This window comes from Streptomyces sp. NBC_01016 (assembly GCF_026341035.1).
Taxonomy (GTDB): Bacteria; Actinomycetota; Actinomycetes; order Streptomycetales; family Streptomycetaceae; genus Streptomyces.
The window spans coordinates 1,253,066-1,309,816 of record NZ_JAPEOQ010000002.1; the positions used below are offsets into that span (position 1 = coordinate 1,253,066).

At 71.4% G+C, this 56,751-nt stretch carries 55 protein-coding genes (2 of these 55 only partly in view); 39 read left to right on the forward strand and 16 right to left on the reverse strand.

Going from position 1 to position 56,751, the window contains the following annotated elements:
• Positions 1–98, forward strand: the 3' portion of a protein-coding gene (locus OG746_RS32415) for a FecCD family ABC transporter permease (protein ID WP_266721162.1). 982 nt of this gene lie to the left of the window's left edge; 98 of the gene's 1,080 nt are visible here — the last part of the coding sequence; the start codon falls outside the window, past its left edge; it ends in the stop codon at positions 96–98.
• Positions 95–961, forward strand: coding sequence for an ABC transporter ATP-binding protein (locus tag OG746_RS32420; RefSeq protein WP_266721164.1), 867 nt, complete (start codon positions 95–97; stop codon positions 959–961). The genes OG746_RS32415 and OG746_RS32420 overlap by 4 nt, the downstream gene beginning before the upstream one ends.
• On the opposite strand, the gene OG746_RS32425 is transcribed toward OG746_RS32420, so the two are convergent.
• Complete coding sequence (locus OG746_RS32425) at positions 945–1,292, reverse strand: SCP2 sterol-binding domain-containing protein (protein WP_266721166.1); 348 nt, start codon at positions 1,290–1,292, stop codon at positions 945–947. The genes OG746_RS32420 and OG746_RS32425 overlap by 17 nt on opposite strands.
• Before the next feature lie 42 nt (positions 1,293–1,334).
• Between OG746_RS32425 and OG746_RS32430 the strand changes: the two genes are divergently transcribed.
• The 6 genes from OG746_RS32430 to OG746_RS32455 all read left to right on the forward strand — a co-directional run bounded on the left by OG746_RS32430 (position 1,335) and on the right by OG746_RS32455 (position 7,447).
• Entirely contained in the window at positions 1,335–1,619 is a 285-nt protein-coding gene (locus OG746_RS32430) for a hypothetical protein (protein WP_266721168.1), read from the forward strand.
• Between the two features lie 6 nt (positions 1,620–1,625).
• Positions 1,626–2,441, forward strand: coding sequence for a TlyA family RNA methyltransferase (locus OG746_RS32435; protein WP_266721170.1), 816 nt, complete (start codon positions 1,626–1,628; stop codon positions 2,439–2,441).
• Positions 2,438–3,343, forward strand: coding sequence for an NAD kinase (locus OG746_RS32440; RefSeq protein WP_266721172.1), 906 nt, complete (start codon positions 2,438–2,440; stop codon positions 3,341–3,343). The genes OG746_RS32435 and OG746_RS32440 overlap by 4 nt, the downstream gene beginning before the upstream one ends.
• Before the next feature lie 136 nt (positions 3,344–3,479).
• Positions 3,480–5,204 (forward strand): DNA repair protein RecN, encoded by a 1,725-nt coding sequence (gene recN, locus OG746_RS32445; RefSeq protein ID WP_266725578.1) that lies wholly within the window; start codon positions 3,480–3,482, stop codon positions 5,202–5,204.
• A 212-nt stretch (positions 5,205–5,416) separates the two neighbouring features.
• Positions 5,417–6,103: a hypothetical protein gene (locus OG746_RS32450; protein WP_524540507.1), complete on the forward strand. Its 687-nt coding sequence runs from the start codon at positions 5,417–5,419 to the stop codon at positions 6,101–6,103.
• 213 nt (positions 6,104–6,316) lie between these two features.
• Positions 6,317–7,447, forward strand: coding sequence for a glycosyltransferase family 4 protein (locus OG746_RS32455; RefSeq protein WP_266721176.1), 1,131 nt, complete (start codon positions 6,317–6,319; stop codon positions 7,445–7,447).
• Positions 7,448–7,471: 24 nt separating this feature from the next.
• Here OG746_RS32455 and OG746_RS32460 read toward each other — a convergent pair whose 3' ends face one another.
• Positions 7,472–9,151, reverse strand: a complete 1,680-nt coding sequence (locus OG746_RS32460) for a PucR family transcriptional regulator (RefSeq protein WP_266721178.1) — start codon at positions 9,149–9,151, stop codon at positions 7,472–7,474.
• Between the two features lie 62 nt (positions 9,152–9,213).
• Positions 9,214–11,016: a glycoside hydrolase family 15 protein gene (locus tag OG746_RS32465; RefSeq protein WP_266725580.1), complete on the reverse strand. Its 1,803-nt coding sequence runs from the start codon at positions 11,014–11,016 to the stop codon at positions 9,214–9,216.
• Between the two features lie 531 nt (positions 11,017–11,547).
• On the opposite strand from OG746_RS32465, the gene pyrG reads away from it, so the two are divergent.
• The 11 genes from pyrG to OG746_RS32520 all read left to right on the forward strand — a co-directional run bounded on the left by pyrG (position 11,548) and on the right by OG746_RS32520 (position 24,747).
• Positions 11,548–13,242, forward strand: a complete 1,695-nt coding sequence (pyrG, locus tag OG746_RS32470) for a CTP synthase (protein WP_266721180.1) — start codon at positions 11,548–11,550, stop codon at positions 13,240–13,242.
• A gap of 117 nt (positions 13,243–13,359) precedes the next feature.
• On the forward strand, positions 13,360–13,998 hold the full coding sequence (locus tag OG746_RS32475) for an NUDIX domain-containing protein (RefSeq protein ID WP_266721182.1): 639 nt from the start codon (positions 13,360–13,362) through the stop codon (positions 13,996–13,998).
• Positions 13,999–14,663: 665 nt separating this feature from the next.
• Positions 14,664–16,646, forward strand: a complete 1,983-nt coding sequence (locus OG746_RS32480) for a tetratricopeptide repeat protein (RefSeq protein ID WP_266725581.1) — start codon at positions 14,664–14,666, stop codon at positions 16,644–16,646.
• 143 nt (positions 16,647–16,789) lie between these two features.
• Entirely contained in the window at positions 16,790–17,905 is a 1,116-nt protein-coding gene (ald, locus tag OG746_RS32485) for an alanine dehydrogenase (RefSeq protein WP_266721184.1), read from the forward strand.
• Between the two features lie 342 nt (positions 17,906–18,247).
• Positions 18,248–19,426 carry a ParA family protein gene (locus OG746_RS32490; protein WP_266721186.1) on the forward strand — a complete coding sequence of 393 codons (1,179 nt, stop codon included), beginning with the start codon at positions 18,248–18,250 and terminating at the stop codon, positions 19,424–19,426.
• Positions 19,411–19,989: a hypothetical protein gene (locus OG746_RS32495; protein WP_266721188.1), complete on the forward strand. Its 579-nt coding sequence runs from the start codon at positions 19,411–19,413 to the stop codon at positions 19,987–19,989. The genes OG746_RS32490 and OG746_RS32495 overlap by 16 nt, the downstream gene beginning before the upstream one ends.
• 27 nt (positions 19,990–20,016) lie before the next feature.
• A complete protein-coding gene (locus OG746_RS32500; protein WP_266721190.1) occupies positions 20,017–21,066 on the forward strand; it encodes a segregation and condensation protein A in 1,050 nt (349 codons plus the stop codon).
• Positions 21,063–21,695: an SMC-Scp complex subunit ScpB gene (gene scpB, locus OG746_RS32505; RefSeq protein ID WP_266721192.1), complete on the forward strand. Its 633-nt coding sequence runs from the start codon at positions 21,063–21,065 to the stop codon at positions 21,693–21,695. The genes OG746_RS32500 and scpB overlap by 4 nt, the downstream gene beginning before the upstream one ends.
• Positions 21,696–21,706: 11 nt before the next feature.
• Positions 21,707–22,894, forward strand: coding sequence for a pseudouridine synthase (locus tag OG746_RS32510; protein ID WP_266721194.1), 1,188 nt, complete (start codon positions 21,707–21,709; stop codon positions 22,892–22,894).
• A 90-nt stretch (positions 22,895–22,984) separates the two neighbouring features.
• On the forward strand, positions 22,985–23,731 hold the full coding sequence (locus OG746_RS32515) for an NUDIX hydrolase (RefSeq protein WP_266721196.1): 747 nt from the start codon (positions 22,985–22,987) through the stop codon (positions 23,729–23,731).
• Positions 23,728–24,747, forward strand: coding sequence for an ADP-ribosylglycohydrolase family protein (locus OG746_RS32520; RefSeq protein ID WP_266721198.1), 1,020 nt, complete (start codon positions 23,728–23,730; stop codon positions 24,745–24,747). The genes OG746_RS32515 and OG746_RS32520 overlap by 4 nt, the downstream gene beginning before the upstream one ends.
• A 60-nt stretch (positions 24,748–24,807) precedes the next feature.
• Here OG746_RS32520 and OG746_RS32525 read toward each other — a convergent pair whose 3' ends face one another.
• From OG746_RS32525 to OG746_RS32540, 4 genes are read right to left on the reverse strand one after another with little or no spacing between them, the layout of a single operon-like run.
• Complete coding sequence (locus OG746_RS32525) at positions 24,808–25,506, reverse strand: nucleotidyltransferase domain-containing protein (RefSeq protein WP_266721200.1); 699 nt, start codon at positions 25,504–25,506, stop codon at positions 24,808–24,810.
• Between the two features lie 21 nt (positions 25,507–25,527).
• Positions 25,528–26,037 carry a Rieske (2Fe-2S) protein gene (locus OG746_RS32530; protein WP_266721202.1) on the reverse strand — a complete coding sequence of 170 codons (510 nt, stop codon included), beginning with the start codon at positions 26,035–26,037 and terminating at the stop codon, positions 25,528–25,530.
• Positions 26,034–26,612, reverse strand: coding sequence for a DUF6529 family protein (locus tag OG746_RS32535; protein ID WP_266721204.1), 579 nt, complete (start codon positions 26,610–26,612; stop codon positions 26,034–26,036). Before OG746_RS32535 ends, OG746_RS32530 begins: the two co-directional genes overlap by 4 nt.
• A 31-nt stretch (positions 26,613–26,643) precedes the next feature.
• Positions 26,644–27,333 carry a hypothetical protein gene (locus tag OG746_RS32540; RefSeq protein ID WP_266721206.1) on the reverse strand — a complete coding sequence of 230 codons (690 nt, stop codon included), beginning with the start codon at positions 27,331–27,333 and terminating at the stop codon, positions 26,644–26,646.
• A gap of 138 nt (positions 27,334–27,471) precedes the next feature.
• On the opposite strand from OG746_RS32540, the gene OG746_RS32545 reads away from it, so the two are divergent.
• From OG746_RS32545 to der, 6 genes are all read left to right on the forward strand, one after another.
• A complete protein-coding gene (locus OG746_RS32545; RefSeq protein ID WP_266721207.1) occupies positions 27,472–27,930 on the forward strand; it encodes a YidB family protein in 459 nt (152 codons plus the stop codon).
• 152 nt (positions 27,931–28,082) lie between these two features.
• Positions 28,083–28,445, forward strand: coding sequence for a chorismate mutase (gene aroH, locus OG746_RS32550; RefSeq protein ID WP_266721209.1), 363 nt, complete (start codon positions 28,083–28,085; stop codon positions 28,443–28,445).
• Positions 28,442–29,527 (forward strand): prephenate dehydrogenase, encoded by a 1,086-nt coding sequence (locus OG746_RS32555; RefSeq protein ID WP_266721211.1) that lies wholly within the window; start codon positions 28,442–28,444, stop codon positions 29,525–29,527. Before aroH ends, OG746_RS32555 begins: the two co-directional genes overlap by 4 nt.
• A 125-nt stretch (positions 29,528–29,652) precedes the next feature.
• The gene (cmk, locus tag OG746_RS32560) at positions 29,653–30,345 is read left to right on the forward strand and encodes a (d)CMP kinase (RefSeq protein ID WP_266721212.1); all 693 of its coding nucleotides are present in this window, start codon (positions 29,653–29,655) and stop codon (positions 30,343–30,345) included.
• Positions 30,342–30,989, forward strand: coding sequence for a lysophospholipid acyltransferase family protein (locus OG746_RS32565; RefSeq protein WP_266721214.1), 648 nt, complete (start codon positions 30,342–30,344; stop codon positions 30,987–30,989). The genes cmk and OG746_RS32565 overlap by 4 nt, the downstream gene beginning before the upstream one ends.
• Positions 30,990–31,070: 81 nt before the next feature.
• The gene (gene der / locus OG746_RS32570; protein ID WP_266721216.1) at positions 31,071–32,546 is read left to right on the forward strand and encodes a ribosome biogenesis GTPase Der; all 1,476 of its coding nucleotides are present in this window, start codon (positions 31,071–31,073) and stop codon (positions 32,544–32,546) included.
• A gap of 84 nt (positions 32,547–32,630) precedes the next feature.
• Here der and OG746_RS32575 read toward each other — a convergent pair whose 3' ends face one another.
• Together OG746_RS32575 and OG746_RS32580 are read right to left on the reverse strand one after the other, a co-directional pair.
• Positions 32,631–32,852: a hypothetical protein gene (locus OG746_RS32575; RefSeq protein ID WP_266721218.1), complete on the reverse strand. Its 222-nt coding sequence runs from the start codon at positions 32,850–32,852 to the stop codon at positions 32,631–32,633.
• A gap of 271 nt (positions 32,853–33,123) precedes the next feature.
• On the reverse strand, positions 33,124–33,921 hold the full coding sequence (locus OG746_RS32580; RefSeq protein WP_266721220.1) for a DUF8842 C-terminal domain-containing protein: 798 nt from the start codon (positions 33,919–33,921) through the stop codon (positions 33,124–33,126).
• A gap of 400 nt (positions 33,922–34,321) precedes the next feature.
• Here OG746_RS32580 and OG746_RS32585 point away from each other — a divergent pair, with 400 nt between their 5' ends.
• Positions 34,322–34,969, forward strand: a complete 648-nt coding sequence (locus OG746_RS32585) for a LysM peptidoglycan-binding domain-containing protein (RefSeq protein ID WP_266721222.1) — start codon at positions 34,322–34,324, stop codon at positions 34,967–34,969.
• A gap of 110 nt (positions 34,970–35,079) precedes the next feature.
• Positions 35,080–35,646 (forward strand): LysM peptidoglycan-binding domain-containing protein, encoded by a 567-nt coding sequence (locus tag OG746_RS32590; protein ID WP_266721224.1) that lies wholly within the window; start codon positions 35,080–35,082, stop codon positions 35,644–35,646.
• Here OG746_RS32590 and OG746_RS32595 read toward each other — a convergent pair.
• Genes OG746_RS32595 through OG746_RS32605 form a run of 3 tightly spaced genes read right to left on the reverse strand, consistent with a single transcriptional unit; the run spans position 35,615 to position 39,483 of the window.
• Positions 35,615–36,376, reverse strand: a complete 762-nt coding sequence (locus OG746_RS32595; RefSeq protein ID WP_266721226.1) for an ATP-binding cassette domain-containing protein — start codon at positions 36,374–36,376, stop codon at positions 35,615–35,617. The genes OG746_RS32590 and OG746_RS32595 overlap by 32 nt on opposite strands.
• Positions 36,373–39,006 (reverse strand): ABC transporter permease subunit, encoded by a 2,634-nt coding sequence (locus tag OG746_RS32600; protein ID WP_266721228.1) that lies wholly within the window; start codon positions 39,004–39,006, stop codon positions 36,373–36,375. The genes OG746_RS32595 and OG746_RS32600 overlap by 4 nt, the downstream gene beginning before the upstream one ends.
• Positions 39,007–39,018: 12 nt before the next feature.
• The gene (locus OG746_RS32605; RefSeq protein ID WP_266721230.1) at positions 39,019–39,483 is read right to left on the reverse strand and encodes a hypothetical protein; all 465 of its coding nucleotides are present in this window, start codon (positions 39,481–39,483) and stop codon (positions 39,019–39,021) included.
• 156 nt (positions 39,484–39,639) lie between these two features.
• Here OG746_RS32605 and OG746_RS32610 point away from each other — a divergent pair, with 156 nt between their 5' ends.
• From OG746_RS32610 to OG746_RS32625, 4 genes are all read left to right on the forward strand, one after another.
• Positions 39,640–40,245, forward strand: coding sequence for an MTB12 C-terminal domain-containing protein (locus OG746_RS32610; protein WP_266721232.1), 606 nt, complete (start codon positions 39,640–39,642; stop codon positions 40,243–40,245).
• Positions 40,220–41,500 carry an ABC transporter substrate-binding protein gene (locus OG746_RS32615; RefSeq protein WP_266721234.1) on the forward strand — a complete coding sequence of 427 codons (1,281 nt, stop codon included), beginning with the start codon at positions 40,220–40,222 and terminating at the stop codon, positions 41,498–41,500. Before OG746_RS32610 ends, OG746_RS32615 begins: the two co-directional genes overlap by 26 nt.
• Positions 41,501–41,666: 166 nt before the next feature.
• Entirely contained in the window at positions 41,667–42,911 is a 1,245-nt protein-coding gene (locus tag OG746_RS32620; protein WP_266721236.1) for a glycosyltransferase family 4 protein, read from the forward strand.
• Positions 42,912–42,967: 56 nt separating this feature from the next.
• Positions 42,968–43,750, forward strand: coding sequence for a hypothetical protein (locus tag OG746_RS32625; protein ID WP_266721238.1), 783 nt, complete (start codon positions 42,968–42,970; stop codon positions 43,748–43,750).
• A 13-nt stretch (positions 43,751–43,763) separates the two neighbouring features.
• Here OG746_RS32625 and ctaD read toward each other — a convergent pair whose 3' ends face one another.
• Complete coding sequence (gene ctaD / locus OG746_RS32630) at positions 43,764–45,455, reverse strand: aa3-type cytochrome oxidase subunit I (RefSeq protein WP_266721240.1); 1,692 nt, start codon at positions 45,453–45,455, stop codon at positions 43,764–43,766.
• Positions 45,456–45,832: 377 nt separating this feature from the next.
• Between ctaD and OG746_RS32635 the strand changes: the two genes are divergently transcribed.
• Positions 45,833–46,048 (forward strand): I78 family peptidase inhibitor, encoded by a 216-nt coding sequence (locus tag OG746_RS32635; protein ID WP_266721242.1) that lies wholly within the window; start codon positions 45,833–45,835, stop codon positions 46,046–46,048.
• 143 nt (positions 46,049–46,191) lie between these two features.
• Here OG746_RS32635 and OG746_RS32640 read toward each other — a convergent pair whose 3' ends face one another.
• Both OG746_RS32640 and OG746_RS32645 read right to left on the reverse strand, forming a co-directional pair.
• Complete coding sequence (locus tag OG746_RS32640; protein ID WP_266721243.1) at positions 46,192–47,184, reverse strand: phosphatase PAP2 family protein; 993 nt, start codon at positions 47,182–47,184, stop codon at positions 46,192–46,194.
• Positions 47,185–47,406: 222 nt separating this feature from the next.
• Positions 47,407–48,558 (reverse strand): putative hexosyltransferase, encoded by a 1,152-nt coding sequence (locus OG746_RS32645; protein WP_524540508.1) that lies wholly within the window; start codon positions 48,556–48,558, stop codon positions 47,407–47,409.
• A gap of 241 nt (positions 48,559–48,799) precedes the next feature.
• On the opposite strand from OG746_RS32645, the gene OG746_RS32650 reads away from it, so the two are divergent.
• A complete protein-coding gene (locus OG746_RS32650) occupies positions 48,800–50,443 on the forward strand; it encodes an MFS transporter (RefSeq protein WP_266721247.1) in 1,644 nt (547 codons plus the stop codon).
• 30 nt (positions 50,444–50,473) lie between these two features.
• Here OG746_RS32650 and OG746_RS32655 read toward each other — a convergent pair whose 3' ends face one another.
• Entirely contained in the window at positions 50,474–50,923 is a 450-nt protein-coding gene (locus OG746_RS32655) for a cell division protein SepF (protein WP_266721249.1), read from the reverse strand.
• Positions 50,924–51,252: 329 nt separating this feature from the next.
• On the opposite strand from OG746_RS32655, the gene OG746_RS32660 reads away from it, so the two are divergent.
• The 6 genes from OG746_RS32660 to OG746_RS32685 form a co-directional block, all read left to right on the forward strand.
• Positions 51,253–52,533 carry a DUF5685 family protein gene (locus tag OG746_RS32660; protein WP_266721251.1) on the forward strand — a complete coding sequence of 427 codons (1,281 nt, stop codon included), beginning with the start codon at positions 51,253–51,255 and terminating at the stop codon, positions 52,531–52,533.
• Between the two features lie 250 nt (positions 52,534–52,783).
• Positions 52,784–55,126 carry a sensor histidine kinase gene (locus tag OG746_RS32665; protein WP_266721253.1) on the forward strand — a complete coding sequence of 781 codons (2,343 nt, stop codon included), beginning with the start codon at positions 52,784–52,786 and terminating at the stop codon, positions 55,124–55,126.
• Positions 55,123–55,551 (forward strand): roadblock/LC7 domain-containing protein, encoded by a 429-nt coding sequence (locus OG746_RS32670; RefSeq protein WP_266721255.1) that lies wholly within the window; start codon positions 55,123–55,125, stop codon positions 55,549–55,551. Before OG746_RS32665 ends, OG746_RS32670 begins: the two co-directional genes overlap by 4 nt.
• Positions 55,548–55,898: a DUF742 domain-containing protein gene (locus OG746_RS32675; protein WP_266721257.1), complete on the forward strand. Its 351-nt coding sequence runs from the start codon at positions 55,548–55,550 to the stop codon at positions 55,896–55,898. Before OG746_RS32670 ends, OG746_RS32675 begins: the two co-directional genes overlap by 4 nt.
• On the forward strand, positions 55,882–56,478 hold the full coding sequence (locus OG746_RS32680) for a GTP-binding protein (protein ID WP_266721259.1): 597 nt from the start codon (positions 55,882–55,884) through the stop codon (positions 56,476–56,478). Before OG746_RS32675 ends, OG746_RS32680 begins: the two co-directional genes overlap by 17 nt.
• A 233-nt stretch (positions 56,479–56,711) precedes the next feature.
• Positions 56,712–56,751: the start of a S1 family peptidase gene (locus tag OG746_RS32685; RefSeq protein WP_266721260.1), read on the forward strand. The gene runs 866 nt beyond the window's last position; 40 of the gene's 906 nt are visible here — the first part of the coding sequence; it begins with the start codon at positions 56,712–56,714; the stop codon falls past the right edge of the window.

The window sequence follows — 56,751 nt, forward strand, 5'->3', positions numbered from 1 at the left end:
GCGCCGACCAGCTGCCCGTCGGCGTGGTCACCGGCGTCGTCGGCGGCATCTATCTTCTGTGGCTGCTGGTCACTGAGCGGAAGGCGGGGCGGATATGACCTCGCGCGGCCCGCACATCCCTCGTACGAACCAAAGGAGCACCGCAGTGAACAGGCTGATAGCCGACGACGTGACCCTCGGATACGACCAGCGCGTCATCGCCGAGAAGCTGTCGGTGGAGATCCCCGACAACTCCTTCACGGTGATTGTCGGCCCGAACGCCTGTGGTAAGTCCACGCTGCTTCGTGCCCTGTCGCGGATGCTCAAGCCGAGCGCGGGCCGCGTCCTGCTCGACGGCAGCGTCATCCAGTCGATGCCCGCCAAGAAGGTCGCCAAGACGCTCGGCCTGCTGCCGCAGTCGTCGGTGGCGCCCGACGGCATCACCGTCGGCGACCTCGTGGCCCGCGGCCGTTACCCGCACCAGGGACTGCTGCGCCAGTGGTCGCCCGACGACGAGCGGATCGTCCAGGAGTCGATGGGCTCCACCGGCGTCGCCGAGCTCGCCGAGCGGTACGTCGACGAGCTCTCCGGCGGCCAGCGCCAGCGTGTGTGGATCGCGATGGCGCTCGCCCAGCAGACGCCGCTGCTGCTGCTCGACGAGCCGACGACGTACCTCGACATCCAGCACCAGATCGACGTCCTCGACCTCTGCGCCGAGCTGCACGAGGAGCAGGGGCGCACGCTCGTCGCCGTCCTGCACGACCTCAACCACGCGGCCCGCTACGCCACCCACCTCATCGCCCTGCGCGACGGCGCGGTGATCGCGGAGGGCGCGCCCAAGGACATCGTCACGGCCGAGCTCGTCGAGCAGCTCTTCGGCATGAAGTGCCAGGTCATCGACGACCCGGAGACGGGGACCCCGCTGGTGGTGCCGGCCGCGCGGCACGCGCGCCGCAAGGAGACCGCTACAGCAGCGTCCTGAGCCTGAGCAGATCGCGGAACGAGGCCTCGAGCTTCACGCGTCCGGCCGCCCACGCCTTCGCGAAGTTCAGCTCGCCGTCGACCATCGACACCAGGTCGTCGCCGGTCATCGCGAGCCGGATCTGCGCCTTCTCGGCGGGCGGCCCGGGGCGCGTGTCGAGGACCTCGATCCGGCCGTCCTTGAGTCGGCCGGAAAACGTCACGTCGAGGTCGGTGATCCGGCAGCTCAGCGAGCGGTCCAGGGCCGCGGCCGTGCGCACGTCCCCGTCGGCCCCCGCCATGTTGTCCGAGAGTTTGTCGAGCGCCGCCCGGCACTCCTCAGTCGTCGCCATCGTGATCGACGGTACACCGGCGCTTCGGGGTAGCGTCGGGGCATGAGCGAGACGCCCACCGAGCCCACCGACGTGCCGGAACCCGCGCGGGAACCGGCAGCGGAACCCTCGTACGACCCCGCGGCCCCCGCCCCGCTCGGCATCGGGCGCACCCCCACGGGCACCCCCGAGGTGGACGCGTCGCTGGAACGGCTCGGCGATGTGGACCACCTCGCCGCGGACGGGCACGCCGAGGTGTACGAGGATGTACATCAGGGGCTGCGGAACGCGCTGACCGCGCTGGACGCACGTCCCCCGTCCCCGTCTACGTATGACAACAGGAGCTGAACCACCGTGGCAGGTGTGGCACGTCGCCGCCTCGACGCCGAACTCGTCAACCGCAAGCTGGCGCGTTCGCGCGAGCACGCGAGCCAGCTGATCGCCGCGGGCCGGGTCAGCGTCGCCAGGATCGTCGCGACCAAGCCCGCGACGCAGGTCAACGAGGGCGTGTCCATCGTCGTCGCGGCCGACGACAGCGACCCCGAGTACGTCTCGCGTGGCGGGCACAAGCTCGCGGGCGCGCTGGAGGCGTTCGGTCCGCAGGGGCTCGACGTCAAGGGGCGCAGGGCACTGGACGCGGGTGCGTCCACCGGTGGCTTCACCGATGTGCTGCTGCGGGCCGGCGTCGCGCATGTCGTCGCCGTCGACGTCGGCTACGGGCAGCTCGCGTGGTCACTGCAGAGCGATGAACGCGTCACCGTCAAGGACCGTACGAACGTACGCGAATTGACGCTGGAGGCGATCGATGACGTACCCGTGGACATCGTGGTCGGGGACCTGTCCTTCATCCCGCTCGGCCTTGTGCTGCCCGCCCTCGTGCGGTGCGCGGCTCCGGAGGCGGATCTCGTGATGATGGTCAAGCCGCAGTTCGAGGTGGGCAAGGAGCGGCTCGGCAGCGGGGGCGTCGTGCGCAGCCCCGAACTGCGGGCCGAGGCGGTGCGGGGGGTCGCCGAGCAGGCATGGAAGCTCGGGTACGGCGTGCGCGGCGTGACCGCGAGCCCCCTGCCGGGACCGTCCGGGAACGTCGAGTACTTTCTGTGGCTGCGTGCCGGGGCGGATCAGCTCGACCCGGCCGACGTAGATCGCGCAGTGGCGGAGGGGCCGCGTTGACACAGACCCGAGTTCGTACGGTTTTCCTGCTCGCCCACACGGGGCGGCCCGCTGCGATCCGCAGCGCCGAACTCGTCGTACAGGGGCTGCTGCGCAGCGGCCTCGGCGTGCGGGTACTGGAGTCCGAGGCCGAGGACCTGCCGCTGCCCGACTCCGTGGAAACGGTGAAGGAGGCCACGCCGGCCTGTCTCGACGGCTGTGAGCTGCTCATCGTGCTCGGCGGGGACGGGACGCTGCTGCGCGGCGCCGAGTTCGCGCGGGCGTCCGGGGTGCCGATGCTCGGGGTGAACCTGGGCCGCGTCGGCTTCCTCGCGGAGGCGGAGCGCGACGACCTGGACAAGGTTGTCGACCGCGTCGTCACCAAGGAGTACGAGGTCGAGGAGCGCATGACGATCGACGTCGCCGTGCACCGCAACGGCGACGTCGTGCACCGGGACTGGGCGCTCAACGAGGCGGCCGTCCAGAAGATCGAGCCCGAGCGGATGCTGGAGGTCGTGCTCGAGATCGACGGCCGGCCCGTCACGGGATTCGGCTGCGACGGCATCGTGTGCGCGACCCCGACCGGGTCCACGGCCTACGCGTTCTCCGCCGGCGGGCCCGTGGTGTGGCCCGAGGTCGAGGCGCTGCTCATGGTGCCGATCAGCGCGCACGCCCTGTTCGCCAAGCCGCTCATCACGTCGCCGGACTCCGTGCTCGCCGTCGAGGTGCAGCAGCACACGCCGCACGGCGTGCTGTGGTGCGACGGCCGGCGGACCGTGGAGCTGCCGCCGGGCGCGCGGATCGAGGTGCGCCGGGGCGAGGTGCCGGTCCGGCTGGCCAGGCTGCACCACGCGGTGTTCACCGACCGGCTCGTGGCCAAGTTCGCGCTCCCGGTCGCCGGGTGGCGCGGCGCCCCGCACTGACCGGCACGTTCGAGTGACGGCGGCGTGAAGGTTTGTCGCCGTAACGGCCCTCCTACCTGCGGAATCGGGGTAGGGGGCCGGGGTCCGTCGCACGGACGGCCTTCGACCTCGTAAGGTCAGAGGCGTGTTGGAGGAGATGCGGATACGGTCGCTCGGAGTCATCGACGACGCCGTGGTCGAGCTTTCGCCCGGCTTCACGGCGGTCACCGGTGAGACGGGCGCGGGCAAGACCATGGTCGTCACCAGTCTCGGCTTGCTGCTGGGCGGGAGGGCCGACCCCGCGCTCGTACGGATCGGCGCGAAGAACGCCGTGGTCGAGGGGCGCATCGCCGTGCCCGCCGACTCGGGCGCGCGCGAGCGGGCCGAGGAGGCCGGGGCCGAGCTCGAGGACGGGGTGCTGCTGCTCAGCCGCACCGTGTCCGCCGAGGGGCGCTCCCGGGCGCACCTGGGCGGGCGGTCCGTGCCGGTGGGTGTGCTGGGTGAGCTGGCCGACGAACTGGTGGCCGTGCACGGCCAGACCGACCAGCAGGGACTGTTGAAGCTCGGCCGGCAGCGGCAGGCGCTCGACCGGTACGCGGGGGACGCCGTCGCGGCGCCGCTCGCCAAGTACGGAGCCGTATACAAGCGGCTGAGGGCCGTCGGCACCGAGCTGGAGGAGATCACCACGCGCGCCCGTGAGCGGGCGCAGGAGGCGGATCTGCTGCGCTTCGGGCTCGAAGAGATCGGCGCCGTGGAGCCCAGGGCCGGCGAGGACGTGGAGCTGGCCGAGGAGGCCTCCCGGCTGGGCCACGCGGAGGCGCTGGCCTCGGCGGCGGCCGCCGCGCACGCCGCGCTCGCAGGGAACCCCGAGGACCCGGAGGGCGTCGACGCGCAGACGCTGGTCGGCGGTGCGCACCGGGCCCTGGAGGCCGTGCGCTCCCACGACTCGTCGCTCGGCACGCTCGCGGAGCGGATCGGCGAGGTGCAGATCCTGCTCACCGATGTCGCCGCCGAACTCGCGGGCTACGCGGACGACTTGGACGCCGACCCGCTGCGGCTCTCCGCGGTGGAGGAGCGGCGGGCGGCGCTCACGGCGCTCACCCGCAAGTACGGCGAGGACGTGACGGCGGTGCTGGCCTGGGCCGAGACGAGCGCCGCGCGCCTTCTCGAGCTCGACGGCGACGACGAGCGGATCGGCGAGCTGACCGCGGAGCGCGAGTCGCTCCGCGGCGAACTGGGCGTACTGGCGCAGGAACTGACCCACGCGCGCGTGGAGGCGGCCGACCGCTTCGCGGCCGCGGTGACCGAGGAACTCTCCTCGCTCGCGATGCCGCACGCCCGGGTCTCCTTCGACATTCGGCATACCGAGACGGACGCCGCCGACGGCGTCGAGGTCGACGGGCGGAACGTGGTGTGCGGGCCCAGTGGTGTCGACGAGGTCGAGCTGCTGCTCGCCCCGCACCCCGGCGCGCCGCCCCGGCCCATCGCGAAGGGCGCGTCCGGCGGTGAGCTGTCGCGCGTGATGCTCGCCGTGGAGGTCGTCTTCGCGGGCAACGATCCGGTACCTACGTATCTCTTCGACGAGGTCGACGCGGGCGTGGGCGGCAAGGCCGCCGTCGAGATCGGCAGGCGCCTCGCCAAGCTCGCCAGGTCGGCGCAGGTCGTGGTCGTCACGCACCTGCCGCAGGTCGCCGCGTTCGCCGACCGGCAGCTCCTGGTCGAGAAGACCCACGACGGGTCCGTGACGAGTTCCGGGGTGACGGTGCTCGAAGGCGAGGACCGGGTGCGGGAGTTGTCGCGGATGTTGGCGGGTCAGGAGGACTCGGAGACGGCGCGGGCGCATGCGGAGGAGTTGTTGGCGGCGGCGAGGTCGGACGCGTGACGGGTTTGTTGCGGGTGGGCGTCCGCCGGTCGCGGGGCTCCGCCCCGGACCCCGCGCCTCAATCGCCGGCGGGGCTTGAATGGGGCTCTGCCCCGGGCCCCGCGCCTCAATCGTCGGCGGGGCTTGATTGGGGCTCCGCCCCGGACCCCGCGCCTCAAACGCCGGCGGGGCTGATTGCCGCCGCAGGTGTCACCCGTGGTGCGCTCAGTCTTTTGCGGCGCGTGAAGCCCGACGGTGTCGGGGAGCGGAAGAACTACGCGGGGCGGATCGTCGATCTGTGTCCGGGGCCCGCCGCCACGGTGGGAGTCGCGGCAGGTGCGCTCGTCGCGGCGGAGCCGGGCGCGCGCGGCGCCGCAGTGCTCGCCACGCTCGTGGCCGGGGCCTGCGGTGGATACGACGACGTGGCGGGGGCCGGTGATCCGCGGCGCGGCTTCCGGGCCCATCTGGGTGCGCTGCGGGACGGCGAACTCACCAGCGGCGCCGTGAAGTTGTTCGGGATCTCGGCGGCGGGGCTCGTCGCGGGCGGGCTGCTCAAGGAGCGGTTTGTCGACAAGGCGCTCGCCGGCGTCGTCATCGCGGGCACCGCGCACCTCGTCAACCTCGTCGACGTACGACCGGGGCGCGCGGCCCAAGTGACCCTCGCCCTGGGCGCTCCCGGTCTGTTGCGCGGCCCGCTCGCCGCCGCGCCGATGGGCGCCGCCGCCGCGGTGCTGCCCGACGATCTCGCCGAGCGCGGGATGCTCGGCGACGCGGGCGCGCACGCGCTCGGTGCCGCCGTCGGCGTCGCCATCGTCGCGGGGAACGGGCGGCCCGGCCTGGTGGCGCACGCCGCCGGGCTCGTCGCGGCGGCCGTGTACGGGGACCGGGTGAGCGCGCTGGCCCAGCGTCCGCTTACGTAAGCATCGGGCCTCTCAACTCACCCATGCGAGTGGTCCGGTGTGCCGTGTTGCCCATGCTCTGGCGGTGAGGGAGGGCGACCGGTGCCGGAACGTCGGTACGGGCTGGCATCCTGGGGGACCGACGGTATACGTATCCCTGAGCCCGTACTCTCCGTATACCTAACCCCTTCCGTACCTACCGAGTTCGCCGACACCCCTCAGGAGCCCGGCCGCGTGAGCCACCCCAGCAGCCCGTCAGCGCACGGACAGCCGACGCTGCGCACTGTGCAGGTGCTGGGCGGCGGCAGTGCGGGCAGCAGCGCCCATGTCCGGTCCCTGACCTCGGGGTTGGTGGCCCGAGGGGTGCGGGTCACGGTGTGCGCGCCGATGGCGGCCGAGCGGGCGTACGGGTTCGAGGACGCGGGCGCCCATCACCTTCCGGTGCCGCGCCGCAGCGACCCGGCGTCCGTCGCCGCGCTCCGCGTCGCCTGCACCGACGCCGACCTCGTGCACGCGCACGGGCTGCACGCCGGGCTGCGCGCCGCCCTCGCGCTCAGCGGCCGCCGCGTCCCGCTCGTCGTCACCTGGCACACCCGCTCGTACGCCGAGGGGGCCCGCGCCCACCTGCTGCGCGCGCTGGAGCGGCGCGTGGCCAGGGCGGCGGCCGTCGTCCTCGGCACCTCCTCCGACCTGGTGGACCGGGCGCGGGCGCGCGGCGCGCGGGACGCCCGGCTCGCCGCGGTGTCCTTCCCCGCGCCGCGCGGACCGCTCCCGGAGGGCGAGGAGGCCGAGCGCATCCGCAGCAAGACGCGGGCCGAACTCGGCTGCGTGGACCGGCCGTTGCTGATGGCCGTCGGCAGCCTGGAGCGGCACCGCGGCTACGACGTACTGCTCGACGCCGCGCACGCGCTGCTCAGGCTCGACCCCGCGCCGCTGCTGGTGATCGCGGGGGAGGGGCCCGAGCGGCCCGCCCTCCAGCGGCGCATCGAGGCCGAGGGCCTGCCGGTGCGGCTCGCGGGGCGTCGCGACGACGTCGCGGAACTGCTGCACTCCGCCGATGTCGCGGTGCTGCCCAGCAGTTGGGAGTCCCGCTCGCTGCTCGCGCAGGAGGCGCTGCACGCGCGCGTACCCCTCGTGGCGACGGATGTCGGCGGCATGGCCGAACTGGTCGGCGACGGCGCGGAGTTGGTCCCCTACGGAGACGCACCCGCGCTCGCCCGCTCCGTGGAGCGGCTCCTCACCGATCCCCTGCGGCGGGACCAACTCAAGGAGCGCGGCGCCGCGCAGGCGGCGTCCTGGCCGACCGAGGACGCGACGGTCGCCCAAGTGCTGAGCGTCTATGACGAGTTGACGGGCTATCACTAGAAGCCCCGGGCGCTGCCGCGGAGGCTAGGGCGTGGCCGAGGTGTGTCGCCGTGCGCGCAGTGCCAGGCTCAGTGCGAGCACCGTCTGCGGATCGTCCAGGTCCGTGCCGAGCAACTCGCCTATCCGCGCGAGGCGGTTGTAGAGCGTCTGCCGGTTCAGATGGAGTTCGCGCGCCGTCTCCGCCTTGCGGCCCGCGTGCGCCAGATAGGTCTGGAGCGTGGGCAGCAGCGGCGGCTTCGCCCGTCGGTCGTGCTCCTGCAGCGGGCCGATCGCCCGCTCCACGAACGCCGCCAGGGCGTCCTCGTCGCGGCGGGACAGCCGCCACAGCAGCAGGTCGATGTCGAGGCGCCGCGCGTCGAACCACGGCCGGTCGTCCAGGCCCTGCGCCGCCGTCGCCGTCTCCGCCGCGTGCCGCAGTCCTGCCGCCGCCGCGGCCCAGCCGCCCGCCCCGCCGACCACCACGACCGGCGGCAGCCCGCCCGCCCGCTGCATCCCGGCCCGCGCCACGCCCGCCCGCAGCGCCGCCGCGACCCGGTCAGCGACCGCCGCGCGCTCCGAGTCCGAGCGGAGCCCGAGCAGCAGCGGCACCCGCCCCTCCACGGGGCGCACGCCAAGCAGCACCGGCACCCCGACCGAGGCCAGCTCCTCCGACACGGCCCGCGCGAGCACCGCCCAGCCGCCGCCCGGCGAGAGGCCCATCGGCGTTTCCGGCGTCCCCGGCAGCCTCATCACCACGGGCAGCAGCGGACCGCTCCCGGTCGGCTTGAAGCCGAGGACGCGGGCCTGCGCCGGGGCGTCGTCCGGCGTGATCCGGCCCTCCGCGAGGTCGGTGAGGAAGTCGCCGCGTCCGCGCGCGGCCAGCTCCTCCTCCTGGCGGGCCTGCATCAGCACCACGGCGAGCGACCCGGCGGCCCGTTCGGCGGCGATCCGGTGCACGGGCGCGAGCGTCCCCGACACGGGCAGCAGCACGAGCCTGGCCCGCACGGACCCGGCTCCCGGGCCGCCGCCCGGCACGTCCACGAGGACGGCCCCGCCCGGCGGCTCGTCCTGGTGCGTGCCGCGCATGCCCTCCCACACCTGGAGCGGATCGGTGATGTCGTCGTCGGCCCCGGCCGCGTAGAGCAGCTGGCCGTCGGCGGTCTCGAGGAAGACCGGGTTCCCGCTGAACTCGGCCAGAATTCGCAGGACTTGAGGGACCCCGCCGCCACCAAGCAGCGCGTCCGTGCAGCGCCGGTGCACCTCCTCCGCCCGCTGCAGCAGCGCGTAGTGCCCGTTGACGATCTCGGTGTGGATCTCCTCCGTCACCGTCACGAACGGCACCTCGCGGTGCAGCTGCACCAGCGGAAGGCCCGCCGCCCGCGCCGTCTCCACGAGGGCCGCGGGCAGCCGCGCGAACCGCTGACCCAGCTCGATGACGAGCGCCGCGATGCCCCGCTCGGCCAGCTTGCGCACGAAGGCGCGCTGTTCGGCGGGGCGCGTCCCGACCCCGTAGCCCGTGGTCAGCAGCAGTTCGCCGCCCTTGAGCAGCGACGCGATGTTCGGCACCTCGCCGGCGTGCACCCAGCGCACGGTCCGCTGCAAACGCTCCCCGCCCGCCACCACCTCGGGAAGACCGCTGCGCAGCCCCGGCAGTTCCAGGGCGCGCCGCACGGTGATGCCACCGGGCGAGGAGAAGGCGGAGAACTCGGGCGAGGTGCTGTCCATGACACGGACGCTACCGGCGCACACGCCCGCGCAACATCTCCGCCCCCGCCCGTCGCCCCGCGCTAGCCGCCGTACGCGCCCGAAGCCGTCAGCCGCAGCGCCGTGTCGATCAGCGGCACGTGGCTGAACGCCTGCGGGAAGTTGCCCACCTGGCGCTGCAGCCGCGGGTCCCACTCCTCGGCGAGCAGGCCCAGATCGTTGCGCAGGGCCAGCAGCTTCTCGAAGAGCTTGCGGGCCTCGTCGACCCGGCCGATCATCGCGAGGTCGTCCGCCATCCAGAACGAGCAGGCGAGGAACGCCCCCTCATCACCGGGCAGTCCGTCCACGCTGCCGTCCTCGCTGTCCGTCGGGTACCGCAGGATGAAGCCGTCCGGCGTCGACAGCTCCCGCTGGATCGCCTCGATGGTGCCGATGACGCGCTTGTCGTCGGGCGGCAGGAAGCCCATCTGCGGAATCAGCAGAAGCGACGCGTCCAGCTCCTTGCTGCCGTACGACTGCGTGAAGGTGTTGCGCTCCTTGTCGTAACCCTTCTCGCAGACGTCCCTGTGGATGTCGTCGCGCAGGTCGCGCCACTTCTCCAGCGGGCCGTCGGCGTCCCCGGACTCGATGAGCTTGATGGTGCGGTCCACGGCGACCCACGCCATGACCTTCGAGTGCACGAAGTGCCGGCGCGGACCGCGCACCTCCCAGATGCCCTCGTCCGGCTCGTCCCAGTGGCCTTCGAGATAGCGGATCAGCTTCAACTGCAGCAGCGACGCGTAGTCGTTCCTCGCGAGACCCGTCATGTGCGCCAGGTGCAGCGCCTCGGTGACCTCGCCGTACACGTCGAGCTGGAGCTGGTGCGCCGCCCCGTTCCCGACCCGGACGGGGCCCGAGTTCTCGTATCCGGGCAGCCAGTCCAGCTCCGCCTCGCCGAGCTCCCGCTCGCCCGCGATGCCGTACATGATCTGCAGGTTCTCCGGGTCCCCTGCAACCGCCCGCAGCAGCCACTCGCGCCAGGCCCGTGCCTCCTCCCGGTACCCGGTGCGCAGCAGGGACGAGAGGGTGATCGCCGCGTCCCGCAGCCACGTGTAGCGGTAGTCCCAGTTCCGTACGCCGCCGATCTCCTCGGGCAGCGAGGTCGTCGGCGCGGCGACGATGCCGCCGGTCGGCGCGTAGGTCAGGGCCTTGAGGGTGATGAGCGAGCGGACGACGGCCTCGCGGTACGGGCCGTGGTACGTGCAGTGCTCCACCCACTCCCGCCAGAACTGCTCCGTCGCCGCCAGGGCGCCCTGGGGGTCCGGCAGCGGGGGCTGCTGGTGGTGCGAGGGCTGCCACTGGATCGTGAAGGCGACCCGGTCACCGGGCGCCACCGTGAAGTCCGAGTACGTCGTGAGGTTCTTGCCGTACGTCTCGGTCTCCGAGTCCAGCCATACGGAGTCGGGCCCGGCCACGGCGACCGTACGACCGTCCACCTTGTGCACCCACGGAGTGATCCGGCCGTAGCTGAAGCGCATGCGCAGCGTCGAGCGCATCGGCACGCGCCCGCTCACGCCCTCCACGATCCGGGTCAGTTGGGGTGCGCCGTCGCGCGGCGGCATGAAGTCGGTGACCCGCACCGTGCCGCGCGGCGTGTCCCACTCCGACTCCAGCACCAGCGAGTCGCCGCGGTATCCGCGCCGCGCCGCTCTCGGCGGGTCGGTATCGGACGCATGGGCGGGACCCAGGCGCCAGAAGCCGTGGTCCTCGGTGCCGAGCAGCCCGGCGAAAATGGCATGCGAGTCGAAGCGGGGCAGGCACAGCCAGTCCACTGTGCCGTCCCGGCAGACCAGGGCGGCGGTCTGCATGTCTCCGATGAGTGCGTAATCCTCGATGCGCCCGGCCACGTGCATCTCCAGTCGAACGGCCACGGTTGGAGGGAAAAGTTGGAGCGAAGAGTTGGGGGTGGTGGGGGGATGAGACGACGGATCGTGTTCTTCCGTTGATACGCCGTCTGGATACGTCGTTGTCAAACGATCTGACGAGCCGGTTGTTCCGGGTGGGGCGTGGCGAACGGACGGAGTGCTCCGGTGAACGGTGGGGGACGGGCGGGGGTGTTGCCGTCGTGACGCCGTATTCCGTTGTGACTCGCCAGCCGAGTGTCCGAGCAGGATACGACGCGCTCAAGTGATCCGCGTGCCGCTCAGTACATCGGGTTTCGGCCGTACGAGTGAGTGCCCGGGCCTTGTCCCACCTGCGTGGTGGGCTGTGCGCGGAGCGTGGCCGGAAGCAGCCTCCTCCCGTCGCTGATACCCTGGTAGCCCGTGAGCCGGTGGTCATAGAACCCCCGAACCGCAGCGACGGCGCCTCCCGAAAACCAGGGCGAGCGCGTCGGCACGCACCCCCACGACCGCGACCACGGGAGCCCCCTCTTGGCCATGCAGCCGAAATCTTCGACGACCAAGCACATCTTCGTCACTGGGGGTGTCGCCTCGTCCCTCGGTAAGGGCCTCACCGCCTCCAGCCTCGGCATGCTGCTCAAGGCCCGTGGCCTCCGTGTCGTCATGCAGAAGCTCGACCCGTACCTGAACGTCGACCCGGGCACGATGAACCCCTTCCAGCACGGCGAGGTGTTCGTCACCAACGACGGCGCCGAGACCGACCTGGACATCGGCCACTACGAGCGCTTCCTCGACATCGACTTCGACGGCTCGGCCAACGTGACCACCGGCCAGGTGTACTCGCAGGTCATCGCCAAGGAGCGGCGCGGCGAGTACCTGGGCGACACCGTCCAGGTCATCCCGCACATCACGAACGAGATCAAGCACCGCATCCGCCGCATGGCGACGGACGAGGTCGACGTCGTGATCACCGAGGTCGGTGGCACCGTCGGCGACATCGAGTCGCTGCCGTTCCTGGAGACGGTCCGCCAGGTCCGCCACGAGGTCGGCCGCGACAATGTGCTGGTCGTCCACATTTCCCTCCTGCCGTACATCGGCCCGTCGGGTGAGTTGAAGACGAAGCCGACCCAGCACTCGGTTGCGGCTCTGCGCAATATCGGTATCCAGCCGGACGCCATCGTGCTGCGCTGCGACCGTGAGGTCCCGACCGCGATCAAGCGCAAGATCAGCCTGATGTGCGACGTCGACGAGGCCGCGGTCGTCGCCTGCCCCGACGCCCCCTCGATCTACGACATCCCGAAGGTCGTGCACAGCGAGGGCCTGGACGCGTACGCCGTCCGCAAGCTCGACCTGCCGTTCCGCGACGTGGACTGGACGCAGTGGGACGACCTGCTCGGCCGCGTCCACAAGCCGGACCACGAGATCGTCATGGCGCTGGTCGGCAAGTACATCGACCTGCCCGACGCCTACCTGTCGGTGACCGAGGCGCTGCGCGCCGGCGGTTTCGCCAACCGGGCCAAGGTCAAGATCAAGTGGGTCACGTCGGACGACTGCAAGACGCCGGCCGGCGCGAAGAAGACGCTCGCTGACGTCGACGCGATCTGCATCCCCGGTGGCTTCGGCGACCGCGGCGTGTCCGGCAAGGTCGGCGCGATCCAGTTCGCCCGCGAGAACAAGATCCCGCTGCTCGGTCTCTGCCTGGGCCTGCAGTGCACGGTGATCGAGGCCGCGCGGAACCTGGCCGACATCCCGGACGCCAACTCCACGGAGTTCGACGCTGCCACCGCCCACCCGGTCATCTCGACCATGGCCGAGCAGCTCGACATCGTCGCCGGTGAGGGCGACATGGGCGGCACCATGCGGCTCGGCATGTACCCGGCGAAGCTCGCCGAGGGCTCCATCGTGCGCGAGGTGTACGACAACAAGGAGTACGTCGAGGAGCGCCACCGTCACCGCTACGAGGTGAACAACGCGTACCGCGCCGAGCTGGAGAAGAAGGCGGGCCTGCAGTTCTCCGGCCTGTCTCCCGACGGCAAGCTCGTCGAGTACGTCGAGTACCCGCGTGAGGTCCACCCCTACCTGGTCGCCACGCAGGCGCACCCGGAGCTGCGCTCGCGTCCGACGCGCCCGCACCCGCTGTTCGCCGGTCTGGTGAAGGCGGCCGTGGAGCGCAAGGTCGCTGCCGCGAAGGGTGGCTCGGCCGGTTCCGCGGGGGCCAAGAAGGCCAAGTAAGGGCTCTGCGGGGCCTGTAACACAAGCGATGTACGGTAACCGGGGTGTACGCCTTTTGCGGCGTGCGCCCCGGTTTCTTATGAGTACAGCTCATGCGTACGTAGGAGGGCTTTCGGTATGACGGCCAACACGCCGCTCGTGGACACCGCCGAGGAGTGGGAGGTCCGGGCGACCGACACCCCCTTCGTCGGGAACAAGACCTCCGTACGCACGGACGACGTCGTGATGCCGGACGGCTCCGTCGCCCGGCGCGACTACCAGGTGCACCCCGGTTCGGTGGCCGTGGTGGCCCTCGACGACCAGGACCGGGTGCTCCTCCTCAAGCAGTACCGGCACCCCGTGAGCATGAAGCTCTGGGAGATCCCGGCGGGTCTGCTGGACATCCCCGGTGAGAACCCGCTGCACGCGGCGCAGCGCGAGCTGTACGAGGAGGCGCACGTCAAGGCCGAGGACTGGCGGGTCCTCACCGACGTCTACACGACGCCGGGCGGCTGCTCCGAGGCCGTGCGCATCTTCCTCGCGCGGGACCTCTCCGAGGCGGAGGGTGAGCGGTTCGAGGTGGAGGAGGAAGAGGCGGACATGGAGTTCGCCCGCGTTCCTCTGGCCGAGCTGGTCCGGGGTGTGCTCGCGGGCGAGCTGCACAACAACTGCCTTGTGGTGGGCGCGCTTTCGCTGGCCGCTGCTTTGGCGGGCGATGGCCTCGACGCCCTCCGCCCGGCGTTGGCGGAGTGGCCGGCGCGCCCGTTCGAGGCGTGACACCTACGGCGTAGCCCTGTCCGGGGCGGGGTGCACTTCAAGTCTCTGCGGCGATTGGGCGGCGGGGCCGGGGTGGGGCCCTGCGGTACTGGTTTCGCGGCACCGGGGTGCCGCCTTGCCCACCCTGCCGCCCCAGGCGGCAGATTGCCCAAGGCGGCTGGCGGTACCCCGTCGGGCCGACGCCCCCGGAGGGGGCGGGGGGTGGGAGATGGGCGGGGGCCGGGCGATTGCCTGCGGGCGGGACAATTCGAGCCCTGCGGCGGGTGGGCATTTCCAGCCCCGCTCTTGGGCGGGAGCCCGCGGGGTCCGGGGCGGAGCCCCGAGGCCGTAACGCCGGTTCGGCGAAATCAGCCCCGCCGGCGCTTGAGGCACGGCGCCCCGGGGGCGTAACCCCGTTGTAGGTCACATCATCCGCTGATCCGATCAGGGGATATGTGCGCGCCGCCCGCCAGGGGCACCCTCACCCCCTCAACTAGGCTCGGGATCGCCCCCTGCCGACCCCCGGAGGGGATGGGTGAGACGGAGCGTGGCCCGTGACGGATCAGGCGGTCGAGTCGGACGACGTGACGGAGGTCGAGTCGGCCCCCGGACGGTCCCGCAAGCGGCGTCGCACCCGTCGGGGGCAGGAGGTGGCGGAGCGTCAGTTTCTGGGGCGTAAAAGGGAGTTGTCGCAGCTCCGGTCCGACATCGAGCGGGCCGGGCTCGACACGCTCTCCGGGCGGAAGGCGCCTCGTGCGCGGGTGCTGCTCATCGCCGGGCGCCCGGGCACGGGGCGTACCGCCCTCGCCGAAGAGCTGTTGCGGGAGGTCCGCGAGCAGTACCCCGACGGCACCCTGCGGACCCGCCTCACCGCCCCCGACGGCACCCCCGTCCCCACCGAACGCGTCCTGCGCGACCTGCTGGACGCCCTCGAACTGCCCGCCCCACCCGGTGAGAACGCCGACGACCTCTCCGAGCGGCTGCGCGAAGGACTCGCGGTGCGCCGCGTGGTGCTGCTGCTCGACGACGCGGGCAGCGCCGAGCAGGTCGACCCGCTGCTCCCCGACACCCCGGACTGCCTCGCCGTGGCCGTCGCCGAAGGGCCGTTGACCGGCATCCCGGATGTACGGCCCTGCACGCTCGGCGGCCTCGACACCAAGGCCGCGCTCGAACTCCTCACCCGGCACACCGGTTCGGTCCGCGTCACCTGCGACCCGCGCTCGGCCGAGTCTCTGGTGGAGCTGTGCGGCGCCGGACCCGCCGCCCTGGAGATCGCAGGCGGCTGGCTCGCCGCGCGCCCCAAGGAATCCGTCGCCGACCTGGCGAAGCAGCTGCACGCCCTGGAGCCCGACGGGTCCGCTCTCGCCCGCGTCTTCCGGTTCTCCTACGAATCGTTGCCGGGGCCCGCCGCCCGGATACTGCGCTACCTGTGCCTCGCCCCGGAGGGATATGTCGACCCGCACACCGCGTCGGCGCTCGCCGGCTGCTCGGTCGCGGCGGCCCACTCCACCCTCGACGCCTTTGTCACCCTCGGCCTGGTCCGCGGAGTGGACTCCGAGCTGCCGCAGTACGAGGTGCCCGGCTGCCTCGCGCCGTTCCTGCGCGGCCTCACCGAGACGGTCGACCGGCCGGGCGAGGTGCAGCTGGCCCGCGCCCGGATGCTGGAGCGGACCGTGCGGCTGCTCACTTCGTGCCGCGCCGTCACCGAACCCTTCGACTCCCCGGCCCGCAAGAAGCTCGCGGGCCTGCCGAGCGCCCTGCGCTTCGCCGACCGGGAGGCTGCCGCCGAGTGGCTGCGCGCGCGGCAGCCCGCGCTGCTCGCCGCGGCCCGACTGGCCGTCGCCGACGGGGAGTTGGACACGCTGGCCCGGCGCCTCATGGCCGCTCTCGTACGGGCGATCGTGGCGCACCGGGGGACCGAGGACGCCGCGCCCGAGCTGTACGGGATCCACCGGCTCGTGCTCGATGTCGCCGAGCGCCGGAACCTGCCGAGGGAGAAGGCCGCGGCCCTGCTCAACCTCGCCGACCTCGACGCGCAGACCGGCCGCACGCACGAGGCACTGGCCCGCTACCGGGCCGCTCTCGACGCCGGGCGCGCCGCACAGGACCCGTACGCGACGGGCCGCGCGATGGAATCCGTAGGCGGCGCCTACCAGTCGCTCGGGGACTGGCAGCGGGCCGCCGACTGGTACGGAAGGGCCCTCGCCCAGCGCCTCACGCGCGGCGAGCGGGCCGACGCCGCGCGCCTTCATGGACGTATCGCGGGAGTCCACACGTACGCGGGCCGCTACGGCGAGGCGCAGCGGTCCCTGCGCTCGGCCGTCGCCGGGTACCGCAAGGAGGGCGATGTGCCCGCGCAGGCGCGGGCGTTGAGCGAATTGGCGCGGGTGCTCGAATACGCAGGGCGGCCCGAGGAGTCGCTGCACACCTGCCAGGAGGCGATCGAGTGGGCGCGCCAGGCGAAGGACGCACGGCTGCAGGCCGCGCTCCAGCTGCGCCTCGCCGACACCCTCGACCGGCTCGGCGACCCCGCCGCGGCCAAGCTGCACCGGGGTGCGGCCGAGCGCATGCTGGGAGAGGAGCTCACCGGCTCCGACGGAGCGGAAGCAAACCCTTCGGAACAAGCCGCTAACACCTGCGAAATCCGTAGCGCATCCGCTGAAGATTGATGCATCGAAAGGCTAGACAGCTCAATAACCTTCATTAGACTGGCTCTGCCGCGGTCATCCGTGGCGTCTCCGGTGCGTCCCGTGGTGTGCCGGTATGTAGTGCATTGCCCGTTTAATCCCTGAGCCAAGGACCGTGATCGACGATGAAGGTCGGCATCCCCCGCGAGGTCAAGAACAACGAGTTCCGGGTGGCCATCACCCCTGCCGGCGTCCATGAGCTGGTACGCCACGGCCACCAGGTCTTCGTCGAGCAGAACGCCGGTGTGGGTTCCTCGATCACGGACGCCGAGTACGTCTCGGCCGGCGCGCAGATCCTCGGCACCGCCGACGAGGTCTGGGCCACGGCGGACCTGCTGCTGAAGGTCAAGGAGCCGATCGCGGAGGAGTACCACCGCCTCCGCAAGGACCAGACGCTCTTCACGTACCTGCACCTGGCCGCGTCCAAGGAGTGCACGGACGCGCTCCTGGAGTCGGGCACGACCGCCATCGCGTACGAGACGGTCGAGACCGCGAACCGCCAGCTGCCGCTGCTCGCCCCGATGTCCGAGGTCGCGGGCCGCCTCGCCCCGCAGGTCGGCGCCTACCACCTGCTGGCCGCCAACGGCGGCCGCGGCGTGCTGCCCGGCGGCGTGCCCGGCGTGCACGCGGGCAAGGCCGTCGTCATCGGCGGCGGCGTCTCCGGCTGGAACGCCGCGACGATCGCCATCGGCATGGGCTTCCACGTGACCCTGCTCGACCGTGACATCAACAAGCTCAAGGAAGCCGACAAGATCTTCGGTACGAAGATCCAGACGGTCATGTCGAACGCCTTCGAGCTGGAGAAGGCCTGCCTCGACGCCGACCTCGTCATCGGCGCCGTCCTCATCCCGGGCGCCAAGGCGCCGAAGCTGGTCACCAACGAGCTGGTGTCCCGTATGAAGCCCGGAAGTGTCCTTGTCGACATCGCGATCGACCAGGGTGGCTGCTTCGAGGACTCGCACGCGACCACGCACGCCGAGCCGACCTTCAAGGTGCACAATTCGGTCTTCTACTGCGTCGCCAACATGCCCGGCGCGGTCCCGAACACCTCGACGTACGCGCTGACCAACGCGACGCTCCCGTACATCGTGGAGCTCGCCAACCGCGGCTGGGCCGAGGCCCTGCGCCGCGACGCGGCCCTTGCCCTGGGCCTCAACACCCATGACGGCAAGGTTGTTTACAAGGAGGTCGCGGAGGCGCACGGCCTCGAGCACCTCGACCTTGAGAGCCTCCTCGGCTGACCCATCTCGCGGGCGACGTCAACAAAAGTCGTCAATCTCACGCCTACGGCCGGACCTTGTGAGGGGTCCGGCCGTACGTGTAATGGATCGGTACGGGTCCGGACATGGTCAACTCGCCGCGAACGTAACCCTTTACCCGATTCGCGAGGCGACGAAATGCACCGAAGAGCCGTCGTACGCCCTTGACATGAGGGTGTTTCGTTACCGACACATCGGGCCGGGTCCGGCGGATTGTGTTGCTGCGGACCGGTGACACGCCATAGAGTCGCCAACCGTCGGCATGGTGCCACGCTGACCTATCGATAAATGTTCCTGGTCATATCCAAGGAGGTAAGACGACTTGTGAATGAGTCGACATTTACTCCCGGAGGTGGCCAGCCAGGCGGACAGGTTCCCGCGGGGCTTCAGGCTGTCGGCCCCGTCGCTGTGCGTACCTTCGCTGCCCACCAGAGCAGTTATCAGGGCATCCCCCAGCAGACGCCGACGCAGACAGCAGACCAGAGCATGGATGGCCATCACGTGAACGCCATGGCCGGCGACCGAAGTGGCGACACACAAAGCCACTTCGCCGACTACGACACCCTGCCCGAGGGGTCGTTCTACGACCCCGACGCCGAGTACGAGCCCGACCCCGAGTACGCGGCCACGCTCGCCCCCGACGCTGCCCGCCAGCGCCGCGAGCGCGTCGGTCCCACCGGGCGTCCGTTGCCGTACTTCCCGATTCCAGGACCGCTGACCGACCACGGCCCGGCGAAGATCATCGCGATGTGCAACCAGAAGGGCGGCGTCGGCAAGACCACGTCGACCATCAACCTGGGTGCCGCGCTCGCCGAGTACGGGCGCCGGGTCCTGCTCGTCGACTTCGACCCGCAGGGTGCCCTGTCGGTCGGCCTCGGCGTGAACCCGATGGAGCTCGACCTCACGGTCTACAACCTGCTCATGGAGCGGGGGATGGCCGCGGACGAGGTCCTGCTGAAGACCGCCGTTCCGAACATGGACCTGCTCCCCAGCAATATCGACTTGTCCGCTGCCGAGGTGCAGTTGGTCAGCGAGGTGGCGCGCGAGTCCACGTTGCAGCGGGCGCTCAAGCCGCTGATGGCCGACTACGACTACATCGTGATCGACTGTCAGCCGTCCTTGGGGTTGCTGACCGTCAACGCGCTGACCGCGGCTCACAAGGTCATCGTCCCGCTGGAGTGCGAGTTCTTCGCGCTGCGTGGTGTGGCCCTGCTGACCGAGACGATCGAGAAGGTCCAGGAGCGGCTCAACCCGGACCTGGAGCTCGACGGGATCCTCGCCACGATGTACGACTCGCGGACCGTGCACAGCCGTGAGGTGCTCGCGCGCGTGGTCGAGGCGTTCGACGACAACGTCTACCACACGGTGATCGGCAGAACCGTTCGCTTCCCGGAGACCACGGTCGCCGGTGAGCCGATCACGACGTACGCCTCGAACTCGGTCGGTGCCGCGGCCTATCGCCAGCTCGCCAGGGAGGTGCTCGCCCGGTGTCACGCCGAGTGAGTCTGCCGGGGGCCGACGAACTGTTCCGTACGACCGGGGGCATGGGGCTGCAGGCGTCGTCGCCGAGGCGCTCGGCGAACGGGGAGGCGCGGGTTCCCTCGCCTGCCGGGGAGAGCGACGAGGCGGCCGCGGCCTCCGAGGGTGACGCGGAGACGGCTCCCGCATCCTCCGGTTCCGGTGAGCACTCCGCCGCCGAGGCCGAGTCGGACGCCGGGTCGCGGACCCGGGCCGCTGCCGCGGAAGGCGCGGAGAAGGCGGCTCGCAGGGCCTCTGGCGGGGCGCAGGAAGGTTCCGGTGGGCGGGGTTCTGCCGCGGCGCGGAAGCGGGCGCGGGCGGCCAATCGGCGGCCCAGTGGGCGTGAGCGGCACGACGAGAAGATCACCGTGTACGTGTCCGCCGAGGAGCTGATGGACCTCGAGCACGCGCGGCTCGTGCTGCGTGGTGAGCACGGGCTCGCGGTCGACCGGGGGCGCATTGTGCGTGAGGCGGTTGCCGTGGTGCTGGCCGACCTTGAGTCCCGTGGGGACGCGAGCATTCTTGTGCGTCGGCTACGGGGGCGCTAGCCCCTGGCCGGGTAGCGTCCTGCGTTGATGTCCGTGAACGAATCGTCTGTGCCGTCGCCGCCGCCCGATCGTCGGCGTGCGCTCGGCCGTGGTGCGCTCTCCTCGCCGGAGGCGGAGCCGGAGCCGGTCGAGCCTGAACCGGGGTCGGCGCCGTCGGAACCTTCGGCCGGAGCCGGGGGCCGCCTTGCCCACCCTGCCGCCCAAGGCGGCAGATTGCCCAAGGCGGCGGAGCCGGATGTAGAGGCTGACGTTGATGACGGGAAGTTCAAGGTTCGGCTGGATAATTTTGAGGGGCCGTTCGATCTTCTGCTGCAGCTGATCTCCAAGCACAAGCTCGATGTCACCGAGGTCGCGCTGTCCAAGGTCACCGATGAGTTCATGGCCCACATCCGGGCCATGGGGACCGACTGGGATCTTGATCAGACGACGGAGTTCCTTGTCGTCGCCGCGACGCTGCTCGATCTGAAGGCCGCCCGCCTGCTGCCCACTGCCGAGGTGGAGGACGAGGCCGATCTGGCCCTCCTGGAGGCGCGGGACCTGCTGTTCGCGCGGCTCCTGCAGTACCGCGCGTACAAGCAGATCGCCGACATCTTCAGCGGGCGGATGGAGGACGAGGTGCGGCGGTATCCGCGGACCGTCGGGCTCGAGCCGCACCACGCCGAGCTGCTGCCCGACGTCGTCATCAACATCGGGGCCGAGGGCTTCGCCAAGCTGGCCGTGAAGGCCATGCAGCCCAAGCCCGAGCCGCAGGTGTACGTCGAGCACATCCACGCGCCGCTGGTGAGCGTGCAGGAGCAGGCGCAGTTCGTCGTCGCCAGGTTGAAAGAGGTCGGTGAGGCCCGGTTCCGGGAGCTTGTCGCCGACACCGACGACACCCTCACCGTCGTCGCCCGGTTCCTCGCGCTGCTCGAGCTGTACCGGGAGAAGGCCGTCGGCCTTGAGCAGGAGACCCCGCTGGGCGAGCTGATCGTGCGCTGGACCGGGGGAGAGGGCGGGACCGAGCCCGTGGTGACGGACGAGTTCGACCGGGCGCCCGAGGTGCCTGACCAACCCGACCAGAAGGAGGCTGCCACGTGAGCGAGCCGGACCCCGGTGGCGTGGCGGAGCTCGAGCTCAAGCCCGCCCTGGAAGCCGTACTCATGGTGGTCGACGAGCCGGCCACCGAGGAGCACCTGGCCAAGATCCTGCAGCGGCCCAGGAGGGCCGTGAGCGACTCGCTGCGGGAGCTGGCCGACGAGTACCGCGTGCAGGGGCGCGGTTTCGAGCTGCGGCTCGTGGCGGGCGGCTGGCGGTTCTACACCCGGCCGGAGTACGCCGCGGCCGTCGAGGGCTTCGTGCTGGACGGGCAGGTGGCGAGGCTCACCCAGGCGGCCCTGGAGACCCTCGCCGTCGTCGCGTACCGGCAGCCGGTCAGCCGTTCCCGGGTCTCCGCGGTGCGCGGAGTGAACTGTGACGGGGTCATGAGGACCCTGTTGCAGAGGGGTCTGGTGGAGGAGGCGGGCGCGGAACCCGAAACAGGTGCGATCCTGTATAGGACGACGAACTACTTCCTGGAGCGGATGGGCCTGCGTGGCCTGGACGAGCTGCCGGAACTCGCGCCCTTCCTCCCCGAGGCGGACGCGATCGAGGGCGATACGCAGGAAGGGGTCCCGTCGTTCGACCCGGACGCACCCGATGCGCCGGGTGTCGGGGAAGTACACGACTAGACGGAACTTTGATGCGAAGCAGTAGCGGCAGGAACAGCAGCGGAAACAACGGCGGGAGCCGTGGTGGCAACAGCAGCGGCCGCGGCGGGAACAGCGGGGGCCGCGGTAACCAGCGCGGCGCCGGCAACAACCGCGACGACAGGCGCGGCGGCGACAACCGCGGCGACAACCGCGCGGACAAGCGCGACGACAAGCGTGACGACAGGCCCGCCCGCCCGAAGCGGCCGCGTCCCGAGGAGCGGCTCTACGACGTAGGGCCGAACCCCTCCAGGGAGGGTTCGAAGTCGGGCCGCGGCGCCTCCGCGCGCGGCGGTGCCAAGGGCGGCCCCAAGCGCGGGCAGCAGCAGTCGGGCGGCCGTGGCCGCACGGCTCCCTCGCGTTCGCGTGAGTACGAGACGCGGACCGAGGAGCGCAACCGCGAGCGGTACGCGGGCAAGCCGGAGGTCAAGCTCCCGAAGACCTTCCCCGGCGCGGAGCAGGAGGGCGAGCGGCTGCAGAAGGTGCTCGCGCGCGCCGGTTACGGTTCGCGGCGTGCCTGCGAGGAGCTGGTCGACGAGTCCCGTGTCGAGGTCAACGGCGAGATCGTGGTCGAGCAGGGCCTCCGTGTCGACACGGAGAAGGACGAGATCAAGGTCGACGGTCTGACCGTGGCCACGCAGTCGTACCAGTTCTTCGCGCTGAACAAGCCGGTCGGTGTCGTCTCCACCATGGAGGACAACGAAGGGCGTCAGTGCCTCGGGGACTACACGAACAACCGTGAGACGCGGCTGTTCCACGTCGGGCGGCTCGACACCGAGACCGAGGGCGTCATCCTGCTCACCAACCACGGTGAGCTGGCCCACCGCCTCACGCACCCGAAGTACGGCGTGAAGAAGGTGTACCTCGCGCACCTCGTCGGCCCGATCCCGCGTGACCTGGGCAAGCGGCTCAAGGACGGCATCGAGCTGGAGGACGGGTACGCGCGCGCGGACCACTTCCGCATCGTCGAGCAGACCGGCAAGAACTACCTGGTCGAGGTCACCCTCCACGAGGGCCGCAAGCACATCGTGCGGCGGATGCTGGCCGAGGCCGGCTTCCCGGTCGACAAGCTGGTGCGGGTCGCCTTCGGGCCGATCACGCTCGGCGACCAGAAGTCGGGCTGGCTGCGGCGTCTTTCGAACACCGAGGTCGGCATGCTGATGCAGGAGGTCGACCTGTAGGTCGGCCCGCGGGCGTTCACGCCCGGGTCTTGTGTGCGGTGACCCCCTCCTTTTAGAGTCTGTTGGACCAATAAGGGAGGGGGTCTCCGCATGTCCGACAACAGCCCCGTGGCGGGCTACGACAAGTACGCCTACGAGCCCTTCGCCGTCACCGTCGACCTGGCCGTGTTCACGCTCCGGTCGGGGCGGCTGCACATCCTGCTCGTCGAGCGCGGTCACGATCCGTACGCCGGGCGCTGGGCGCTGCCCGGCGGGTTCCTGGAGCCGCACGAGTCCGCGGAGGGCGCGGCACGGCGCGAGCTCGCCGAGGAGACCGGGCTCGCCGATGTCGCAGGCCTGCATCTGGAACAGCTGCGTACGTACAGCGAACCGGGGCGCGATCCCCGGATGCGGGTGGTCTCCGTCGCGTTCGCCGCGCTCGTGCCGGACGCCCCGCAGGCGCACGGCGGCGGGGACGCGGCGCGGGCCGACTGGCTGCCGTACGGGACGCAGGGCCCGCTCGCCTTCGACCACGACCGGATCCTCGCCGACGCGCACGACCGGGTCGGCGGAAAGCTGGAGTACACCTGCCTGGCCACAGCCTTCTGCCCGCGCGAGTTCACGCTCGGCGAGCTGCGGCAGGTCTACGAGGTGGTGTGGGGGACCGACCTCGACCCGGCGAACTTCCGGCGCAAGGTGCTCGCGACGCCCGGCTTCGTCGAGCAGGTCCCCGGCGCGTCCCGGCTCACCGGAGGGCGCGGCAAGCCCGCGGCGCTGTACCGGGCCGGAGACGCCACGTCCCTGCACCCACCGCTGCTGCGCCCCGCGCACGAGCCCTCGGAAAGGTCCCGCCGATGACGACCAGCCGCCCTGCCACCGGATCGCTGCTCGGCCTCGCCCTCGGGGACGCGCTCGGCTACCCGACCGAGTTCAGCGACGTACCCGCCATCCTCGACAAGCACGGGCCCTGGCGGGGGATGGAGCTGTCAGGACACCCCGTCGCGTACATCACGGACGACACGCAGATGGCGCTCGCCGTGGCGCGGGCGCTGCGCACCGGTACGGGGAGCGGGACGCTCGGGCCGGAGGGCTTCGCGCGGCCGCTGCGCGCGGAGTTCGTCGACTGGTACCGCTCGCCCGACAACAACCGCGCGCCCGGCAACACCTGCCTGCGCGCGTGCGGACTGCTCGAGACCGGGAGCCGGTCCTGGCAGGAGGCCAGCCAGATCCATTCCAAGGGCTGCGGCGCCAATATGCGCGTCACGCCGCTCGGGCTCGCCCCCGGGCTGAGCGACGAACAGCGGGCGGGCGGTGCCCAGTTGCAGGCGGGCCTCACGCACGGCCACCCCACGGGCCTCGCCGCCGCCGACCTCACCGCACACGCCGTACGCCTCCTCGCCGAGGGCGCCGAGCCGACCGGGCTCGTCGGGATGCTGCGCTCGTACGCGTACGAGAACCGCGAGACGTACCACGAGGCCTGGCTCGGCGACCTGTGGCGGCGCGGCGACGCCCCCACGCCGCAGCAGTTCATCGCCCAGGGCTGGGACGAGTGCCTCGGCGTGCTCGACCGGCTGCGGGACGCGCTGCGTGAGCCGTCCCCCGAGACCGACCCCTGCCTGGCCACGGGAGCCGGCTGGATCGCGGAGGAGGCCCTGGCCACGGCTCTGCTGTGTTTCCTGATGTTCGTGGGCGAACCGGTCCTGGCCCTGCGCCGCGCCGCGTGCACCTCCGGCGACTCGGACTCGATCGCGGCCCTGGCAGGCGCCTTCGCCGGCGCCCACCTCGGCGCCGACGCGTGGCCCGCGGACTGGGTGGAGCGCATCGAGCACCGGGACGAGCTGCTGGGGTTCGGGGCGGAGTGGGACGTGGCGTAATTCGGTGGGGTGGCGCGGGGGAGTCGGCGAGCATGACGGGATGACGCCGCACGACAGGGCCTAGTGGTCCGGCTGCGTCTCCAGGGCTGAGGTCCGGCGCGTGCGGATGAGGAAGTCCTCGACCCGGGCGCGGTCCGGCTCCGTGGGGAGTGGGGTGTGGGACGCCGCCTCCTCCGCCTCGGCCGCCAGGCGTGTCATGCGGCGGTCCACCTCCGGCCAGGGCATCTCGCCGTGCTTCACCGCGAGCAGCGACTCGCGGTCCGGGCCCACGTCGATCGTCAGCTTTCCCGTGCGCAGCAGGTCGCGGCAGGAGGTCAGGAGGCGGAGCAGGTGCATGGCGTGCTTCCAGCGCGGGGCGCCGTGCGTGCGGACGTCCGCCTCCAGCTTCTTGCGCTGACCCGCCGCGTACCGGGCGAACGTCTCGTGCGCCCGGCGGGAGAGGAACGCCTCGCGCAGGGACAGGAGTTCGCGGCCCGTGTCCGTGATGTGCTCGACCAGCGGGGAGTTGAGGCACTCCAGGATGTTCGGGTTGGCGCGCAGCGCGAGTTCGCAGAAGCGCTCCAGCTCCCACGAGAACTGCTCCTCGGCCGGACCATCGACGTGCGTCGGCGGCTTCTCGAAGCGCCAGAAGAGCGGCGTCGGGGCCAGGTACACGCCACGGCGGTCCGTGTCGCTCGCGTCCGTGGCCAGGCCGAAGGCGCGGGAGCCCATGACGCAGGAGTAGATGGTGTGGTCGCGCACCAGGTCTTGCGGGTTCATGCCCGGAGCGTAGGACGCCCGTCAGGCCAGCGTGATCGAATTTCCGGTGACCTTGATCTGGCGGGCTCCGAGGGGGCTCCGGGCCGGGCCGTTCGCCACCGAGGCGTCGGCGACCTTGAACTTCGAGCCGTGGCACGGGCAGTTGATGGTGCCGTCGGAGACGTCCTTGACCGTGCAGCCCTGGTGCGTGCACACCGCGGTGAACGCCTTGAAGTCGCCCTTGGCGGGCTGCGTCACCACGACCTTGTCGTCGGGGAAGACCTTGCCGCCGCCGACCGGGATGTCGGACGTCTTCGCCAACTCGTCGCCGGCGGGCGGCTGTTCGGGCTCGCCGGAGGAGGGCTTGGCGGAGTCGTCCGCCCCCTCGGAGCCCTCCGGTGCCTCGGATTCCTCCGGCGCTTCGGAGGACGGCGCCTGGTCGTCGCTTCCGCCGCCCTGGTCCTCGTCCCCGTACTTGCTGCAGCCCACCGCGAGCGCGCCCGCGCCGCCCGCGATCAGGACGCTCCTGCGTGATGTGATGGTGCGCTTCATGTCGTCACTCCCACGGTCCGGAAGAACCACAGTGCAGACGTCAACCAGAGCAGCGTCAGCACCGCGAACGCAAGACCGCCCACCACCGGCAGCAGCCAGCCCGGCAGCCGCTCGGTGCGCAGCAGCAGCATCTTGGCGCTGAACGCGCCGAAGAAGAAGCAGCCCAGGAGCGAGTGCCACATGACCCGCGTCGAGTACGTCTGGTAGCCGAGCGCGTAGAGGCAGTGCACCGCCACCGGCACCGCGAGCAGGAACGCGATCCGGCCCGACCAGCGGTGCAGCGCAGGCGCCCAGGACGGGCCGCCCAGCTTCCCGTACACCATGAACGCCGAGACGATCTGGACGAGCGCGAAGGCGAAGGCCGCCGTCCCCAGCCAGGACTTCACCGCGCTCGTGCTGGAGAAGCCGGCGAGGTTGAACGCCGTGCCCGCCGGGTCGTGCACCTTGCCGTACGCGCCGAGCGCCACGGCCACCGCCGCCGCGACGAGCGCGGGGACCAGGTAGCGGGCCGCGGACGGCCGGCGGTGGTCGGGGTTCGGGAAGCTCTGGGTGGCGGCGTTCGGGTCGACGGTCATGGGAACCCTCTCTGAACCCTCTACATGCTCCTCAAGGGACGACCGGGCGGGCCGTCAGACTGTCGCCGTCGACCGTCACCGCCCCCGAATCCGGGTCGATGGGCGGCGCGGCGGACGGCTTGTCGTCACGGCGCACGATGCCCACCTGGCGGCCGTCGGGCAGCACGATCCAGCCGCCGTCGATCTCCGCGCCGCGCACTTCGGTGGTCGCCCGGTACAGACCGGACGGCTTGACGGCCTTCTTCGCCGTGAAGCCGTAGGGGCGCTTCTCGACGGTCGTGGTGCCGCGCACCCGGTCGCCGGTGAGCCTGCCGTCCAGCTTCGCGCCGTGCTTGCCGGAGAGCTTCATCTCGCCGTTGTCCTCGACGTTCCCCTTCAGCCACGACTCCTTGGTACGGCCGTCGCAGAAGTAGGCGATCGCCTTGTCGCCGCGGATGGATATGGAGATCGCGGACGAGTCGTCGTCGGTGCGGCCCGCGTAGCTCGTCTTGGCGCGGGCCGTCCGCGTCGGGCTGGCCTTCGAGGGCGACGCCGACGGTTCGGCCGAGGCCGAAGCCGAGCCCGAGCCCGAGGGTGAGGTGGAGGGCGCGGGCGATGCCGTCGCGGCGGGAGCCTCCCCGTACGACGAAGTGCCCTCGCCCGTCGTCGCGTTGAGCGACAACACGAACAGGCCGAGGGCCAGTCCGGCGAGCAGTGTGTACAACGGCCCGGAGCGCTTCATGGCCGAGCCTCCCCCCGAGGCGGCAGCGGTACCGCTCCATGCAAGCAGCTCCGGCCGGGTGGCGACAGGGGGCGGTTCGGGTGACATTGAGGTGGTCCGGGTTTCCTCACAGGTGAATGTCCCGAAAGGCGCGTGGCCATGGCCGGTAACGATCTCGGCAGTCTGCTCGGCGGTCTCCTCGGCGGGGGCGGCCAGAGCGGGGGGTCCGGCGGCGGGAACATCCTCGGTTCGCTCCTGGGCGGGCTGCTCGGAGGGGGCGCGGGCGGGGCGGGCACGAGCGGCATGGGTACGAGCGCCGGGTCCAACCCCTTGGGCGGCCTCCTCGAGATGATCACGAAGTCCGGTCTGGTCGACAAGGGCCAGCTCGACTCGTGGGTCGGCACGGGCGACAACCAGGCGCTCAGCCCCGAGCAGGTCAAGCAGGCCGTGCCCGACGAGACCCTCGACAGGGTCGCGGGAGAGGCCGGCGTCAGCCGCGACGAGGCGGCCGCGCAGGTGGCGCGGGAACTGCCGCAGGTCGTCGACAAGCTCACCCCGGAAGGCCAGGTGCCGTCGTCCGGGTCCCTGGAGGACCTCATCAAGCAGCAGAAGCTCTGAATCGAGCATCTGATCAAGCAGCAGAAGCTCTGACGCGGCGGCGGACCCCCGCGGCGTCCGTCTCGGCAGACGGGCGCCGCGCACCCGCGCCTCCCGCCTTGATTACGCTGGTCTCCTATCCAATTGCGCGTACGTGGAAAAGGGGCAGTGACGTGGCGGTACGAGCGGTCCGGGGCGCCGTCCAACTCGAACGGGACGAGGCCGGCCACATGGACGAGCAGGTGAGCGAGCTGCTCACGGCCGTCCTTGAGCGCAACGAGCTGACCGCCGACGACCTGATCTCGATCTGGTTCACGGCCACCCCCGATCTGCACTCCGACTTCCCGGCGGCCGCCGCCCGCAAGCTCGGCATCGTCGACGTGCCCCTGATCTGCGCGCAGGAACTCGACATCGCCGGCGCCCTGCCGCGCGTCGTCCGGATCCTCGCGCACATCGAGACCGAGCGGACCAAGGCCGAGGTCGCGCACGTCTACCTCGGTGCCGCGGCCACCCTCCGCAAGGACATCGCCCAGTGAGAACCGCACTCGTCATCGGCACCGGCCTGATCGGCACCTCCGCCGCCCTGGCCCTCGCCTCGCGCGGCGTCACCGTGCACCTCGCCGACCACGACCCCGGGCAGGCCCGCACCGCCGCCGCGCTCGGCGCCGGGACCGACGAGGCGCCCGAGGGGCCCGTCGACCTGTGCATCGTCGCCGTGCCGCCCGCGCACGTCGCCGCTTCGCTCGCCGACGCGATGCGCCGCGGCCTGGCCCGTGCCTACATCGACGTCGCCAGCGTCAAGGGCGGCCCGCGCCGCGAGCTCGAGGAACTGGGCCTCGACCTCACCCCGTACATCGGTACGCACCCGATGTCGGGCCGTGAGCGCAGCGGCCCGCTCGCGGCCGACGCCGACCTCTTCGAGGGGCGGCCGTGGGTGCTGACCCCGACCCGTGACACGGACACCGAGGTCCTGAACCTGGCCCTGGAACTGGTCGCCCTGTGCCGGGCCGTCCCGGTCGTGATGGACTCCGACGCCCACGACCGGGCCGTCGCGCTCGTCTCGCACATGCCGCACCTGGTCTCCAGCATGGTCGCGGCCCGCCTGGAGAACGCCGAGGAGGCCGCCGTACGGCTGTGCGGGCAGGGCATCCGCGACGTGACGCGGATCGCGGCCTCGGACCCGCGGATGTGGATCGACATCCTCTCCGCGAACCCGGGCCCCGTCGCCGATCTGCTCTCCGCCGTCGCGGGCGACCTGGAGGAGACGGTGCAGGCCCTGCGCCACCTCCAGTCCTCCGACGACGCCAAGCGCCGCGAGGGCGTGGACGGCGTCGAGACGATGCTGCGGCGCGGCAACACGGGCCAGTCGAGGGTCCCCGGCAAGCACGGCGCGGCCCCGGCGGCGTACGAGATCGTGGCCGTTCTCATCTCCGACCAGCCGGGCGAGCTGGCCCGGATCTTCTCCGACGCGGGCGCCGCGGGCGTCAACATCGAGGACGTCCGGATCGAGCACGCGACCGGGCAGCAGGCCGGTTTCGTCCAGCTCATGGTGCAGCCGGCGCAGGCGCCGAAACTGACCGCCGCGCTGCGCGAGCGCGGCTGGGCGATGCGTCAGTAGCAGTGTCGGCAGGGGCGCCGGTGGAGGTACGTAAGAAGGGGTCTTCCAGAGCCAGTAACCTTGTGCGGGGCGCTTCCGCGCCTCGTACCCATGCCCCCGTGCACTGAGAAAGGTGTCCGTCACCTATGGAAACCGCCGCGACCGCCGCCGCAGCAGTGATCGTCGCCATCGACGGACCCTCCGGCACGGGCAAGTCGAGCACCTCCAAGGCCGTCGCCGCCCAGCTCGGCCTGAGCTACCTGGACACCGGCGCCCAGTACCGGGCGATCACCTGGTGGATGGTGACCAACGGCATCGACCTGGACGACCCGTCCGCGATCGCCGCCGTCGCCGGCAAGGCCGACATCGTCTCCGGCACCGACCCGGGCGCCCCCACCATCACGGTGGACGGCACGGACGTCGCCGCCCCGATCCGCACCGGCGAGGTCACCTCGAAGGTCAGCGCCGTCAGCGCCGTCCCGGAGGTGCGCGCCCGGATCACCGAGCTGCAGCGCACCATCGCGCTCGGCGCCGAGAAGGGCATCGTCGTCGAGGGCCGTGACATCGGTACGACCGTGCTGCCCGACGCCGACCTGAAGATCTTCCTCACCGCCTCGCCCGAGGCCCGCGCCGCCCGCCGCTCCGGCGAGCTCAAGGGCTCCGACGTGAAGGCCACGCAGGAGGCGCTCGTCGCCCGCGACAAGGCCGACTCCAGCCGCAAGACGTCGCCGCTGGCCAAGGCCGACGACGCCGTCGAGGTCGACACGAGCGACCTCACGCTGCAGCAGGTCATCGAGTGCGTTGTCACCCTGGTCGAGGAGAAGCGAGCCTCCAAGTGACGGAAGCGCCCTCCGAGCGAGGCGCCGAAGTAGGTCGGCGCATCGGCGTCGGCCTCATGTACGGGCTGTGGAAGCCGCGGGTCCTGGGATCCTGGCGGGTCCCGGCGGCCGGACCGGTGATCCTCGCGGTGAACCACTCCCACAACATCGACGGCCCCATGGTCATGGGCGTCGCCCCGCGTCCGACGCACTTCCTGATCAAGCAGGAGGCGTTCGTCGGACCGCTCGGCCCCTTCCTCGACGGGATCGGGCAGGTGAAGGTCGACCGCACCAGCGCCGACCGCACCGCCATCACGCGGGCGCTCGGCGTCCTCGCCGACGGCGGCGTCCTCGGCATCTTCCCGGAGGGCACGCGGGGCGACGGCGACTTCGCGTCGCTGCGGGCCGGACTCGCGTACTTCGCGGTGCGCAGCGGGGCGCCGATCGTTCCGGTCGCCGTCCTGGGAAGCACGGAGCGCCCGGGACGGTTGATAAAGAAGCTGCCCCCGCTCAGGAGCCGCGTCGACGTCGTCTTCGGCGACCCCTTCGACGCGGGCGACGGGAGCGGGCGGCGTACCCGCAAGGCGCTCGACGAAGCCACCGTGCGCATCCAGGAGCGGCTCAGCGGCCACCTGGACCATGCCAGGCGCCTGACCGGGCGCTGAGCGAGACTTTCAGTAGTGGAACGCGGTACACGAAACGGCGGTCCACCGATCACCACGAATGAACGACGAGGTACGGACTTCATGAACGACCAGATCCAGCCCGAGGGATCCCCGGAACACGAGCACGGGGAGCTCGGCGACGCTGAGTACGCGGAGTTCATGGAGCTCGCCGCGGAGGAGGGCTTCGACGTCGAGGACGTCGATGGCGCGCTCGACGCGGCGGGCCACGGTCCGCTGCCCGTCCTCGCCGTCGTCGGCCGCCCGAATGTCGGCAAGTCGACCCTGGTGAACCGCATCATCGGGCGCCGCGAGGCCGTCGTCGAGGACAAGCCCGGCGTCACCCGTGACCGCGTCACGTACGAGGCCGAGTGGGCGGGCCGCCGCTTCAAGGTCGTCGACACCGGCGGCTGGGAGCAGGACGTGCTCGGCATCGACGCGTCCGTGGCCGCGCAGGCCGAGTACGCGATCGAGGCCTCCGACGCCGTCGTCTTCGTCGTCGACGCCAAGGTCGGCGTCACCGACACCGACGAGGCCGTCGTGCGCCTGCTGCGCAAGGCCAACAAGCCCGTCGTGCTCTGCGCCAACAAGGTCGACGGCCCGAGCGGCGAGGCGGACGCCTCGTACCTGTGGTCCCTCGGCATCGGCGAGCCGCACCCCGTCTCCTCGCTGCACGGCCGCGGCACCGGCGACATGCTCGACGCCGTCCTGGAGGCGCTGCCGGAGGCCCCGCAGCAGCAGTTCGGCGGCGCCGGGCTCGGCGGACCGCGCCGGATCGCGCTGATCGGCCGCCCGAACGTCGGCAAGTCCTCGCTCCTGAACAAGGTGGCCGACGAGGACCGCGTCGTCGTCAACGAGCTGGCGGGCACCACCCGCGACCCGGTCGACGAGCTGATCGAACTCGGCGGCGTCACCTGGAAGTTCGTCGACACGGCGGGCATCCGCAAGCGCGTCCACCTGCAGCAGGGCGCCGACTACTACGCCTCGCTGCGCACCGCCGCCGCCGTGGAGAAGGCGGAGGTCGCGGTCATCCTGATCGACGCCTCCGAGTCGATCTCCATCCAGGACCAGCGGATCGTGACGATGGCGGTCGAGGCGGGCCGCGCGATCGTCCTCGCGTTCAACAAGTGGGACACCCTCGACGAGGAGCGTCGCTACTACCTGGAGCGCGAGATCGAGACCGAGCTCGCCCAGGTCGCCTGGGCGCCCCGGGTGAACGTGTCGGCGCGCACGGGCCGGCACATGGAGAAGCTGGTTCCCGCGATCGAGACGGCCCTCGACGGCTGGGAGACGCGAGTCCCGACGGGCCGGCTCAACGCCTTCCTCGGCGAGCTCGTGGCCTCCCACCCGCACCCGGTCCGCGGCGGCAAGCAGCCCCGCATCCTGTTCGGCACGCAGGCCGCCTCCAAGCCGCCCCGGTTCGTGCTCTTCTCCTCCGGCTTCATCGAGCACGGCTACCGCCGCTTCGTGGAGCGCCGCCTGCGCGAGGAGTTCGGCTTCGAGGGCACGCCGATCCAGATCTCCGTACGCGTGCGTGAGAAGCGCGGCAGGAAGAAGTAGGCAGCCTCTTTAGGAGGTCGCTCGGACGGACGCCGCCGGTGGAGACATCCACTCGGCGGCGTTTTTCTGTGCGGGCGCGGGAGGTCAGTGCTCCCGGCGCGGACCCGGCGGCAGCGCCGCGGGGTAGTGCCGTCCCGTGGTGTGCTGCGGCGGGTACGGCTGCCAGCGCGGCGGATGGTGCGGGCGCGGGCCGTGCAGTGGGTCGAAGCCCCTGAACCCCAGGTCCTCCTCGCCGCTGCGGTCGCCGGGCAGCGTCCGGAAGGACCGGCTGTACTCCGCGTACAGGGCGTCGTAGATGGGGGTCACCGAGGGGCCGCCCCCCGCGTGGCCACCTCCGGAATGACCGCCCGGCTGGTCCGCCGCGGGACGCATCGACGGGATGGGGTTCTGATACGGCTGGTGCCGTCGGGACGAAGGGGTGGAACCGGGCGCGGGGGATGAGGTGGGGTCGTATGGGTGCACGTATGTGCCAACGAACCGGGCCCCCGACGGATGCGCCCTTGGCCTGCGCTGTTGCGGGCTGTCAGCGGTGTGACCGGCGCATTCGTGGGGGCCCGTGCGGTGTCGCCGGGGTGGCTCAGGTGCCGGCGAGCGGCATGGCGGCGGCCACCAGGCGGCCGTTCGCCGCGGCCTTGTCGAGGGCCTGACGGAGCAGGTCCTCACGCGGCTGGTGGCCGATCGAGCCGGAGGAGGCGGCGAAGACGAGCACCGTCTGCGTCTTGTTCGCCGCGGTCCGCCAGCCCTCCGTCACCAGGAGCGGTTGGTGCGCCTGCCACCAGGCGACCTGGCCGGGGGAGCCGCCGGTACCGGGCTGCAGGATCGCGTGCAGCTGGCCCATGGCGAGCAGCACCGACCAGCCGCCGAGGACCGAGGGGACCGCGTCCAGCGTGGTGGCCGGCATGAAGCCCTGCTCGATCAGGAGCGGCAGGAAGTCGTCCCCGTCCGTGGTCGTGCCGGGGCGGGCGATGGGGCCGGTCGGCTCGACGACGAGGGCGGGGTGCGTCGTGTCACCGATCAGCACGAGGCCGCTGGTCACTCCGAGCACGGCCTGCGATGCCGCGGCCGGGGTGCCGCCGTCCGGCCGGTCGGCGGCGTCCTGCCCGCCGCCGATGGACTGCACGGCGCCCTGCAGCTGGTCCTCGGCGACCTGGACGACCTGCGAGGGCAGGCAGGTGGCATGGGCGAAGGCGAGCACGGCGGTCTCGTCGCCGACGAACAGGACGGTGCTGGTCGGCTGCTGCTGCGAGTCGCCGGGCGTGCGACAGGAGGTGCAGTCGTAACTGCCGGGGGCGTTGTCACCGGCCATCAGCCGGTCGGCTTCTTCGTCGCCGATCTCGGCGCGTACGTCGTTGCTGACGTCGAGCAAGCGAGGCACGGGGACTCCTCAGGGATCTGTTGGACCGATCGGGGTGATCGGCCGCGGTCAGGCGAGTGCTTATGAAGGGACAACGGATGATCTGTGTCCTCGGTCACGCCCGGATCGGAACGGAATCACCTCATCCGGCGCACACCGTGAACGACCGCCCGGAATCCGTCACTCCCCGCCAACTTGTTGGTTTTCCAAGGAAGTTGGACCGGTGAGCTGAGTCACAGATCGCCAGGACGACAGGTCGACAAATACTGAAATCACTGTATGTATCGGTTGGCCGAAAATCGCCGGTACCCGGGGTAACGGCGAACTGGCCTGGCGGGACGAGCCGTTGGTTGCCGTGGCCCTCTTGCGCTGCCTAGATTCCACCGCCGTCCGCAACGAGCAGTCCACGAGAGGGATTCTCATGTCCGCGCCGAACCGTATGGCTCGCACGACAGCGGTCTTCACCGGGGTGGCCCTCGCCGCCCCGCTCGGTCTCCTCGCCCTCGCCGGCCCCGCCCAAGCGGCGGACGGTGGCGTCTGGGACCGCATCGCACGCTGCGAGAGCGGTGGCAACTGGCAGATCAACACCGGGAACGGCTACTACGGAGGGCTTCAGTTCTCGGCAGGCACCTGGCGTGCGTACGGCGGCGGTGCGTACGCCGCGACGGCCGACCGGGCCAGCAGGGGGCAGCAGATCGCTGTCGCCACCAGGGTGCAGCGTGCGCAGGGATGGGGCGCATGGCCCACATGTTCGGCACGGGCCGGGGCGTACGGCGGCGCCCCGGGCGCCCAGTCGGCGCCCAAGGCCGTGCCCAAGGCGGCGCCCAAGGCCGCCCCGAAGGCCGCGCCCGAGGCGGCTCCCCGGGCCGCGCAGAAGCAGCGCGGTTCCGGCCACACGAACCGCGGCGCCGCCCGCGGTGGCGGCTACGTCGTCCGCAGCGGCGACACCCTCGGCAGCATCGCCGCGGCCCACGGCACCAGCTGGCAGCGCCTGTACGCCGCGAACCAGTCGGTGGTCGGGGGTGACCCCGACCTGATCATGCCGGGGCAGCGGCTGCGCCTCGCCTGACCGCACATGCGCCGCGTGGCCCCACCCGGTCCGCCGACCGGGTGGGGCCACGCGGCGGGCACGGCGCGGCACGACGGGTGGCCGCACACCGGCTGCCTAGCGTCCGCGCTATGGACGTGACCGCTACGTTTCCGAAGGCGCACGGCCCGCGGCGGTGGGCGGCGGCCCTGCTGGGCGTGCTGCTCGCACTGGCCGCGCTGCCGGCCCTCGACGCCAGGGCGGATGCCGCCGAACCGTACGACTGTGCCAAGACCGAGTGGCCGTGGTCCTGCCTCGCGGAGTGCGAGAGCGGCAACGACTGGGACGAGAACACCGGCAACTCCTTCTACGGGGGGCTTCAGTTCCAGCAGTCCACGTGGGAGGAGCACGGCGGCCTGAAGTACGCGCCGCGCGCCGACCTCGCGACCCGTGCCGAGCAGATCAAGGTCGCGGAGGAGGTGCTGCGCACCCAGGGCTGGGAGGCGTGGCCGGTCTGCTCCAAGCGGTACGGGCTCAAGGGCCGCGTCCATGTGGTGCAGCGCGGCGACACGCTGTCGTCCATCGCGCGGCGCTTCAAGGTGGAGGGCGGTGCGCAGGCGCTCTACAAGGCCAACCGCTACGTGATCGGGTCGCACCCGGACCGGCTGGAGGAGGGGGCGACGTTGGTCATTCCCGAGCCGGGGAAGTCGTCGGGCTGATCGGGTCCGGTCGGCGCGGTGGGGTCTCGGTGGCTTCGCCGCGGAACACGACCGTGCCGCGGCCGAGTTCGTAGACGATCACCGTCGCCTCGTTCGTAGTCCCGCGCAGGCCGGGCGGCAGGCGTTGCTCGGCGAGCACCACGCAGGCGTCGAGTTCGCGCAGGAGGGCGTACGTGCGGGTGGCGACCGGCGGGGCCATGCCCTGGGTGGGTTCGTCGACGAGGACGACGCGGGCGGGGGCGAGCAGGGCGCGGGAGACGGCGAGCATCCGCTGCTCACCGCCGGAGAGGGCGCCGGCGCGGCGGGCGAGGAGGGGGCGCAGCTCGGGGTAGGCGTCGAGGGCGGCGTCGAAGTCCCGTTTGGTTGCTGCTTTGGTTGCTGCTCTGTTTGTCGCTTTGTTTGCTGCCAGTCGGAGGTTCTCGGCGACGGTGAGGTCGGCGAAGACGGCCTGCCGGTCGGGTACGAAACGCAGGCCCGCCGCGGCGCGGGCGTGGGCGGTGTGCCGGGTGACGTCGACTCCGTCCCACACGACGGACCCTGCGGCGAGCCGTACGGTGCCGGCGAGGGCGCGCAGGGCGGTGGTGCGACCGGAGCCGTTCGGCCCGAGCAGCACGGTGAGCGCGTGGGCGGGGGCGGTGAGGGTGACGCCGTGAAGGGCCTCCAAGGGGCCGTAGCGGACGCGGGCGTCGCGCAGTTGGATGCCGGCGTCGGCACCGGTGCCGGGCGTCATGAGGGCTCCGGGGTGCGGTCGAGGACGGAGTCCGGCGCGCCGGACTCCACGATGCGGCCCGCCGCCATCACGTGGACGGTGTCCGCGAGTTCGGCGACGAGGTCCAGATCGTGTTCGACGACGAGCACGGCGACGCCGTCGGCGGCGAGCGCCCTCAGTAGCCGGGCGAGGGCTGTGACCTCTGCGGGGTCGAGGCCTGCGGTCGGTTCGTCGAGCAGCAGCACGTGCGGGTCGCCGGCCAGTGCGCGGGCCAGCTCGACGCGGCGCAGCGTGCCCGTGGGGAGGCCGCGCGTCTCCTGCTCGCCTCGCAGCCCGAACAGGCGCGTCATCCGTTCCGTGGCTGCCGGGTCCCGTACGCGGCCCTGTTCGGCGCCGATCCGGATGTTCTCGGCCACGGTCAACGAGGGGAAGACGACGAGCTCTTGGAAGGTCTGTGCGATGCCGAGTCTGGTCCGGGCGTGTGCCGGCAGCCGGGTCACGTCGCGTTGTCCGAGCCGGACCCGGCCGGTGTCGGGGCGGACGGTTCCGGCGAGGCAGTGGAACAGGGTGCTCTTTCCGGCGCCGTTGGGACCCACGACGGCGGTGACGCTGCCGCTGGGGAGCCGGATGCGTACGTCCTGGAGGGCGGGGTGGGGGCCGTAGGTGACGGTGAGGTGGGTGGCGGTGAGTGTGGCGGGTGCCGGTCTCGTTGCGGTCGTCCGTACCCACGTCACGGGGCTCCGCCCCGGACCCCGCTGCTCAATCGCCGCAGGGGCTTGAAATGCCGCGGGGGCTTGAAAGGCCTGCTCAAACGCCGCAGGGGCTTTAAATGCCAGCGTCTCCCGGGCCGCCGCCCCCCGCCCGGTCAGACGGCCACGGCCTCGACCCCAGCCCCGTACGCCCAACCCCCGTCCCACCAGCACCGCCAGTACCCCGATGGCCAGTGCTGCCACGCCGCCGCGGGCTCCCGCGTCCAGGCCCACCAAGAGGCCCGCGCCGAGCAGTGCGGCGAAGGGGCTGTCCGCGCCGAGTACCACTATCGCCGCGAACCACAGCAGGCCGCGTATCGGGTCGTACGCCGACGGGTCGAAGGAGTGCAGGCCGAACGTCAGCAGGCCGCCTCCCAGTGCCGCGAGGCCCGCCCCCACCACGAACACCGCGACCTTCAGGGCCGGCACCCCGACCCCCGCCGCCGACGCGCCCGCCTCGTGGTCCCGGACCGCCGCGAGCGCCCGGCCAACCCGTCCCCGTCGCAGGCCTGCCACGACCATCAACGCCCCAGCGAGGAGCGCGAGTTCGAGTATGTAGAACACTCGGTCGTCGTCGAAGCCCGCGGGGCGCGGTGGCGTGAGGCCCGACGTCGCGTACGGCTGCGCGAACACGAATCGGCTCACCCCGACCCCCACCGCGAACGTCGCCAGAGCCAGCGCGAGGCCGTGTCGACGGATCGCGGGCGCGGCGGTCAGGAGGCCCAGTGGGGCCACCAGCAGAACCGCCACCAAGAGGGCTGCCAGTCCCGGGAGTTGGGGGAGGCCCGGGAACCTCCCCGTCGCCAGCAATGTGGCGAACAGGGCGCCCAAGCCCGCGAATGCGCCTTGGCCCAGGGCTAGTTGGCCGGCTCTTCCCGTCACTACCACCAGCGACAGCAGGATCAATGCCAGCGCCGGGACCTGGATCGACGTTCGCAGGTCCGAACCCGCGAAACCGAGCGGCAGCAGGAACAGCACCCCCGCCACCAGCCACGCCTCCCGCGGAGCGGCCCGCGTCCGGCGCGTCACCGCCGTCGGCAACGCCCCCTTCCCGCCCACCCCCGGCAGCGCGAGCGCCGCGACCAGCAGCGCCACCACGAACAGGTTCGCCCCCACCGCCTGGACGAGCGGCTCGGTCCACCCGCGCGGATGCAGCCGCGTCAACTGGCTCTGCGCGACCCCGATCGCGAGCGCCGCCCCCACCGCCACCCCGAGCCGCCGCATGCCCGCCGCGACCGCCACCGCCACGACCTCCATCACCAGCAACGGCAGACCGTAGGGGTCGAGGCGTACGTAGGGGGCCAGGAGTACGCCCGTCAGGCCCGCGGTGAACGTGCCGAACGCCCAGCCCGCCGCCGCGACCCGGTCCGCGTCGATCCCGCCGAGCACGGCCAGCGGACGGTTGTCGACGACCGCCCGCAGCTCACCCCCGAACCGTGTCCAGCGCGTCACCGCCCACACCGCGACCCCGATCGCGCAGGCCACCGCGAGCTGCCCCCACGGCTCCCCGGGGAGCAGCCGCGGCGCGTCCTCCTGCGCTCCCGTGCCCCACAGCAGTGCCGCGGCCCCGACGAGGAGGACGAAGACGCCGATCGAGGCGACCAGGGTGCGCGCCGGATCGCCGCCCGACACGGCCAGCGGCCTGAACACCCAGCGTTCCAGGGCGAGTCCGAACCCCGGCGCCACCACCAGGAGCACCAGCGCCGCGGCCGCCCACAGCGGCACCTCCCACACCACCACCAACTGCCGCAGCAGATAAGCGCAGAGCATCGCGATCGCGCCGTGCGCGAAGTTGAGGACGCCCGTCGCCCGGTAGGTGACGATCAGGCCGATCCCGGTGAGCGCCGCCGCCGCTCCCACCGAGAGTCCGGCGAGCGTGAGGTCGTACGTGAGGGACGACACGACCCGGACTCCTCAACTCCCGTTGGGTGGTTCGCAGATGGGGCACGGAACCAGGCCCGCCTCCGCGATGGCACCCGCGTCCGCCGGGACCGCCCGCGGCTTGCCCTCGACGAGCGGGCAGTCGGCGCGGTGCCACAGCGTGCCGCCCGGCATCGTCAGCAGCCGGCCGCTGGAGGCGGCCAGGGGTGCGGGATCCAGGGTGTCGGGCGCCGGGTCGGCCGTGACCAGCAGCTCGTAGAGGCGCTCCACGCGCGACGTCGCGAGTGTGTTCCTGCCGTACGTGAGGAGCACCGCGCCCGCGATGATCAGGGCCGCGCCCGGCACCGTGCAGGAGGCCAGATAGGGGAGCTGGCGCTCGGCGAAGCGTTCGCCCGACATGCCGTACCAGCCGACCACGCAGAGCGCCGCCCCGACGGCGAGCGCCGCGAGCCCCGCCCACAGGGCCGGGTGCACAGAACGTAGTCGGGCAGTCCGCATCGCCGGCCCCCACTGGTGTGCGCGTGTGTCTGGTCTTGTCCGCCGATCGCTTGCACTATGCCTTCTGGAGTCCAACTCGGAAAGCTCCGGGGACAGTTGGCCGATCACTCTGATCCAGTCGGCCCGCCCCCGGACCGACACCCGGCGGTGAGCCTGATGGTTTTCGGGAGCACACCTCGCACACTCCGCACACCTCGCGCGACTCGCGGACGGGGCCCGGCGCTCGCGCTCGCCCTGGCCCTGGTTCTCGGCCCCGCCCTGGCGGCCTGCGGCGACGACAGCGGCGGTGACGACAGCGCCCCGCCGACGCCGAGCTCGAAGCCGACCACGAGCAAGGAGCCCACGAACGCGGAGCCCACGAGCAAGGAGCCCTCGTCGGAGCGGCCCGGTGGGAGCGGGCCCGCCGACCGGGCCGCCGCCGAGAAGGAGATCAAGGCCAACTGGAAGAAGTTCTTCGACCCGAAGGTGTCGATGGAGGAGAAGGAGGCCGTCCTGGAGAACGGAGCCAAGATGCGCCCGGTCCTGAAGGGCTTCAGCGGCGACAAGCGCGGAAGCCAGGTGGAGGCCACCGTCACCAAGGTCGGCTTCACCTCGGGGAGCGAGGCGGACGTGACGTACGCACTCGCCCTCAAGGGCGCGACGGTGCTGCCCGACGCCAAGGGGACGTCCGTCGAGCAGGGCGGCACCTGGAAGGTGTCCGTCAACACCCTGTGCGCGCTGGTGCAGCTGAGCGGGAATGCGTCGCCGGGCCCTGGCTGCTGAGGCCCTCGTCGCGGGGCTGGCCCTGGTGGCCGTCGCGGCCTGCGGGTCCCGGCTGCCGGAGAGCGACTTCGAGGACCGCTCCGCGCCCGCGCCACGCTCCACCGCGCCCCTCCACGTCGGCATCATCACCAGCGCCACCAGCCCCGTCGGCGGCGCCACCTTCACCGACACCCGCGACGGTGCACAGGCGTACTTCCGGAACCTGAATCGGCAGGGCGGCATTCAGGGGCGCCGCGTCGAGGTGCACCTGTGCGACGACGGCGGCAGCGGCGTCGGCAACACGTCCTGCGTGCACAAGCTGGTCGACGAGCAGAAGGTCGTCGCCCTGGTGGCCACCACGGCGCTGGACTACGCGGGCGCGGAACGCGTCTCCCATGCGCGCGTGCCCGACATCGGCGGCCAGCCGATCGGCGCCGCCTACGACACCTACCCGCACCTGTACGGGATCTACGGCAGCCTCGCGCCGAGGAACGGGACGCCGGGCTGGGACGGGAAGCTGTACGGCGGCACCGAGGTCTACCGCTACTTCAAGCGCGAGCACGGCGCCCGCACCGCCGCCGTCGTCTCCTACAACCAGGCCGCTTCGGCCGCGTACGCCCGCCTGGTGACCCGCGGACTCAAGGCCGAGGGCTACCGCGTCGTCACCGAGCAGCTCGACTTCGCGCTGCCCAACTTCCGGGCCGCGGCCGCCGACCTCAAGGACGAGAAGGTCGACCTCGTCTTCGACGCCGTCGACGCGCACGGCAACGCACGGCTCTGCGAGGCCATGGACCAGGTCGGCGCCCGCGTCACCGCGAAGGTCACGAACGTACAGAACTGGACCTCGTCCGTCCGGTCCGCCTACAAGGACGCGCCGCACTGCCGCGCCTCCCTGTGGGCCACCGGCGCGAGCCGCAACTACGAGGACACCGGGCACCCCGCCGTACGCGCCTTCCGCGACGCCACGAAGCATCTGAGGACGCACTCGCAGTGGCTGTTGGAGGGCTGGGCCGCCGCGATGTGGTTCACGGACGCCGTCCGCTCCTGCCGGACGGTCACGCGTGCGTGCGTCGACCGTTTCATGGAGCGCGGAGTACGGTACTCGGCCGATGGCCTGCTGCTTCCCGTGACATTCGCGAGGCTCGCGGAGCCGCCGAGAACTCGAGAGACGTGCCTGTCGGTCGCGAGATGGACCGACACAAAGGGCTGGGTCACCCAGAACGGTGGTATGACGCACACCTGTTCTGACGTCCCGCAGCTCTCCTACCAGCCATGATGTGACCCCAGATGGGTGATTTGGCCAGTTGGTTCCCGAAAACAGCTACCAATTCCGCATCTGTTCAGGAACAACATGATGATGAGGAACAACCCTCGCCAGGCCATCTCCGTCTAACTACCCGGTAGGCGGAGAAGACGGACTGTTCAGACAGATACGAGGGCGCATGCAGATTTCTTTCCTGATTCACAATGCGTACGGGATCGGAGGGACGATCCGCACCACGTACAACCTTGCCAGCGCGCTTGCCGACCACCACGACGTGGAGGTCGTATCCGTCTTCCGGCACCGGGACGAACCGGTGTTCGCGCCGGACCCGCGCGTGCGGGTCCGACACCTGGTCGACCTGCGCAAGGGCGCCGCGGGGTACGAGGGCGACGACCCGGAGTTCCAGCTGCCCGCCACGGTCTTCCCGCGCAGCGAGGGGCGCTACGAGCAGTACAGCGCGCTCACCGACCGGCGGATCGCCGAACACCTGGGCTCCCTGGACGCCGACGTCGTCGTCGGCACCCGGCCCGGGCTCAATGTGCACCTCGCCCGTGACACCAGGCGCGGAGTGCTGCGCGTCGGCCAGGAGCACCTCACCCTCGGCACGCACTCCACCGAGCTCCGCCGAGAACTGCGCGGCAGCTACCCGCGCCTCGACGCGCTGACCACGACCACCGAGGCCGACGCCTTCGCCTACCGCGAGCAGCTGCGCCTCCCGGGCGTGCGCATAGAGGCGATGCCCAACCCGGTTCCGCAGCCCGGCATCGCGCCCGCCGACGGCAGCGGCAAGTGGGTCGTGGCGGCCGGCAGGCTCGCGCCCGTGAAGCGCTACGACCTGCTGGTGCGCGCCTTCGACCAGGTGCGCGCCGAGCGGCCCGACTGGCGCCTGCGCATCTACGGGGGCGGCAAGCAGAAGGACAAGCTGCGCACGCTCATCGACGAGCTCGGCCTCTACAACCACGTGTACCTCATGGGGCCCGCCCACCCCATAGAGCCGGAGTGGGCGAAAGGTTCCCTCGCCGCGGTGACGTCGAGGTTCGAGTCCTTCGGCATGACGATCGTCGAGGCGATGCGCTGCGGTCTGCCGGTGGTCGCCACCGACTGCCCGCACGGCCCCGGCGAGATCATCGACAACGGTGTCGACGGCCGGCTCGTCAAGGTCGGCAGCGTCGATGCCATCTCCGGCGGCCTGCTCGAACTCATCAACAACGACACCCTGCGCCAGGAGATGAGCGCCCGCGCCCTCAGGGGTTCCGAGCGCTTCGACCCGGCGCGGATCGCCCAGCGCTACGAGGACCTGTTCGCCTCGCTCACCGGCCGCGGCTCCCTCGGGCTGCTGCACCGGGCCCGCGGCTCGCTCCTCGGCGGCGCCTACGCGGTGCGCGACGCCCTCCGGCCGCAGCGGAAGGGACATCCCGTATGACCGCCCCCACGGCTCCGCCACCGCCGTGCCCCGAAGACAGCGACAGGAGCGTCCGCATGCCGCCCCGAGCCGACTGCATCGCCGACTCAGCCGGCGGGCTCACCTTCGACGTCACCGACCACGGTTCGCCCGACCCGGCGCACCTGCTGCTCGTCGACCGGGCCTCGGGACACACGGTGCGGCTGCCGCTGACGCCGACCGGCGAGGGGCGGCTGCGCGCGTCGCTGCCGATAAGCGTCTCCCTCGCCGAGGGCCGCTGGGACGCGTACGCGCAGGTCTCGGGGGACGAGCCGGTGCGGCTCATGCCGGGCGTCAACGACCTGCGCTCACTGGTGGACCGGGCGCCCAGTGGCTCGCGCGGCTACGTCGCCGTACGCATCCCGTACGCCACCAAGCACGGCAACCTCACTGTGCGCAGCTGGCTGCGGGCGCCGCACGCGGAGGCCGGTGAACTGCTCATCGCCGACGGCGAGCTGACCGTGCACGGGCGGGTCTACGGCGCCGACTTCACGGCGAAGGCGTACGCGGAGATCCGCTCCCGCGCGGTGCGCGGCCCCGTGCTCCGCGGCGAACTGGACTGGGACGGGCCGCGGTTCACGCTCCGCATCGGCTACGACGAGCTGCGCGAGGGCCGTTGGGACCTGTGGCTGCGGCCCGCGGGGGACGACGGTCCGCAGGTGCGGCTCGCCCGGCTGCTCGACGACATCGCCGACAAGAAGCCGATCTTCACGTACCCGGTGACGCGGGTGACCGTCCAGGGTCGCGGCGAACTGGCCGCGGAGGCCTACTACACGGGGGCCAACGACCTTTCCGTGCAGGTGAGTTCGGTCCAGAGCTAGGACCCGGTGGGCCCTAGTCCTTCTCCTTCTGCCCGGACTCCAGCGGCCGGTTCTCGAAGGCCGCGAACTCCGGGTGGTGCAGGTCGAACGCCGGGGACTCCGAGCGGATCCTCGGCAGCGTGACGAAGTTGTGGCGCGGCGGCGGGCAGGCCGTCGCCCACTCCAGGGACCTGCCGTACCCCCACGGGTCGTCGACCTCGACCTTCACCCCGTACTTCGTCGTCCTCCAGACGTTGTAGAGGAACGGCAGTGTGGAGAGGCCGAGCAGGAACGCGCCGATCGACGAGAGGGTGTTCAGCGCCGTGAAGCCGTCCGCCGCCAGGTAGTCCGCGTACCGGCGCGGCATGCCCTCCGCGCCCAGCCAGTGCTGGACCAGGAACGTCGTGTGGAAGCCGACGAACAGCGTCCAGAAGTGGATCTTGCCGAGCCGCTCGTCGAGCATTTTCCCCGTCAGCTTCGGCCACCAGAAGTAGAAGCCGGCGAAGGTCGCGAAGACGACCGTGCCGAACACCACGTAGTGGAAGTGCGCCACCACGAAGTACGAGTCGGTGACATGGAAGTCCATCGGTGGCGAGGCGAGGATGACGCCGGTCAGGCCGCCGAAGAGGAACGTGGTCAGGAAGCCGATCGACCACAGCATCGGCGTCTCGAAGGACAGCGAGCCCTTCAGCATCGTCCCGGTCCAGTTGAAGAACTTCACGCCCGTGGGCACCGCGATCAGGAACGACATGAACGAGAAGAAGGGCAGCAGCACCCCGCCGGTGGCGAACATGTGGTGCGCCCACACGACCACCGACAGGCCCGTGATCGCCATCGTCGCGCCGACCAGCATCGAGTAGCCCCAGATCGGCTTGCGGCTGAAGACCGGCAGGATCTCGCTGATGATCCCGAAGAAGGGCAGCGCGATGATGTAGACCTCCGGATGCCCGAAGAACCAGAAGAGGTGCTGCCACAGCAGCGCGCCCCCGTACTGGGCCTCGAACACCACGGACCCAAACCGGCGGTCCGCCTCCAGGCAGAGCAGCGCGGCCGCGAGCACCGGGAACGCGAGCAGCACCAGGATCGACGTGAACAGCGTGTTCCACGTGAAGATCGGCATCCGGAACATCGTCATGCCGGGCGCCCGCATCCCGATGATCGTGGTCAGGAAGTTCACCGAGCCGAGGATCGTGCCGAACCCGGCGAGCGCGAGCCCCATGATCCACAGGTCGGCGCCGATGCCGGGGGAGCGGGTCAGGCTGTTCAGCGGCGCGTACGCGAACCAGCCGAAGTCCGCGGCCCCGCCCGGCACGATGAGCGAGCCGAGCACGATCAGGCCGCCGAAGGCGAACAGCCAGTACGAGAGCATGTTCAGGCGCGGGAACGCGACGTCCGGCGAGCCGATCTGCAGCGGCATGATCTCGTTGGCGAAGCCGGCGAAGGTCGGCGTCGCGAACAGCAGCAGCATGATCGTGCCGTGCATCGTGAACAGCTGGTTGTACTCCTCGTTGGAGAGCATCTGCATGCCCGGACGGGCCAGTTCGGCCCGCATGAGCAGGGCCATCACCCCGCCGATGAGGAAGAAGCAGAACGACGTGACCAGGTAGAGGTGGCCGATCTTCTTGTGGTCGGTCGTGGTCAGCCAGTCCACGACGACCCGGCCCGGACGTCGCTCGCGCGCGGCCCCCACCGTCGCAGGCCCGGCCTGCACCCCGGTCGTACCCATCGCTTGCCCCCTCGCTGCTCTGCTGCGCGCCTCGGGCCTGCTGCGGACTCAGGCCATGATGCTCGCGCGGCCCCCGTGGCGACAGAGGGCGTACCGCTGTTTCTGGCATGAACAGACAATTCCCGGACGGCCTCAACTCGCCCGTGCCGCCGTCGGATTCGGAATGCCCGGGGAATTGTGCAAAAGCGTGCAGGGCTCGTGGAGGCGGCCCGGCGGAGGCTTTTAGGCGGACCGCGATAATTCGATAGGGCCGGGTGTTACGGGTGAAAGTAAGGAGCAAGTAAGAGACAAGGAACGCCCGATCGTGTGAGGAACTCCTAAGAAACAACTGTCGTGATCTTGTGACAAAAGCGTGACCCGCGGCCTACCGTGGCCGCATGGCACCCATCCCCACCCCGCCGGCGGAACCACAGGACAATCCGGACGCGTACGTCGGGCTCGACGCGCCCAGTGCCGAGTCACAGGCAGGCGCGCGTGGCTGGTCGACCGTCAGGCAGCTGCCGCCGGGCGCGATCATCACCATGGAGTACCTGGCCGGGCGGCTCAACTTCGAGGTCACCGAGGGAAAGGTGACGCGCTGCTGGAAGGGCTGAGGCCCCCTGAGTGGCCGCCTGAAGGCCCCTGAAGCGTGCGAAGGCCCCCGAACCTGCAAGAGGTTCGGGGGCCTTCGTGGTGCGGGGCTTGGCTGTGCGTACCGGGCCCCGCCGTCTGTGGGCGCGCTCGTCTATGGGCGCGCTCAGGACACCGTTCTCGTCGACGGCGTCCCGCGCGTGAGTCTCTCCGTGTTCGGTCGGCGGCTGCCTGCCGGGGTGATCGGTGTGCGCTCGCCGCGCGGGGTGTGCGGGCCCTGTGGGAGCAGCTGGCGGCTCGATCTGGTGGCCCCGGCGGACTCGCGTGTGCGGGCGGCCGTGGTCAGCGCCGGGACCGGAACCGGCTCGGACTCCGGCTGTGGCAGCCGGGCGCCGGAGCGGCGGCCGAGCAGACGGTCACGCCAGGAGAGGATCCAGGCCTCCGCGCGGGCCACCAGCGGCTCGCACCAGGGCAGCGCGAGCAGGATGAGCAGGCCCGCGGCCCAGCCGAGCAGCACGTCGCTCAGCCAGTGCGTACCGAGATAGACCGTGGTCAGGCCGACGCTCAGGGAGATCACCGCGGAGACCGCGGACAGCCAGCGCCTGGCCCGCGGGGTGGAGGCGAGGTAGGCGAGGATGCCCCAGGTCACCACCGCGTTCGCGGTGTGGCCCGAAGGAAATATGTCGCCGCCCTGCCACATCTCGCTCGACCCGATGGTCGTCGCGTAGTGCGGGCCGGCGCGGCCCATGCCGTACTTGGCGGCGCCCACCGTCACGTTGAGCAGCAGCAGCGAAGTGCCGAACATCAGCAGCGGGCGCAGCGTGTGCTGCCGCCACGAACGCCAGCCCAGCCACGACATCACCATCACGGCCGTCGGGCCGCGCTGGCCGAGGACGACCCAGTAGTCGAGGAAGGCGTGGATGTCCGGCCACTGCTGGTACGGCCGGAAGAACATGACCTGCCAGTCGACAGCGACCAGCCACGACGTGGTGAGCACCGCCACCACGATCGTGAGGTAGAAGGACAGGGTCAGCCCGAAGAGCACGACCCGGTGCCGGCTCATGTGGGGCATGTCCACATGGGTCGGTCGTTCGGGCTCGCGATCGAGCCTGGCGAAGACCCGCTCCACACGGCGGGTCAGGTTTCGTTCGGTACGCACCCAATCGACGCTACAGCGACCGGCAGGTGGACAAGAACGAATCAGGGGCTTTGTGATGACGATGTGATGTGGGATTGATCTCAGGTGGCCGAATATTCCCACGATTTCAGCCACCCGGAAGGAAAGATTCCTGAATTCAAAGATCGTTTCCGGGGCCCATTATATGACGCTTATGAATGCGTTCATCTGATGCCCGTGCGGAATTGGCCGTTCACTCACCGCTCATGGCGGCCCGGACCCGTTCAACCAGAACGCTCCGTAGACCGCCGACAACGCTGCGAGACCGCCGACCACCCATGCCGACCTGCCCGTACGCCACCGGGCGAGCGCCACCGCGAGCGGCAGCAGCAGCGGGAACGCGGGCAGCAGCAGCCGCGGCTTCGAGCCGAAGTACCCCGAGGCGCACAGCGCGAGCACGACCACGATGCCCGTGTAGACGAGCACCGGCACGGGCTGGCGCTGCCGCACCCCGGCGACGTACAGCCAGATCACCAGCGCGACCCCGACGATCAGACCGATCCCGGCCAGCGCGCCCAGCGGCGACGTGAACTGGTCGGCGACGAACCCGGCGAAGGCCGCGCCCCCGTCGAAGCCGTTGCCCCACTGCGCCTGCACGTCGAGATAGCCGAAGAGCCCGCCACCGGTCCGCTGCCCGACCCACAGCACGTACGCCGCCGCACCCGCCGGCGCGAGCAGCACCCCGAGCACGAGCCGCCACGGTGCCCGCCGCTCCTTCGCGATCCACAGCGCCGCCGCCACCCACACCGCCACCACGACGGCCGCCCCGATCGGCCGGGTCAGACCCGCGAGCGCGGCCAGCAGTCCCGCGCTCACCCAGTGCTGTCGCAGCACCGCGTACAGTCCCCACGCCGCGAGCGCCGTGAACAGCGCCTCGCTGTACGCCATCGACGCCACGATCCCGACGGGCAGCGCACCCCACAGCACGGCGAGCCAGATCCCGGCCGCCCGCCCGTGCAGCAGATCCCCGACGGCGAAGATCCCCCACGCCGCCGCCAGCGAGGCCAGCAGGCTCACCACGAGGCCCGCGTCCGCGTACGACAGCGGACTGACCGCCGAGACGAAACGTTCGAGCCACGGAAGCAGCGGAAAGAACGCGAGGTTCGAGTGCACGGTGCCGTCGGGCAGCGTCACCGACCAGCCGTAGCCGTGCTCGGCGATCCGCGTGTACCAGAGCGAGTCCCAGCGGGCCGTGAGCAGTGTGTGCGCGCTCTTGCCCGTCGCCGCGCTCCACACCGCGAGCACCAGCAGGCCGAGCGCCCGCACCGCGGCGTATCCGAGCAGGGCGGGCGCGGCATGCCGCGGCGAGGGTCGATGTCGTTGGTCCACTTCCGTCACGGCCCCGATTATCGGCATCCGCCCCCTGCGCCTCGCCAGCAGGCCCCTTTCCCGCGAGTGGTGCACGCCACACCCGCTCGCGGGGGCCTTGAGAGGTCCGCCACGTGTCATTGGCGAGAACTCGCGTACGCTGACGGCTTACTCGCCTTATCGCCGCGGGGCCGGGAGACCGCTCCTCCCGAGCCGGAACCAGGACAAGGCCAATGGCCTCCCCAGTCCTGGGAACCGCCGAACGCGAGGAACACTGGGAGGTACGTACATGTCCGGGACGAACACGGCCTCCGGGCGCGCACTCGGGCGCCTGGCCGCCATGGGAACCCGACCCCACCGCTGGGTCGTCCTCGTCGTCCTGTGCACAAGTCTGCTTCTGGTCGCCCTCGACTCGACCATCCTCTACGTCGCGCTGCCCGCGGTCACCGAGGACCTCAAGCCCACCTCCGTCGAGCTCCTGTGGATCGGCGACGCGTACCCGTTGGTGTGCGCCTCGCTGCTGATCCTGTTCGGCACGCTGGGCGACAGAGTCGGCCGCCGCAAGATCCTGCTGCTCGGCTACGGCCTGTTCGGCGCGGCCTCCGCGCTCGCCGTGTTCTCCGACACCGCGCAGGTGCTCATCGTGGCCCGCGCGATCCTCGGCATCGGCGGCGCGATGATCATGCCCGCGACGCTCTCGATCCTGCGCGACGTCTTCCCCGACCGGCACGAGCGGGCCGTCGCGATCGGCGTGTGGACCGCGGTCGCCGCGGTCGGCGCCGCCACCGGGCCCGTACTCGGCGGCTTCCTCGTCGAGCACTTCTGGTGGGGCTCCGTCTTCCTCATCAACATCCCGCTGATGCTGATCATGCTGCCGCTGTGCCGGGTCCTCGTGCCCGAGTCCAAGGGCCGCAGCGACGGTCCGTGGGACCTGTTCGGCGCGCTGCTCGCCGCGCTCGGCGTGCTCGGTGTCGTCTACGGCATCAAGGAACTCGGCACCAAGCGCGATCTGCTCGACGCCGAGGCGGTGCTGCCGTTCGTCGTCGGCGTCGTGCTGCTCTTCTTCTTCGTGCGCCGCCAGCGCCGCCGCGAGCACCCGCTCATCGACATGAAGCTGTTCTCGCGGGTCGCGTTCTCCACGTCCGTCGGCTGCATCGTCATCGCGATGCTCGCCCTCGTCGGCCTCGAACTGATCGCGGTCCAGTACCTCCAGCTGGTGCTCGGCCTCAGCCCGCTCGAGACCGGCCTGCGGATGCTGCCGCTGACCTTCGCCGCGATGACCGCGGGCGTCCTGGGCTCGGCGAACCTGCGCCGCTTCGGGCCGCGCGCCATGGTCGCGTCCGGCTTCGCGCTCACCGCCTGTGCGGTGCTGATGCTCTGCGCGATGGGCCAGCAGGACCAGCCGTGGCTGCTCGGCTTCGGCTTCGTCCTGCTCGGCTTCGGCTTCCAGACCACGCTGTTCGGGGCCTACGAGTCGATGCTCACGGAGGCGCCCGCGGACGACGCGGGCGGTGCGGCCGCGATCGGCGAGACCTCGTACCAGCTGGGCGCCGGCATGGGTATCGCGCTGCTCGGCTCCGTGATGAACGCGGCGTACGCGCCCGGGCTCGGCCATGTGCCGGGGGTCTCCGACGGCACGTCGACCGCCGCGGGGCACTCGCTGGGGGAGGCGTACCAGATCGCTGCGCAGCTCGGTGGCGCGGCGGGGGACGCAGTGCGGGAGGCCGCGCGCGCCGCGTTCGTGCACGGTCTGCACGTCACGCTGGTCGTCAGCGCGGTGCTGCTGTTCCTCGGGGCGGTCGCCGCGCTGCGACTGCCGAAGCGGATGGAGTGCGAGGAGGCGGACGAGGCGCCCGCGGCGGACGACGCGGACGTGGCGGCGCCGCGGCGGGCTTCGTCACCGGCGGAGTCTTCGGCGTCCTCGGCCGCGTGACGTGCGGTCCGGGGGAGGCCCCCGAACCGCTCAGCTCTGATTGAAGAAACCGTCCGTCGGTTCCTTGGTGTCACGGCCGGAGACGATCTGCGTGTCCGCGGGGCTCAGCAGGAACACCCGCGTCGCGACCCGGTCGATCGAACCCCGGAGCCCGAAGATCAGGCCCGCGGCGAAGTCCACCACGCGCTTGGCGTCGGACGCCTCCATCGCCGTGAGGTTGATGATGACCGGAACCCCGTCCCGGAACATCTCCCCGATGCGGCGCGCGTCCCGGAAGCTGTCCGGGGTCACCGTGCCGATCCGGCGGCCCTTCTCCTGGGCCTCCTCGGAGGCGACCTTCACGCGCGGGTCCGTGACCCAGGCTGCGTCGCCGGCGGTGGCGGGCTCGGGCCCCTCGTCGTAGTCGTCGTCGTAGTAACGCTCTTCATCGTTGTCGTCGACGAGGCCAAGCCAGGCACTCGCCTTGCGCACCGATCCCATGGACGCCTCCTCTCACAGCGGTTCCTCTGCGTTCCGCATGTCGTGCATCCCCAATGTTCGTCCATGATGCAGACGTGACGCCAAGGGGATAGCCGCCGCGCGGGGCTTTCGTGACGGTACTGGTGCACAGTCTGCGCTTGTTCATGCCGGAGTTCCCAAGGGTTGTACGGGACACGGCTGCTGATGGTGAGTGAAATATGATTCTTCACGGCGTATGGGTGACCTTCGGTGCGTACGGGTGAACGGGAAGGTCGCGCAAGGGCTCGATACGATGCCGTCGTCGCGCGGTCCAGGTGACGGGCCGTCATTCGGCGTACGGGGGAGTCTTCTTGTTCGGCATGGTCCGGCCCTGCTCTCATCGGCTCGGTGAGAGCCTCAAAACCCAGTGGATGGCCCACCTCTGCGGGCTCTGTCTGGCACTGCGCGGCGACCACGGGCAGTTCGCCCGTGTCGTCACCAACTACGACGGTTTGCTCATCTCCGTCCTGACGGAGGCTCAGAGCGAGCGGTCCGGTGCGGCCGGTGGTTGGCGGCGGCAGGCCGGGCCCTGTCCGCTGCGGGGCATGCGCGGCGCGTCCGTCGCGCAGGGCGAGGGGGCGCGGCTCGCCGCCGCGGTCTCCCTGGTGCTCGCGTCGGCGAAGGTGCGCGATCACGTCGACGACCGGGACGGTCTTTTCGCGCGCAGGCCGGTGGCCGTGGCCGCGCGGCGGGTCGCCGCGAGCTGGGGAAGGGCCGGTGCCCGTACCGGATCTGACGTCGGGTTCGACACGGCGGTCCTGCTCGACGCCGTCGAGCGGCAGGCCGGGATCGAGGCGCTCGCCGGGCCCGGCGGCTCCGTCCTGGCCGTGACCGAGCCGACCGAGACCGCGACCGCCGCCGCCTTCGCGCACACGGCGATGCTGGCCGGGCGGCCGGGGAACGCCGAGCCGCTCGCCGAGGTGGGCCGGTTGTTCGGGCGGCTCGCGCATCTGCTGGACGCCGTCGAGGACCAGGACGCCGATGCCGCGGCCGGCGCCTGGAACCCGCTGTCCGCCACCGGCACGTCGCTCGCCGAGGCGCGGCGCCTCGCCGACGACGCCCTGCACGGCATCCGGCTCGCGCTGCGCGACGTCGACTTCGTGGACGGCAAGCTGGCGCATCTGCTGCTCGCGCACGAGCTGGGGCGCTCGGTGGACCGGGCGTTCGGGGCCGAGGCGCATGCGCATGGGCATGGAGCGCATGGGGGCCACGAGGCGTACGGGTCCGGGAATCCGTACGGCGGCGGCGATGCCCATGGCGGCGGGAATCCTTACGGCGGTGGCAACCCCTACGGCGGCGATCCGAACGGCGTCGGCGGACCAGGCGGATCCGGAGGCCCGGGTGGTCCCGGCGGGCCCGGTGGCCCGGGTGGCGGTGATTTCTTCGGGAAGTCGCCGAAGCCGGGGAAGCGGGGGCTGCTCGCCGGGTGCGCCGTCGCGATCGGGCTCTGCTGCACCTGCAAGGTGTGCTGCGCCGAGGAGTACGAGGGCGCGTGGTCCCGGAAGAAGCGCGAGGGCTGCTGCCGGAACTGCGACGGACCCGATTGTTGCGACTGCTGTGATTGCTGCTCGTGCTGTGACTGCGGGCTGTGACGGCGGGCTGTGGCCGTGGATTCTGACTGCGGGCTGTGAGGCGCTGGCCCTGTATACGGGCCGGGGTGGTCCGAACGTGTGGTGCGGGGTCACCTGCACGCCTCCGGAAAGCCTGTTTCGGTGGTGTAAAACAACCACCTGATGAGGTGACCGGGGCCGGTGAGGGCTCGTTGGCCCGGCGCGGAAGCACCGTTTCCGCACCGTCAACTCGCCCCCTCCATAAGGCATTTCAGTGGACCTCGTCTCGTCGGTGACGGCATCCGTCACCGCCTCATCCCGACCCAGAACCATCCGCACACGACTCCTGCGCATCCTCGCCCTGGCCACGGCCGTGCTCCTCACCCTGCTCGGCTTCTTCGCGGCCGAGCAGATCTCCGGCTACCGCAACGCCGCGGCGACCGCCGCCGACGCCCGGCTCGAGGTCACCCTCCAGGGGCTCGTCCACGAGCTCCAGAAGGAGCGCGGCCTCACCACCGGATACGTCGGCGGGGTACGGCAGTTCAGCGCCAAGCTGCCCGCCCAGCGCAAGTCGACCGACACCGCGCGCGTCGCCCTTCAGGACGCGCTCGACGAGCGGGGCACCTCCGCGGCCGCGTCCGACGCGCTCGGGCGGCTCGACTCGCTCGCCGGGATCCGCAAGGGCGCGGACGACGGCTCCGGGCAGGTGAAGCCCACCTTCGACTACTTCACGCACACCATCGCCGAGCTCGTGGGGCTCGGCCGGGCCCTCGACGACGTGGCCGACGGGCCGCTGCGCGACTCCTACCAGTCGCTCCAAACCCTGGGCTCCGCCAAGGAGTTCATGGGGCAGGAGCGGGCCATCGTGCTCGGCTCGGTGCGGGCCGGCGGGCACTTCCGCGGCGACGACTACAGCGCCTTCATGGAGATCCGCTCCGGCCGGCTCGCCGCGCTCGACACCTTCCCGCGCACCGCGACGGACGCGCAGGAACGCCGCCTGGACGCGGCGCTCGCCACACCCGACGCCGAGCGGGCCCTCGGCTACGAGTCGACCGCCGTGCACGGTGCGGGCAGGCTCAGTCCCCGCGACGTACCGCCCTCGGCCTGGTGGGACACGATGACGTCGACCATCAACGGGCTGCGGGACGTGCAGGTCTCCATCGGGGCCGACGTCGAGAACAGGGCCGCGCAGCTGGAGAGTTCGGCCCAGCGCGACCTGCTGCTGTTCGTGCTTCTCGCGCTCGCCGTCATCGCCGCCCTCGGCGCGCTCGCCTACGACTGTGTACGCTCCGTGTCCGCGCCGCTCACCGGGCTCGCCCGGGAGGCGCGCGAGGTGGCGGGGGCGCGGCTGCCGCAGGCCGTCGCCGCCGTGCAGACGGCTGGCGACGCCTCGCCCGAACCGCCCGCGCCGCTCGCCCTGGACGCCCGCGCGGGCGCCGAGGTGCGGGAGGTCGCCGACGCCTTCGACCGGGTGCAGAGCGCCGCCTTCGACCTCGCCACCGAGCAGGCCGTGTTGCGCAGGAACGCCACCGACTCGCTGGTCAGCCTCGGGCGGCGGAACCAGAACCTGGTGCGCCGTCAGATCAGCTTCATCAACAAGCTGGAGCACGAGGACGCCGACCCCGACACCCTCGCCAACCTCTTCGAACTCGACCACCTGGCCACCCGTATGCGCCGCAACGCCGAGTCCCTGCTCGTCCTCGCGGGCGAGTCGAGCCCGCGCACCTGGTCGACGCCGCTGTCCGTCACGGACGTGCTGCGGGCCTCGCTGTCCGAGGTGGAGGAGTACCGGCGGGTCACGCTGCGGCGCGTCGAGCCCGCCCACATCTCCGGCTCGGTCGTCGCCGAACTCTCGCACCTGCTGGCCGAGTTGGTGGAGAACGCGCTCAGCTTCTCGCCGCCGGACTCCGACGTCGAGATCGAGGGGCGGCGCACCAGCGAGGGCTATCTCGTCGCCATCGTCGACCACGGGCTCGGCATGGACACCCGGGCCCTCGCCGAGGCCAACGTACGACTCTCCGGGAACGCCAGCTTCATGGCCGAACCCACCCGGTTCCTCGGCCACTTCGTGGTCGGCGCGCTCGCCCGCAAGTGCGGGATCGAGGTGCGGCTCGGCGAGGCGCCCGCCGCCGGTGTGGTGGCCCGGGTACTGGTGCCCGCGGGGCTGCTCACGGAGGCCAGGCCCAAGGTCGGGAAGGCCGAGATCGCCGACATGAGCGGGAAGGCCGGGAAGTCCGAGGAGTCGGCCGTGCGGCCCGCCACGCTGCCCGCCCCTCGCAAGGAGGCCCGGACGCCGGTCGCCGCGGGAGTCGAGGCCAAGTCCCGTACGAAGCCCGCTGGTTCGGCGTCCTCCGCCTCCCGCACCCGCAACGGGCTGGTCAAACGGCCGCAGCGCAGCGCCATCTCCAAGGCCGTGCACGAGACGGCCCCGCCGCCGTCGTCGCCCGCGCCCGAAGGCCCCGCCGCGGAGCGCACCCCCGATGGCGTGTCCGGGATGCTGTCGGGCCTGCGCAGCGCCCATATGCGCGGCTCCATCAGCGTCGAGAAGGAGCGCGCCGCCACGCAGAAGAAGGCCGCCGTGCAGGAGAACACCGAGGCCGGGGACGGCGCCGAAGGGCAGGACGACACCAAGTGACCACCGTCGACACGCGGGGCGACTCGCAGACCTTCAACTGGCTGCTCGCCAACTTCGTCCGCTCCACCGACGGTGTGCGCGATGCCGTCGCCGTCTCCTCCGACGGGCTGCTCATCGCGGTGTCGGACGGGCTCGACCGCACCGAGGCGGACCGGCTCGCCGCCATCGTGTCGGGCCTTTCCAGCCTCGCCCGCAGCGCCTCGAAGCGGTACAGCTTCGACGGCGTGAAACTCATCATGATCGAGATGGGGCGCGGCTTCCTGCTCGTCTCGGCGATCCGCGACGGCAGCTGCCTCGGCGTGCTCGCCGACAGCAGCGGTGAACTCGGGCTCGTGGGCTACGAGATGGCCGTCCTCGCCGAACGGGCGGGAGACCTCCTCACGCCGACGCTCATCGCCGACCTACGGGAGACGCTGCCGCGATGAGCGAACCATCCGAAGTGCCGGACGAGGGGCAGTTCGTCCGTCCCTTCATCATCACCGGTGGGCGCTCCCTGCCCGCGCAGTCCGATCTGCGCCTGGAGACCCTCGTGGTCGCGCTCGACGCGGCGGAGGGGGCCGCGCCGCTCGCGTTCGAGCACCAGCGCATCGTGACGCTGTGTCAGGAACCCACGACCGTCGCGCAGGTCGCGGAGGCGGTGGGGGTTCCGCTCGGAGTCGCCAAGGTGCTCGTGGCCGACCTCGTCGTCGGCGGTCGCCTGTCGTGTTCGCAACCCGCGGAGCTGCCGCTCCACACCCTCGAAAGGATCAGGGACCATGTCAGGGCGCTCTGAACGCATCGCCCCGCTGGCCGTGAAGATCGTGGTCAGCGGTGGGCTCGGCGTCGGCAAGACCACGCTCATCGGGGCGGTCTCCGAGATCGAACCGCTGGACACCGAGGCCTCCATCACGCAGGTCTCCGTGGGCGTCGACTCGCTCGACGGGGTCGAGGACAAGACGACGACCACGGTCGCCCTCGACTTCGGCCGCATCACGCTCGATCCGACGCTCGCGCTGTATCTGTTCGGCACACCCGGGCAGGACCGGTTCTCGTTCCTCTGGGACGACCTGGTGGAGGGCGCCCTCGGGACCGTGGTGCTCGTCGACACCCGGCGGATCGAGGACTGCTTCCCCGCGCTCGACTACTTCGAGGCGCAGGGGGCGCCGTTCGTGCTCGCCGTGAACCGGTTCGAGGGCGCGGAACGGTTCGAACTGGCCGAGATTCGTGAGGCGTTGGGCATCGGCGACGAGGTGCCGGTCATCGAGTGCGACGCCCGGACCCGGGCGTCCGTACGCGATGTGCTCGGCGCGCTGATGGACCAGGTGATCGGGGTGCGCACGCGGCCACGGCGGGTGCCTGCGCTGTCCCGTTGACCCGGAACGCCCCCGCCCCGCACTTCCTCCAGCGGGGCGGGGGCGTATTGCGGAGATCCGGCGGAAGTCCAAAAGGCGCTCTTGTGCAGGCAGTTGAGCGGGCGAATACTCCCGTTCAGCGATTGTCAGGAGCACGACGTGTCCGGAATCCGGATCCTCGCCGTGCGCCTGGCTGCGCCTCACGGGCCCCATCCCCACGAGGGCCCCCGACTTCCCTATGGGAGGAACGAGCAGTGAGGATCAAGCGCAGTACCCCCCGCAGCGGCAGAGCCA

Bases quoted from the DNA above. Each gene is read 5' to 3' on its own strand.
- OG746_RS32420 (WP_266721164.1), top strand. From the start codon at position 95: ATGACCTCGCGCGGCCCGCACATCCCTCGTACGAACCAAAGGAGCACC.
- OG746_RS32425 (WP_266721166.1), bottom strand. From the start codon at position 1,292: ATGGCGACGACTGAGGAGTGCCGGGCGGCGCTCGACAAACTCTCGGAC.
- OG746_RS32430 (WP_266721168.1), top strand. From the start codon at position 1,335: ATGAGCGAGACGCCCACCGAGCCCACCGACGTGCCGGAACCCGCGCGG.
- recN (WP_266725578.1), top strand. From the start codon at position 3,480: ATGCGGATACGGTCGCTCGGAGTCATCGACGACGCCGTGGTCGAGCTT.
- OG746_RS32460 (WP_266721178.1), bottom strand. From the start codon at position 9,151: ATGGACAGCACCTCGCCCGAGTTCTCCGCCTTCTCCTCGCCCGGTGGC.
- pyrG (WP_266721180.1), top strand. From the start codon at position 11,548: ATGCAGCCGAAATCTTCGACGACCAAGCACATCTTCGTCACTGGGGGT.
- OG746_RS32475 (WP_266721182.1), top strand. From the start codon at position 13,360: ATGACGGCCAACACGCCGCTCGTGGACACCGCCGAGGAGTGGGAGGTC.
- ald (WP_266721184.1), top strand. From the start codon at position 16,790: ATGAAGGTCGGCATCCCCCGCGAGGTCAAGAACAACGAGTTCCGGGTG.
- OG746_RS32500 (WP_266721190.1), top strand. From the start codon at position 20,017: ATGTCCGTGAACGAATCGTCTGTGCCGTCGCCGCCGCCCGATCGTCGG.
- OG746_RS32510 (WP_266721194.1), top strand. From the start codon at position 21,707: ATGCGAAGCAGTAGCGGCAGGAACAGCAGCGGAAACAACGGCGGGAGC.
- OG746_RS32515 (WP_266721196.1), top strand. From the start codon at position 22,985: ATGTCCGACAACAGCCCCGTGGCGGGCTACGACAAGTACGCCTACGAG.
- OG746_RS32520 (WP_266721198.1), top strand. From the start codon at position 23,728: ATGACGACCAGCCGCCCTGCCACCGGATCGCTGCTCGGCCTCGCCCTC.
- OG746_RS32525 (WP_266721200.1), bottom strand. From the start codon at position 25,506: ATGAACCCGCAAGACCTGGTGCGCGACCACACCATCTACTCCTGCGTC.
- OG746_RS32530 (WP_266721202.1), bottom strand. From the start codon at position 26,037: ATGAAGCGCACCATCACATCACGCAGGAGCGTCCTGATCGCGGGCGGC.
- OG746_RS32535 (WP_266721204.1), bottom strand. From the start codon at position 26,612: ATGACCGTCGACCCGAACGCCGCCACCCAGAGCTTCCCGAACCCCGAC.
- OG746_RS32540 (WP_266721206.1), bottom strand. From the start codon at position 27,333: ATGAAGCGCTCCGGGCCGTTGTACACACTGCTCGCCGGACTGGCCCTC.
- OG746_RS32545 (WP_266721207.1), top strand. From the start codon at position 27,472: ATGGCCGGTAACGATCTCGGCAGTCTGCTCGGCGGTCTCCTCGGCGGG.
- cmk (WP_266721212.1), top strand. From the start codon at position 29,653: ATGGAAACCGCCGCGACCGCCGCCGCAGCAGTGATCGTCGCCATCGAC.
- der (WP_266721216.1), top strand. From the start codon at position 31,071: ATGAACGACCAGATCCAGCCCGAGGGATCCCCGGAACACGAGCACGGG.
- OG746_RS32585 (WP_266721222.1), top strand. From the start codon at position 34,322: ATGTCCGCGCCGAACCGTATGGCTCGCACGACAGCGGTCTTCACCGGG.
- OG746_RS32590 (WP_266721224.1), top strand. From the start codon at position 35,080: ATGGACGTGACCGCTACGTTTCCGAAGGCGCACGGCCCGCGGCGGTGG.
- OG746_RS32595 (WP_266721226.1), bottom strand. From the start codon at position 36,376: ATGACGCCCGGCACCGGTGCCGACGCCGGCATCCAACTGCGCGACGCC.
- OG746_RS32605 (WP_266721230.1), bottom strand. From the start codon at position 39,483: ATGCGGACTGCCCGACTACGTTCTGTGCACCCGGCCCTGTGGGCGGGG.
- OG746_RS32610 (WP_266721232.1), top strand. From the start codon at position 39,640: ATGGTTTTCGGGAGCACACCTCGCACACTCCGCACACCTCGCGCGACT.
- OG746_RS32615 (WP_266721234.1), top strand. From the start codon at position 40,220: ATGCGTCGCCGGGCCCTGGCTGCTGAGGCCCTCGTCGCGGGGCTGGCC.
- OG746_RS32620 (WP_266721236.1), top strand. From the start codon at position 41,667: ATGCAGATTTCTTTCCTGATTCACAATGCGTACGGGATCGGAGGGACG.
- OG746_RS32625 (WP_266721238.1), top strand. From the start codon at position 42,968: ATGCCGCCCCGAGCCGACTGCATCGCCGACTCAGCCGGCGGGCTCACC.
- ctaD (WP_266721240.1), bottom strand. From the start codon at position 45,455: ATGGGTACGACCGGGGTGCAGGCCGGGCCTGCGACGGTGGGGGCCGCG.
- OG746_RS32635 (WP_266721242.1), top strand. From the start codon at position 45,833: ATGGCACCCATCCCCACCCCGCCGGCGGAACCACAGGACAATCCGGAC.
- OG746_RS32645 (WP_524540508.1), bottom strand. From the start codon at position 48,558: ATGCCGATAATCGGGGCCGTGACGGAAGTGGACCAACGACATCGACCC.
- OG746_RS32650 (WP_266721247.1), top strand. From the start codon at position 48,800: ATGTCCGGGACGAACACGGCCTCCGGGCGCGCACTCGGGCGCCTGGCC.
- OG746_RS32655 (WP_266721249.1), bottom strand. From the start codon at position 50,923: ATGGGATCGGTGCGCAAGGCGAGTGCCTGGCTTGGCCTCGTCGACGAC.
- OG746_RS32675 (WP_266721257.1), top strand. From the start codon at position 55,548: ATGAGCGAACCATCCGAAGTGCCGGACGAGGGGCAGTTCGTCCGTCCC.
- OG746_RS32680 (WP_266721259.1), top strand. From the start codon at position 55,882: ATGTCAGGGCGCTCTGAACGCATCGCCCCGCTGGCCGTGAAGATCGTG.